Here is a 57,671-nt window from a genome sequence, read left to right on the forward strand (position 1 = left end):
GCATCGACTCCACGTCTGGTGCAAGCCTCACTACAGACAGTTTTTCAAGTGAGCGCCGACCAACTGTCTGGTGCGGCGTCCTTGCCGGTTGCGGGACCGTGTGGCGGCATGGATGCCGCCATCGAGCTCCCAGGGATGGGTTAACGGCGTGTCCCGCAAGCGGTGAGGGCGCCGCGCCCTCGACGCTGCGCGTTGGCTGCAGGGCCCTTGCCCGCCCACCATCGCAGGACACGCCGCAAGTACGTCCATGTAGGCTCCGGCGCGGCATCCATGCCGCTCAGGGTCCCGCGACGGTGAGCGGGCAAGGACCAGTTGAGATGGTCGGTGTGCACGGTAAGAGCGGTGCTGGATGCGTCGTTCGCTCATGACGTATCGGCTCCATGTCTGATGGGCGCCGCACGACAGACAGCTCCCACAAGAGCGCCGACCAACTGTTTGGTGCGGTGAGGGCGCCGCCCCCTCGACGCTGCGCGTTGGCTGCAGGGCCCTGGCCCGCCCACCATCGCGGGACACGCCGCAAGTACGTCCATGTAGGCTCCGGCGCGGCATCCATGCCGCTCAGGGTCCCGCGACGGTGAGCAGGCAAGGACCTATCGAGATGGTCGGTGTGCACGGTAAGAGCGGTGTTGGATGCGTCGTTCGCTCATGACGTATCGGCTCCATGTCTGATGGGCGCCGCACGATAGACAGCTCTCACAAGAGCGCCGACCAACTGTCTGGTGCGGTGTGCTTGCGGGTTGCCGGAACGTTGGCGGCATGGATGCCGCCAACGCGCCCCTGGGGATGGGGTCACGGCGTGTCCGGCGAGCGGCGAGGGCGCTGCGCCCTCGACCGATTTCTCCTCACGGCAACTGGCCGCGTCTCAACGTCCGGGCTCGCGTAATGGCCCCGGGCTTGGCCGCTTGGTCAACTTGCGCTGCAGCGAGCGGCGGTGCATGCCGAGCAGGCGTGCGGCAGCCGAGACATTGCCGCCGGTTTCGTGCAGCGCCTGCTGGATGTGCTCCCATTGCAGGCGGCTCAGCGGTGTCATCATTTCCCGCGCGGTTTCTTCTTCGTCCGGCTCGGGCAGCTCGTCGTCCTCTTCGCCCAGTGCCCGCATGATGGTGGGGATATTGGCCGGCTTGGGCAGATAGTCGTCGGCACCGAGCTTGATGGCCTCCACGGCGGTGGCGATGCTCGCGTAGCCGGTGACCAGCAGGATGCGCATGTCGGCGCGGATCTCGCGCAACGGCTGGATCAGGCTCAGGCCGGAATCGTGGCCGAGCTTGAGATCGATCAGGGCGAAATCCGGCAGGGCGCTGCGTGCGGTCGACAAGGCACTGGCCGCATCGGTGGCGGTCAGGGTGTCCACGCCGCGGCGGGCGAGGCTGCGTTGCAGCGTGCGCAGGTACAAGGTGTCGTCGTCGACCAGCAGGCCGGTGCGCAGGGGAGTGCTTGTCATGCGAGTGCCTCGTGTTCGGAGAGCGGCAGACGGAAACCGACGCGGGCGCCGCTGCCTTCGGCGGGCAGCATCCACAACTCGCCCTGCAGCCGTTCGACGGTGGCATGCGACAGCGCCAGCCCAACACCCATGCCGTCATGCTTGCCGCTGTTGAACAGGGTGCCGGGCAGCATGGCTTGCGAGGTATCGAAGCCCGGACCGTAGTCGCGTACTTCGCCGCTGAGATGATCCTGCTCCACGCGCAGCGTCAGGTCGATCTGCGGCCGGCCGGCCCGTTCGCCGGCATCGGCCGCATTGTTGAGCAACACCATCAGCAGATGGCTGACCCCGGGCTGCAGCAGCAGGCGCATCGGCGCATCGTCGTTGCGGCGCAGCTCGATGGTCGGGCGCACCAGCCGCCATTGTTCCAGCACGTCCTTGACCGCGACTTCGCGGCTGAGGTGGCCGTTGTCGGCCGGTGCGGCCAGCGCCAGCACGCGCTCGTGGCACTGCACCAGCAGCTCGCGCAAGGTGTCCAGATCCTCGCGCAATTCGCTCTGGTCGCACTGGTCGGCGATGTCGTCGACCAGCAGCGTCATCGTCGCCAGCGGCGTGTTCAACTCATGCGCGACCGAGGCCGCATGCGTGGCCAGCGCGACGATGCCCTCGTTGCGCGCGAAGCGCTCGCGCAGCGTGGAGATCTCGCGCTCGCGTTCGCGCATCGACAAGGCCAGCCGGGTGGCGAAGGCCAGCACCACCACCGTGGACAACAGGAAGTTGGCGGCCATGCCCCACATATGCAGGCTGAGCGGGTCGAAACTGCCGTAGGGCAGCGGCAGCCCGAACGCTGCACTGATCACATAACCGGCCACGCACGCCGCCGCCACCGCCATCGCCCAGCCCAGCGGCAGGGCCAGCGCGGCCAGGGCGATCAGCACCAGGAACAGGGAGCCGAAGGGGTTGGCGATGCCGCCGCTCCAGCCCACCATCCAGGTCAGCACCGTGACATCGACCAGGATGTGGCCGAATTCGGTGGCCGGGCTGACCGCGCCGCGATGGGCCACCCGCAGCTGCGCATACAGGTTGAACACCGCCAGCGCGGCCACGCCGGCCCACAAGGGTTGCTGCGGCAGATCCAGGCCCATCAGCCCGGTGGCGACCAGGATGGTGGCGGCCTGGCCGGCAGTGGCCAGCCAGCGCAGGCTGCACAGGGTCCGCAGGAAGGAGGCGTCTGAGGAATTCATCACGGCAATGCTATGCGCTCGGGGGCGTGGCGGCCTGCGACAAACCGTCGCATCGGCCTGGAAGACGGCGCGCGCAGCGCTTCAGCTGTGAGCGGACCGATGACAGGCTAAAATACCGCGATGTACGACGCCGTGACTCGCCCAACCCCTCCCGCCGACGCCACCGCCTGGCCGCGCCGCATCACCCAGGCCGTTAAGATCGGCAGCGTGACCGTGGGCGGCGGCCACCCGGTGGTCGTCCAGTCGATGACCAATACCGACACCGCCGACATCGCCGGCAGCGTCAAGCAGGTGGCCGACCTGTGGCGTGCCGGCTCGGAAATGGTGCGCCTGACCGTCAACAACGCCGAGTCGGCCGCGGCCATTCCGCGCATCGTCGACAAGCTGCGCATGATGGGGATCGAGGTGCCGTTGATCGGCGACTTCCACTACAACGGGCATCAGCTGCTCGCCGCCGAGCCGGCCTGCGCCGAAGCGCTGGCCAAGTACCGCATCAATCCGGGCAATGTCGGCTTCGGCAAGAAGAAGGATCTGCAGTTCGCGCAGCTGATCGAGTTTGCGATCAAGTACGACAAGCCGGTGCGCATCGGTGCCAACTGGGGCTCGCTGGACCAGTCGCTGGCCGCGCAGCTGATGGACGAGAACTCGCAGCGCGACACGCCCTGGGATGCCGGCCGCGTGCTGCGCGAGGCGCTGATCCGCTCGGCAGTGGATTCGGCCGAGCGCGCGGTGGAACTGGGCCTGGCGCGCGAGCGCATCATCCTGTCGGCCAAGGTGTCCGGCGTGCAGGAGCTGATCGCGGTGTATCGCGACATGGCGAGCCGCTGCGATTTTGCGCTGCATCTGGGCCTGACCGAAGCCGGTATCGGCAGCAAGGGCATCGTGGCTTCGGCCGCGGCGCTGAGCGTTTTGCTGCAGGAAGGCATCGGCGACACCATCCGCATCTCGCTGACGCCGGAGCCCGGCCAGTCGCGCACCCAGGAAGTGGTCGTCGCGCAGGAACTGCTGCAGACCACCGGCCAGCGCGCCTTCACGCCGATGGTCACCGCCTGCCCGGGTTGCGGCCGCACCACCTCCGAGTTCTTTCAGGAACTGGCCGGCGTGGTGCAGAACCATGTGCGCGCCAAGATGCCGGAGTGGAAGATCAGCAACCCCGGCGCGGAGAACATGACCCTGGCGGTGATGGGCTGCGTGGTCAACGGGCCGGGCGAATCGCGCCATGCCAACATCGGCATCTCGTTGCCGGGCACCGGCGAGGCGCCGTCGGCGCCGGTGTTCATCGATGGCGAGAAAAGCGTCACCCTGCGTGGCGAGAACATTGCCTACGAGTTCATCGATCTGATCGATCAGTACGTCGAACGCACCTATGTCCGCCGCGCCGACTGAATCGCCGGCCGGTTTCAGGGGATGGCTGCGCAGCAATGCGTGGCGCATGGCGTTGCTGTTTGCCGGCGTGCTGCTGCCGCTGGGCCTGTTCGTCGACCTGGCCGACGAAGTCCACGAACTGGAAAATTTTTACTTCGACGAGCCCTTGCTGTGGAGCATGCGCAGCATCGCCACGCCGGGGCTGGATGCGTTTTTCGGGGTGGTTTCCAAGCTTGGCTACCAGTACGGGGTGATCCCGGCCGATATCGCCATCGTGCTGGTATTGCTGATGCTGCGGCGCTGGCGCGAGGGAACCTTTGCCGCACTCGGCTTTGCTGGCTCGGCCTTGCTGAACATGGGCGCCAAGCAGGTCTTCCAGCGCGACCGCCCAAGCCTGTGGGAATCGATTGCCCCGGAAAGCACCTTCAGCTTTCCCAGCGGGCATGCGATGGGCTCGATGACGCTCGCCGCGGTGGTGGTCTCGCTGGCCTGGAACACCCGCTGGCGCTGGCCGGTGGCCATTGCCGCAAGTGGGTTCGCGGTGCTGGTGGGGGTGTCGCGGATCTACCTGGGGGTGCATTACCCCTCCGACATCCTGGGCGGCTGGTCGGCCGCGCTGGTGTGGGTGGTAGGGCTGTATCTGGTGATGTTTCGCGGCGCGCGGCGGCCGCATTGGCGTCGCCATCCCGCTTCGACCTGAGGTCACGACCGCTTTGTGGTCGAACGCGGTCGGCGCAGGCCGGGATGCCTAGCGTGGCGCCAATACGCCGCTGCCTTTGACTCAGCGAGGGCTTGCCAGCTCCCGGCGCCGCAACTGCAGCCCGATCACGCTGCCGATCACTGCCAGCAGAATCATGTAATACGCCGGTCCCATCGGGTGCTGCTTGAGCAGCATCACCACCACCAGCGGGGTCAGGCCACCAAACACCGCATAGCCCAGGTTGTAGGCGAATGACACGCCGGACAGGCGCACCACCGGCGGAAACGCCTCGACCATGACGCGCGGGATCGCGCCCAGGACGCCGAGCGCCGCGCCCATCAGGGCATATAGTGGAAACAGCAACTGCGGATCGCCGGCCAGCCGATAGAACAGCCAGGCGCTGGCGCCCAGGAATACGCTGCCGGCAAGCAGCACGCGTCCATTGCCGTAGCGATCGGACAAGGCGCCGGCCACGATCGAGCCGGCCGCCTGCAGCAGGACCGCAAGCAGGTTGGCCTGCAAGGCGACCGCTGCCGGATAGTGATACGCGCTCTGCAGCAGCGTCGGCGTCATCAACGACACCACCAGCACCCCGGCTGCCACCATCCAGGTCAGCCACAACGACAGCGCCACACTGCGTGGATGATCGCGCAGCACCACCTTGAGCGGCGTCTCGCGCGCCAGGGCACGCATCGCCATCAGCCCGGCGAACACCGGTGTTTCGTGCAGCCAGCGCCGCAGATACACCGAAAGCAGGCCGAAGATGCCACCGGCCAGGAACGGCAGGCGCCAGGCGCCTTCGGCGATTTCCTGCGGTGTGAAGGCGCGATTGATCGCCCCGGCACTGAGCGAGCCGAGCAACACGCCGGCCGCCAGGCCGGCCGTCAAGGTCCCGCACGCCAGTCCCCTGCGCTGTGCAGGCACGTGTTCTGCGACGAAGACCCATGCACTGGGGACTTCGCCGCCGATGGCCGCGCCCTGCAGCAACCGCATCGTCAGCAGCAGTAAGGGGGCGGCCAGGCCGATCTGCGCGTAAGTCGGCAGCACGCCGATGGCCAGCGTCGGCAACGCCATCAGCCCGATGCTCAGCGCGAACATGCGCTTGCGACCGAGCAGATCGCCGAAGTGCGCCATCACCATCCCGCCCAGCGGGCGGATCAGGTACCCGGCTGCAAAGATGCCGAAGGTCTGCAACTGCCGCATCCACTCCGGAATGCCCGGTGGGAAGAACAGCTCCCCCAGCACCGTGGCGAAGAAAATGAAGATGATGAAGTCGTAGAATTCCAGTGCGCCGCCCAGTGCGGACAACGCCAGCGTCTTGTAATCACCGCGTGTGAGCTGGCTTGCTGGTGCGGTGCCTGTTGCTGGACGGGTCTTCAAGGCATGACATCCTGTGGCAGGTGATCGCGCGCCTGCGCGTGCTGCAGCCGCGGGGTGTGAGTCACCCATGTTCTCGCTGCGGCAATGCGCAGCTTGCACGTTTGCACGCAACGGCGGGGCGGGGGCACTTCGGGAAAGGCGCGCTGGCTGCGCCTTTGGTGGCGGTCAGTCGCGCACACTTGCGTGCGCGGCCGCTTCGGCATGCAGGGCGGTGGTGTCGAACAACGGCAACTGTGCATCGCTGCTGTCCACCAGCAGCGAAATCTCGGTACAGCCCAGGATGATCGCTTGCGCGCCCTCCTGGCCGAGGTCGGCCATGACCTGACGAAAATAGCCGCGCGACGCCGGCCGGATGACGCCCTGGCAGAGTTCGTCGTAGATCACCCGATGCAGCTGCGCGCGTACGTCGGCCGGCGGTACCAGCACCTGCAGGCCACGCGCAGCCAGGCGCTCGCGATAGAACGGCTGTTCCATGGTGAAACGCGTGCCGAGCAGCCCGACCCGGGTGACGCCCGCCGCAATCAGCGCCTCGGCCGTGGCATCGGCGATATGCAGCAATGGCAGCGGCGTGGCGGAGGTGATCGCATCGGCAACGCAATGCATGGTGTTGGTGCACAGCACCAGGAAGTCGGCGCCACCGGCATGCAGCGCGCGCGCCGCTGCTGCCATCGCCCGGCCGGCGCCGTCCCAGTCGCCGGCGTGTTGCAGGCGCTCGATCTCATGGAAGTTGACGCTGTACAGCAAGACCTTGGCCGAGTGCAGGCCGCCGCAGGCATGGCGCACCCGCTGGTTGATGATGCGGTAGTAGGGCAGGGTGGATTCCCAGCTCATGCCGCCGATCAGGCCGATGGTTTTGCTTGGAACCGGCATACCGACCTCACTTTGGAACAGTCAACGAATGTGCGTACGCATCGCCCTTCGATGCCCGGGGAGCGCGTATCGGCGCAGTGTACGTCGGCAGCGTCGCCACGCCATCGCGCGCCGGTCAGGCCGCCTGCAGACGGTCGATCACTCGCCCGGTTTTGCGCCTTCCAGCGGCGCATGCGTGGCGGCGCGGCGTGCCAGCACGCTTTCACGATGCGCGATGTAGACGTTGGCACTGATGATGATGGCCGCACCGATAAGGGTATGGTGTTCGATCGCCTCGCCGAACAGCCACCAGCCCAGCAGCGCCACCAGCGGCAGCTGCATGAAGCTGATCGGCTGCAGTGCGGAGACTTCGCCCAGCTTGAGCGCGCGCGTCCAGAACAGCTGCCCGGCGGTGCCGAAGATGCCGGTCGCCGCCAGCCAGAGCCAGTCGATACCGTGCGGCCAGGTCCACTGGAACAGTGCCGGAATCAGCGACATCGGCACCCAGAACACATAGGTGTAGAACACCACGGTGTCCGAGTCGTCGCTGCGCGAGAGCTGCTTGATCTGGATCGCCACCACGGCGCTGATCACCGCTGCCAGCAGCGCAATCAGCAGCCCGGGCGTAAAGGTGGACGAGCCCGGCCGCAGGATCACCAGCACGCCGATGAATCCGGCCGCCACCGCCAGCCAGCGCCGCAGGCGCACCTGTTCGCGCAGCCACACCACGGCAAGGACGGTGACGAACAACGGGGTGGAATACGACAGCGAGATCGCCTGCGACAACGGCAGGTGGCCGATCGCCCAGAACCCGCACAGCATCGAGGCCAGGCCGATCAGGGTGCGTGCCAGATAGTGCGGCAACTGCCGCGTGCGCGGCAGCGCCTTGCCGGGGCGCAGGATCAGCGGCAACAGGGCCAGCAGCCCGAACGCATTGCGAAAGAACGCGATCTCGGTGGTGGCGATCGTGCTTGACGCCAGCCGGATGCAGATCGCCATCAGGCCAAAGGCGAAGGTACTGGTGAGCATCCACAGCGCGGCACGTCGCGACGCCTGCGCTGCGGTCACCAATGCGCTCCGATGATGCGTGGCTCCGGCTCCAGGATCACCGAATAACGCTCGCGCACCGACTCGGCGATGCGCCGCGCAACATCCAGCAGTTGCGCACCGCTGGCAGTGCCGTAGTTGACCAGCACCAGCGCGTGGTCCGGCGATACCCCGGCATCGCCCTCGCGCCGGCCTTTCCAGCCACACTGCTCGATCAACCAGGCCGCCGACAACTTGCCCTGGCCGGGCTGTTCGCCTGGATACACCGGCATGTCGGCGAATGTGGCCTGCAACGCGGCGATCTGCTCGCTGGGCAGCAACGGATTCTTGAAGAAGCTGCCGGCATTGCCGAGCACATCCGGGTCCGGCAGCTTGCGCCGACGGATATTGATCACCGCCTGCGCCACATCGGCGGCACCGGCCAGTTCGGCGCCCATGCTGGCCAGTTCCTCGCGGATGCCGGCATAGTCCAGCCGCAACTCATGCAGCAGCGGCAGATTGAATTCCACCGCGACGATCAGGTAACGCTCCGGCTGCTGCTTGAACACGCTGTCGCGATAGGCAAAGGCGCACTCGGCCGCAGTCAGTCGCACGAATTGCTGTGCCTGCAGGTCGAAGGCATCCACCACATGGATGAAGTCGCCCACCTGCGCGCCGTATGCGCCGATGTTCTGGATCGGGCAGGCGCCGACCGTGCCGGGAATCAAGGCCAGGTTCTCCAGCCCCGACAACCCCTGCTGCAGCGAATACAGCACCAGCGCATGCCAGTTGACGCCGGCACCGGCGCGCACGATGGCGTGGTCGGCGTGGTGCGCAATGATGGCGATGTCGCGGTTTTCGAAACACAGCACGCAGCCCGGCGGGTCGCCGGCCAGCAGCACGTTGCTGCCGCTGCCCAACACCAGCAGCGGCTGCCCGGCGATCTCCGGTGCCGCCAGCGCCTGCGGCAGTGCATCGGGTGCGTGGATGCCCAGCAACCAGCGTGCCGTGGCCTCCACATGGAAGGTGTTGAGCGCGCGCAGTGGCGCGTGCTCGCTCAAGCGCCAGCCGGCCTGCGCTGCAGTGCTCATAACGGCGACACCGCACCGCCGCTGGGCGCCTCGCGGCGGCGGCGGATTGCATTGACGCATTCGCCGATCAGCGGCGGCCCGCGATAGACCAGGCCGCTGTAGCACTGCACCAGGGTCGCGCCGGCCGCCATCTTGGCTACCGCGTCCGCACCGGAATTGATGCCGCCCACGCCGATCAACGGAATCGACTCGGGCAGGCGGGCGCGCAAGCGGCGCAGCACCAGCGTGGATTGCCCCAGCAGCGGTGCACCCGACAGGCCGCCAGCCTCGCCAGCCAGCGGATGATTGGCGATCAAGGTGCGCGTCACCGTGGTGTTGGTGGCGATCACGCCATCCACCGCCAGGTCGGCCAGCACGCGCGCGGCCGCATCGATGTCGCGGTCGTTGAGGTCCGGCGCCACCTTCACCAGCATCGGCACGCGCTTGCCGTGTTGCGCGGCCAGGGCTTCCTGGGTTTCGCGCAGGTCGGCGATCAGCCGACGCAGCGCCTGTTCTTCCTGCAGTTCGCGCAAGCCGGCGGTGTTGGGCGAGGAGATGTTGACGGTGATGTAGTCGGCCAGCGGGTAGATGCGCTCCATGCAATAGCGGTAATCGCTGGTCGCCTCTTCGTTGGGCGTGTCCTTGTTCTTGCCGATGTTGATGCCGAGCAGGCCGCCGCGACGACGCGCGCGTTGCACGTTGGCCACCAGCACATCCACGCCCAGGTTGTTGAAGCCCATGCGGTTGATCACCGCCTGGTACTCCGGCAAGCGGAACATGCGCGGCTTGGGATTGCCCTCCTGCGGCCGCGGGGTCACCGTGCCGATCTCGACAAACCCAAAGCCAAGCGCAAGCAGCGCATCGATGTGCTCGCCGTTCTTGTCCAGGCCGGCACCGAGACCGACCGGGTTGGGAAACATCAGCCCGAAGGCCGGTGTCGGCAGCGGCTCCGGGCGCCTGGCCAGCAGCGATGTGGTGCCGGTGCGGTAGGCAACATCGATGGAGCGCAATGCCAGCGCATGGGCGCGCTCGGCGTCGAGGGAAAACAGCAGGGGGCGGGCAAGCGAATACATGTGGGTCAGTTCAATCCCCCGGCGAACACCCGGGTCTGGTATTGGAAGTCGATCAGCCCGTCGCGCGCGTGCGCATCGAACAGCGTGCGCAGCGCGGCGAGCATCGGGACATGACGCGGGTCATGCGCCAGCGGCGCATATGACGAAGACAACAGCCGGCCACGCAAGGCATCGAAATCCAGCCGCTGCACGTTGGGAAAGCGCGCCATCGCGCGGAAGCCGTCGCCGAACCAGGCCTGCATGGTGGCATCGTCCTGATAGCGCTCGGCCACGGCCGAATAGTCGGTGCCGTAGTCCAGCAGCAATTGCTCGTAGCCGCGCAGGAAGTCGGTGGTGTCCAGCTCGCGGCTGTTCCAGTAGATCACCGCCAGCCCGCCGGGCTGCAGGATGCGCGCCCATTCGGCGCGCACCGCCCGAACGTCGAACCAGTGGAAGGCCTGTGCCGCGGACACCAATCCGACACTGGCAGCGGCCAGCCCGGTGGCCTCGGCGGTGCCGTCGACCGCGCGGAAGGTGGGGAACTCCGCCAGCCACTGTTGCGCGGCTTCGCGCATGGCCGGGTTGGGTTCCACCGCCGTGACCGGATAGCCGGCCTCCAGGAACAGCCGGCTGGAGATGCCGGTGCCGGCACCGATATCGGCCACCGTGGTGGCCGGCGTCACGCCCAGCTCTTCGTGCAGCCAGCGCAGCAGTTGTGGCGGATAGCTTGGCCGGTAGCGCACATAGGCCGCGACGCGGTCGTTGAAGCGTTGGGCGGAGGAGGGCGCGGCCATGCTCAACTGTTGGCGGCCGCAAGCCAGGCCAGGCCGCCGAAGAACAGGATGAAGATCGCCACCCCTGCCACCCAGAGCGCAACCGCCAACCAGCCGAGAATCAGCCCGCCGATGGCCAGCCCGTCGCCGTCCAGCCCCTGCGGATTGCGGCGGATTTCCGCGCGCGCCATGTGGCCGGTGATGATGGCGCAGAGGCTGCCGAGAAACGGGATCAGCGTCCAGCCGAGAATGCCCGAGACCAGGCTGACGATGGCCATGGCGCTGGTCTGTCGAACGACGACGTTCATCATGAACTCCTGAAGTGGCGGCAGCCGACGGCTGGCGTGGCCCGATTATCCCAGAGCTGCCGCCCGAATGGCGTGCCATCTGCGGCCAAACGCGATCGCGTGGTCGGGTTTGACGCGAACGGGCGGGGCTGGATGTCTGCTCGCCCCAACATCGGACTGAGCGGCGAGGGAAACCTTGGACGCCCAGATGATGCGCAGGTGCGACTCGCGGCTGTGACCACGGCATCGGGGCCACGCCGCCGGGAGCGTGGATGCCGGGCGCGGACGCACCGGAGCAGCCATGGTCCGGCACGCATGCGACAGCGCGCCGGCGCGATGCCCGGCGCGCCTGCACACGTCGATCAGAGATCGAACTTGATGCCCTGTGCCAGCGGCAGCGAGTCGGAGTAGTTGATCGTATTGGTCTGGCGACGCATATAGACCTTCCAGGCATCCGAGCCGGATTCGCGGCCACCGCCGGTCTCCTTCTCGCCACCGAACGCACCGCCGATCTCCGCACCGGAGGTGCCGATGTTGACGTTGGCGATGCCGCAGTCGCTGCCGGCCGCCGACAGGAACTTCTCGGCCGCCTTCAGGTTCTGGGTGAAGATCGACGACGACAGGCCCTGCGGCACGCCGTTCTGCAGCTCGATCGCCTCGTCCAGCGTGCTGTACTTCATCACGTACAGGATCGGCGCGAAGGTCTCGTGCTGCACCACCGCGTCGCTGTTCTGCAGCCCGGTGACGATCGCCGGCAGCACGAAGTTGCCAGGGCGATCGATCGCGGTGCCGCCCACTTCGACCGTGCCGCCGGCCGCCTTGGCCTTGGCGATCGAGGCCAGGAACTGCTCCACCGCGCCCTGGCTGTTGAGCGGGCCCATCAGGTTGGCCGGGTCGGTGGGGTCGCCGATCTTGCTGTCGAGCTGCTTGTACGCCTTGACCAGCGTGGCCAGCACGTTGTCGTAGATGGATTCATGCACGATCAGGCGGCGCGTGGTGGTGCAGCGCTGCCCGGCGGTGCCCACCGCGCCGAACACGATGCCGGGGATGGCCAGCTTCAGGTCGGCGGTTTCGTCCAGGATGATGGCGTTGTTGCCGCCCAGTTCGAGCAGGCAACGGCCCAGGCGGCGCGCGACCTTTTCCGCAACCACGCGGCCGATCTGGGTCGACCCGGTGAAGCTGATCAGCGGCACGCGGCTGTCCTCGACCAGCTTCTCGGACAGGGAGGTGCCGGCATCGTTGATCAGGAAGAAGATGTCCGGGAAGCCGGCGTCCTTGAGCGCGGCATTGCAGATCTTCATCGTCGCGATCGCGGTCAGCGGCGTCTTGTTGGACGGCTTCCAGATGCAGATATCGCCGCAGATCGCCGCCAGGAACGCATTCCACGCCCACACTGCCACCGGGAAGTTGAACGCGCTGATGATGCCGACCAGGCCCAGCGGCTGGTACTGCTCGTACATGCGGTGGCCGGGACGCTCCGAATGCATGGTGTAGCCATAGAGCATGCGGCTCTGGCCGACCGCGAAGTCGGCGATGTCGATCATCTCCTGCACCTCGCCATCGCCCTCGGGCTTGCTCTTGCCCATTTCCAGCGCCACCAGCGAGCCCAGCGCATCCTTGTGCGCGCGCAGCGCCTCGCCACACAGGCGAACAGCTTCGCCACGGCGCGGCGCAGGCGTGGTCCGCCAGACCTTGAAGGCGGCCTGCGCACGCTGGACGATCAGCTCGTAATCCTCCGGCGTGGTCGCCTGCACATCGGCGATCACCGCATTGGTGGTCGGATTGAGCGGCTGCAGCACCCCGGCGCCGGTCGCCTGCGACCAGGTGGCCTCGCCAAGATAAGTACCGGAATTGGACGCGGCGAGGTCGAGCGCCTTGAGCAGGTCAGCGGACATGGGATCTCCAAAGGTCGGGACGGTCGCGCGGCAGCCAGGGCCACCGCGACACGGGTAGCCGCCGATTTTAGCAGGCTCCGCCAACCACCCACCGGCTTGGCAATCGCAACGATCGTGCGACAATGCCCATCTTGGCCCCGTAGCTCAGCTGGATAGAGCGTCCCCCTCCTAAGGGGAAGGTCGCCCGTTCGAATCGGGCCGGGGTCACCAGGAATCAATCACTTAGCATCTCGAGCGGTTTGGTTTCGGCAGGCACATGTGTGCCGGCTCATCCTCTGAAGATGTTTCCACCTGATCGGAATGGTCTGGCAAATGGGCAGCCGCGGTCATGGGCTGGTCCAGCCGGCACGCATGAGCGGTCATGATGCGTAAGCCGATCTCAAAGACGTACCGCCACGGCTGCGACGCAGCGGGAGGAGTGAGATGACGGAGCTGCTGCCATGCGAACGAGGCCGCCGTTGATTGCGCCAGATATCTAAAAACCATCTGGACCATATGGATTGAATATAAAGCAGTGCATCATGGAGAAAACCATCAGACTCGCTGGCCCGGCCGATATCGATGCAATTTTTGATATTCGCACCAGGGTTCACGAAAATCATCTATCCCGTGATCAACTGGTGGAAATGGGCATTACCCCCGCAACCATAAAAAAGGCAATTCTAGAAGCCCCATGCGCTTGGGTCGCCGAGGTCAATGGTGCCCCCGTCGGTTTTTCTATGGTGGATGTCGAGGAAGGATGTGTGTTCGCCGCTTTCGTTCTACCCGACTTCGAGGGGAACGGATTGGGGCGCAGATTGATGGATAAAGCGGAGGCTTGCTTATTTCAGCGCCATCGGACGATTTGGCTGGAGACAGCTGAGGCTAGCCGTGCGAGTGGCTTTTATCGAAGCCTGGGCTGGCAGCCTGTGAAGAACTTGCCGGGAGGTGATGTCCGCTTTGAAAAGTGCCAGAAATAACAACCCGAAATATACTGGCGAGAGACTCGGGCTTAGGCGGGTGTCGCTTAATCACGCGAGGTGTATCGAGCATGTGCTTACCGTGGTATCGCCGTGGGAGCGCCTCAGCAGTACGCTAGGGACGTTGCTTGGATAAGGATCGCAATGCATGACGTTGGAACACCTGCGAGTGGACTGGAGCCAGATCGAACTGGTGTCGCCGCGCCTACGACTTCGGCCGTTTACGCCAGCTGATGCAGACGAGGTGTTTGCATGCATCACTCCTTCCTTGACGCGCTACATGTCGTTTGATCCTCCGCAATCACGGATGGATTTCAAGGGTGTCTGGCAAGGGTGGTTGAAGGAAAATGAAAAGGGGGAGGATTTCAACTTTGTGATACGGATCGGCGCTACGCGAGCATTTGCTGGACTGTGCGGTCTTCATCGCACACGTACGCCTGAGCCGGAAGTCGGCATCTGGATCCGGGAAAGCGAACATGGCCATGGGTACGGGCGTGAAGCGGTTAGAGCAATCGTCGGCTGGGGGGCGAAAGCGTTTGGCTCTGCCGGATTCATCTATCCCGTAGCGGATGTGAATAGGCCAAGCCGTCGCATCGCCGAGTCCCTTGGTGGCGTCGAGGTTGGGCGAAGTTCGGGAGTCAAATACGATTCCGTGGTGTACAGGATCCCGGCCCGAAGCTGATCTGCGCCCGCTGTTTTGATGGCGTGGATGTGGAGAGTTGCCATGGTTGTTCTCACCGTATAAATCGTCACGGTGCCCAGGCTCCTGTCCGCAATGTGCATCCGCCGGTGCGCACGTTGCACAGTTTCTTTGATACGGGCCGAGCTTTGAGCGAACATCATGGTTTTGCGCCAGGATGTTGCACGAACTGCAAGAACCACTCACCCGCGCCTAACCACCCGCACCCCCACCGGCCGCGCAAACTTGTCCATCGCCACCGATGAGATGCGGCTATGGCGCAGCAGGCTGCCGAGTTGCTCGGGAACGCCCAGGCGTTGATCGACTTCCGGTTCGAGCACGGTGGGGCGGCGCTTGCGCCGGTCGGCCTTGGCGAAGCGGATGCGGTTGTACTCGGCCCAGCCGACGGTGGTGATGGCGCTCATCAGCGCGATCACCGGCAGGGCGCCCAGCGCGAATGGATCCAGGGCGTTGTGCTTGAGATACAGCTCCGTGTAGGCGCTGCGCAGGCCGAAGAACCAGGCGATCAGCGTTGCCAGTGGTGCCCACAGATAGAAGTAGACCATCCAGGCGCCGGCGGTGGCGGCGCCGTAGGCGAGGCGGCGCGAGCGGCCGAGGCGTTGTGGCAGGTTGATGATGGGCGGTGTCATTGGATTCCTCGGTCGGGGCTTTTCCAGCGGGCACGTTTGCTGCGACGTGCGAGCAGGGCGCGGGGGAAGGCGATGACGGCAGTGAGCATGCCGATCATCCAGAAGGCGACCGGATACCAGATCACCCAGAAGAACTGGCGCGCCAGGCCTTTTTCGTAGCGGCGTTCGATCACCAGGCTGGTGGCGAACTGCATCAGGCACACCACCGCCAGCACCAGGCCGTGCCAGCGCGGCAGGATGGTGTCGACGTACAGCGCAGGCGGCAGCGGGATGACCTTGCCAAGCAGCCACAGCACGATGATGAAGAGCATGGTGTAGGCCCAGGCCAGGCTGAGCGCGTATTCCAGCAACACGCCCCACATGCGTCGGCTGCGCCAGGACAGCACGCGGCGGCCATGGCTCAGCAGCACTTCCACGCCGCCGCGTGCCCAGCGCAGGCGCTGCATCCACAGGCCACGGAAGGTCTCCGGCATCAGGATCCAGCACAGCGCGTTGGGCTCGTAGCGAATATCCCAGTCGTCCAGCTGCAGACGCCAGGAGATGTCGATGTCTTCGGTTACCATGTTGTCGGACCAGAAGCCGACGTGGTGCAGCGCCGAGCGGCGAAACGCGCAGATCACGCCCGACACGGTGAACAGGCGCCCGTAGACGCGCTGCGCACGTTTGATCAGGCCCACGATGGCGGAAAATTCGCCCACCTGCATGCGGCCCATCAGCGTGGTGCGGTTGCGCACGCGCGGATTGCCGGTGACACCGCCGACGCGCGGGCCGGAGATCAGGTGGCCCACCATCCAGCGCGTGGCATTCGGGTCCAGGATGGCGTCGGCATCCACGCACACCAGGTAGTCCGAGCGCGATGCCAGCGTGCCGACCCGCAGTGCGTTGGCCTTGCCGTGGTTCTGTTCCAGGTGCACCACGCGCAGGCGCGGATGCTGGTGGGTGAGATCGTCGAGTGCCTCGGCCGTGTTGTCGCTGCTGCCATCGTTGATGGCGATGATCTCGAAATCCGGATAGTTCTGCGCACTCATCGCGGCGATGGTCTCGCCGACATGCTTGGCCTCGTTGTAGCAGGGCACCAGCAGCGATACGAACGGCTCGCTGGCCAACGGTGGCGGCGACGAGGGGCCGGGCGTGCCGCGTTCGCGTCGCAGGTAGTAGTACGTGCCTCCGATCATCCAGAAGAACGCCATGATGATGGGATAGAAAAACGCGAAGTTGAACAGGGCGCCCAACAGGAGGCTGGTCGTCATCGGTTACCGCTCGATATATGGGAATTGCCGAGCCGACATGGCCTCGCGCGCTTCGGGAAGAGACGGGTGGCCGCCGATGAAGTCGTCGGGGTAGTACGCCAGGTGGCGCACGCCCGCAGCCAGGAGCAACTTGCTGTGTGCGAGCAGCACACCGTCAGGCAATGGCTTGCCGGTGCGCCAATCCACGGTCTGCAGTTCGAAAATGGTGTTCTCCAAACCATGCGGCTGCTGGCCAACACGCTGTGCCAGCTGCTGCAGCCACTGCTGCGGATCGTTGGCCTGCTCCATGTACGGCATCGCCATCAGCGCGGTGTAGTCGTAGGCCGAAGCAAAGGCGTCCAGGCGCTGCGCAAACCAGGCTTCGCTGTGCGGCTCCAGCACTGGCTGCGCGAACAGGTTGCGCACCGTCACCAGTTTGGGTCGCCAGCGTTCGGCGGCCGCCTTCAACTCCTGGGTGAAGCCGATCAGCTGCTGCGTGCGCCTGGTCGGGTCGCCATTGCCGTAGGCAGGCACTTCGTCGTCGCGCAGATAGGCATCGTCATGGAACAGCAGGCCTTCGAAGTAGGTGTTGGCGGCCAGGTCTTCGTAGATGTCGGCGACCAGCTGATGCGTGCGCGGATTGCCCGGATCCAGGCGCGGCACATCCTTCGGGTCGTTGCCGCGAATCTGCAGCGCGGCCTGCTGCTGTGCATCGGGCAGATGGAAGCCCAGCACCGGCAGCCAGGCGAACACGCGCACGCCGGCACGGGTACGCAGCTGCCAGGCCACACGCCCGAACAGGTCCGCACGCATCGGCAGATGACGGTTGGGGAAATACAACGCATCGGCGGCGCCATCGCCGTCCGGGTCGGCGAAGGCCTGCAGGAACACATGGCTGGGGCCGATGTCCTTGACCCGCTGGACCAGGATGTCCAGGTTGCGTGCCAGCTGCGCCGGGTCCGGGTCGTAGACGTAGTCCAGATCGATCTGGATCGCGCGCAGGCCATCGCGCGACAGATCGCGTCGCAGTTCGCCGGCCAGGTCGCGCACATCGGGATTGTTGAACAGCAACAGGCGGCCGAGGCTGGCCAGCGATTGCCCGTCCACGCGGTCGCGGCCCTGCTGGCCGATATCGGCTTCGTGCGAGCGGCCTTCCAGGTCGAAGCTCAGCGTCATGCCCAGTTGCGCGGCAATGGCGTTGCTGGCGCGGTTGTAGGCGGCATACGGCCACACCATGGCGCGCGGTGGTGTGCCCAGATGCGCCACGATGGCGTCGCGGCTATGGCGCAGATCGGTCTGGATGCGCTGGCGATACTCCGCTTCGCTTTCGTAGCCCTTGCCTGCATCCCAGCGCCGGGTGACCGCCGCCGGGGTCTGATTGCCGAACGGGTTGCCCGCGATGCCCTTGTGCAGATCGTCGCTGTGCGAGCCGATTTCGACCAGGCCGCTGTCCTGCATCTCGCGCAGCTGCGCCCAGGTGACGAAATCCTCGTGGGTGAAATCGCGATGGCCGTAGGGCACCACCTGGCCGGCGGGCAATTCGACCCAGCTGGTGACGGGTGCGACCAGCGCGGGATAGCCGTAGGCCTGCAATAACGGGAACACGCGCGTGTAGACGCTGCGCAAGCCGTCGTCGAAGGTCAGCAACACCGGCCTGGAGGGCAGGGCATGCTTGCCGGCACGTGCATCCAGCACCTGCTGCACGCTCACCGGGTGATAGGCGTGCGAGCGCAGCCAGTCCAGATGTGCGGCGAAGTTGCTGGTGGACACCGCATAACGATCGGGATCGCCCTTGGCGGCGACATCGTCGCGAACATCGTGGTAGCTGAGCACCAGCAGGCCCGCCTGCGCCGACGACGCGAACGTCATCAGCAGCAAGGCGACCAGCAGCAGCGGCAGGCGGATCAAGGCGTACCTCCCCATCGGAAATCCAGGTCGAATCCAAGTTGTTGTTCGCGCTGGCCGTCGTAGACCGGGCGCGACCAGCTCACGCCGTAGCTCAGCGCACTGCCGTCGCCCAGCGACCACAGGTGCCGGTAGGCCGCGCCGGGCACCCACTGACTGCCGAAGCCGGACTGATAGGTCGGCCCGACCGTGACCTCCAGCCGCTGCCGGAAGGCGTAGTCGTAGCGACGCCAGCCGATCTGATCGATGCGCACGCCGGCGGCCACCGCAGAGTTGCGGCGCGGATTGAAGTAATTGACGGCGCGCTCGTCTTCGGCGCGTCCGGCCGAAGCGGCGAACAGGCCATCCAGCAGCACATGCGGGCTGGCCCACAGGCGTTGGCTGCCCGAAAGATCGAGTTGATCGCGCCGATTGCCGTCGCTGTAACGCAATTGGCGTGCCTGCAGTTCCCAACGGCTTTCGTCGTTGGGTGTCCAGCGCAGGGCCGCGCCGATGCTGTCGCCGGTGATGCCGAAGCGGCGGGCCTGCAATGAGGCTTCCGGATCGCGCGTGCGCCAGGCGACGCTGCCGTACCAGGCATCGGAAAACCGCCAGCCGGCATCCAGTGCCCAGGCGGTGCCATCGCGATCGAAGTTGTCGAGCGCCCGTCCGCCGTAGGCACTGACATCCAGGCGGTCGTAGTGATAGTGCGTTCCCAGCCAGAAGCTGCGAAAGCGCACACGCGTGTCCTGGAAATCGGCCCAGTCATCGCGTGCACGCAAACCCACACGCCAGCCTTCGCCAAGAAATGGCGATTCGGCTTCCAGCAACGTACTACCGAAGTCGTTGCCCAGCGGCGAGGTGCTGTTGGTCAAGGTGTCGTTGTCGCTGCGCCCGCGCGCATGGCTCAGATGCACCTGCCAGCCGCGTTGACGTTCCAGCGAAGCGCCAAGCCGTTGCAGGCCGGCGTCATCCGGATATTCCTTGCGCAACGGGGCAAATGTCGCATCGGCCAGGTCCAGGCGATCCAGATCGCGCTGCGCCTCGACCACGCCACTGCGCGCCTGCTTTTGATGCGGATCCAGCGTCAATGCCATCGCGTGACGCTGCAGCGCTTTGCCGGGGTGCCCGCGACGGAATTCGATCGAGGCCAGTGCCGCCTGCAGTTCCGCGTTGTCGGGGCCGATGGCCACGCGCTCGCGCAGCAGGCGGTCCGCGCCGCGATTGTCATTGGCGGCAGAGCGCGCGGTGGCCAGGGCGATGTCTGCGCTGAAGCGATCCCAGTTTTCGTAGCCGCTGTTCGCACCGTTGCGGCGCGGCCAGGGCGCCTGCGTGGCCGCGAGCGTTTCGAACAGTGGCATCGCCAGATCGAAGCGTTCCTGCTCCAGCAGGGCGTAGCCCAGCAACAGTTGTGTATTGAAGTCGTCCGGGGTGTGCTGCAAGGCTTGCCGCAGCACGGCCTCGGCCTCGGCCGGGCGGCGCAGGCCCATCAGCGAATCGCCGACCGTCGGCAGCACATACGCGGGAACGTCGATGCCTTCTGCTTTCAAGGCCTGGTAGCTGGCCACCACGTCGCGATGGCGCTGACGCTGGTTGAGTGCGGCCAGGCTATCGACACGCAGCCGCGTGGCTTCCCACCTCGACTTCGGCGGTGATTCGCGTTCGATGCGGGCGATGTTGACCAGGGCCTGATCGGTCTCCGCGTAGCGGTGCACGGCATCGATGGGCTCGGCGCTGGCCCACCCGATCATGCGGGCGACGCGGTCGTTTTCGATGCGCTCGCGCTCCTGCTGCGAGAACCAGTCCGGATGCCGCCATACGGCCTCTGCCGCAAGCTGTGCACTGCCGAGGTCGCTGAGCGTGATCGCGCGCATGGTGTAGGCGCCACGATCCCGTGGGTTCGCACGCAGTACACGCTCGTAGATGGCCAAGGCATCCGCATGGCGTTGCTGGCCGCGCAATTGCTCAGCCTGCTGCATGGGAGTGAGGGCGGTGGAGGCGTCAGTCACCCCGTCCGGCCGCACTTCACCACCGTGCGCCTGGGGCACACCTGCGGCAATCAAAGCGAGGCTGAGCAGAGGAGTGAGTGCGCCCGTGCGGTCAGGACAACCGCGACGCACGTGGTTGCAAGAGCTGGGGGAGGAGGCAGTGCATTAGCGATCCGGGCGTATGACGACCGGCGATACTGCGTATGCCTATGTAAAGTCTACGTCGTCAAGAAATTGACGCGACCTTCATCGGATGAGCTCGTTTGAAATGAGAATTGCGTCTCAATTTAACCGAGTACGGGTTAGTCGACCGGACTTGTGAGACCTCCACTGGAACTGTCGAGCCTGTTTACTGAAATACGGCCCTGCCTAGAACCCATCGAATTTCGACGTTGGAAGGTAATTCGATATGGCAGTAAAAGTTATCGCCTCACTTCTACTTTAGCGCTGAGATGTCGGACGTATCCGGAACTAGGCTCGACGTAATTGGCTAGGCAAACGGAGAAGTAGGGCTTCTGGGCCCATTTTATGTGATTTTCATCACATAATCGGGCGAGTCGGGTTTTTCTTACAGGGTGATCCCTACACGGCGCGTTGACCGATTTTTAACGTTCCGTCACAGTTGCGCCGAATTCGTTGTGCTGAAGAACTACGGCGCCGTTTTGGTGGCCAGGCATGGCGGTGTAGGCGACGGCGTGCCAAGGCATGGCCCGCCGTATCAGGGGGCAGGACAGATGTGGATGCGTTCGGCGTCAACGGCGCTGGCGGCTTGCCTATGGGCTGTCGCCGGGCTGGCGGCTGCACAACAAACAGCACCGACAACGCTGGATCGCCAGGAGCAATTGCGCCAGGCCGAGGAGATTCAGCGGCGTCAGGAACAGGAGCGACAAGCACCTTTCGCCGGCCCGCGCGAGGATGCCGAGCGCCTGGATGCGCGCAGCACCGTGTTGCCCGAGGAGAAGCTGTGTTTTCCGATCGCCCGCGTGCGCCTGTCCGGTGCAGGGAACGACGGCGCGCGCTTTGCGTGGTTGTGGAAGGCGCTGCGTCGCTATGAAGGCCGCTGCATCGGTCGCGCCGGTATCGACATCATCCGCCGTCGCGCCCTGGATCAGCTGGTCGCGCGTGGCCTGGTCACCACGCGCATCGGCGTGCCCGAACAGGATCTTTCGCGCGGCGAACTGCGTTTCGAATTGATGCCCGGCCGCTTGCGTGCGGTGCGCCTGGTTTCCGACACCGGCGGCGAACATTGGAAGAGCGCGCTGCCGCTACGGCACGGCGATCTGCTGGACCTGCGTGCGATCGAGCAGGCGGTGGAGCAGTTCAAGCGACTGCCATCGCAGGACGCCAAGATCGACATCGCGCCGGGCGAGGCACCGGGCGAGTCGGATCTGGTCATCACCTTGCAGCACGGTCGGCGCTGGCGTGGCGTGGCCAATGCCGACGACTCGGGCGTGGACGCTACCGGCCGCGTGCAAGGCGGGCTGGATGTTTCGCTGGATAACCCGCTGGGCCTCAACGATCTGCTCAGCGTCGGCTACAGCCATGACCTGGCCACGCGCGACGAAGAGCGCGGCACGCGTGGCAACAGTCTCAGTTACAACCTGCCGTGGGGCTGGTGGACGTTTGCGTTGTCGGCCTCGTCATACCGCTATCACCAGCGCGTGGACGGATTTTTGCAGACCTTCCAGTCCAGCGGCGAATCCAGCAACGCGCAGCTGGATATCCAGCGCGTGTTGCACCGCAATGGCACCAGCAAGACCTCCGCCGGTGTCACGGTTGGCCGGCGGCGTGCGCGCAGCTATCTGGATGGCGTGGAGATCGGCATCCAGCGTCGCGATACCAGCAGCGCGGAGTTTTACTTCACTCACCGCCGCTATCTGGGCGCGATGCAGCTGGACGTGCGCATCGCGCATCGGCGCGGCACGCCGTGGTTCAACAGCCAGTGGACTGGTTACGACCCGCAGATCGGGTTCCCGACATTCCGTTATGGCGTGACCACGCTGGACGTGAGTACCGCCATGCCGTTCAAGCTGGGCCCGGTGCCGATGGCGTGGGAGAGCAGCCTGCGTGCGCAAACCGCAGGCGAGCTGTTGCTTGGCTCGGAGTTCGTCACCATCGGGGGCCGCTACAGCGTGCGCGGCTTCGATGGCGAAGCGACCCTGGGCGCGGAAAAAGGCGCGTACTGGCGCAACACCTTGAGTTTTCCGATCCAGCAGATCGGGCTGACACCGTACCTGGGCCTGGATGCCGGCCACATCGATGGCACCAGTGCCAGCGGCCTGCGCGGGCGCAGCCTGGTGGGCGGTGCGGTGGGTCTGCGCGGCGGTTGGTTCGGCGCCAGCATCGATGCATTTGCAGGCTGGGCAATCCATCGCCCGGATGGGTTTGGAAGCGCGCAGCCGGCATATGGCGCGCGTGTGATCTACCAGTTCTGACATGGATCGCGCCGCCAGCCGGCAGCGCGCTGTTGATTGATGACGCCGACCAGTGGCGAGAGAGAAACGATGGACACCGAAGCGATGAGCGTACGTGCTTACCTGGCCGAACAAAGCAAGCGCGCGCTTGCGTTGCTGCTGTGCTGCACGGTCACCTGGACATCGTTTCCGGCGTGGGCACAGGTGGCGCCAACGCCAAATCCCGGCGGGCAGACACCCGGTCAACAGGTCGCCGCCAATGGCGTGCCGGTGGTGGACATCGTCGCGCCCAATGCGCGCGGCATCTCGCATAACCGCTACAGCAATTTCAACGTCGGCCCGAACGGGTTGATCCTCAACAACAGCGCGCAGATCTCCAAGACCGAGCTGGGCGGCTATGTCGCCGGCAATGACAATCTGCAACGCAGCGGTGCCGCCTCGCTGATCCTCAACGAAGTCACCTCGGCCAGCAGCCGCCTGCAGGGCTATACCGAAATCGCCGGTGCCAAGGCGCAGTTGGTGATCGCCAACCCCAACGGCATTTCCTGCGACGGCTGTGGATTTCTCAACACCTCGCGCGTGACCTTGACCACCGGCACGCCCAACCTGGGCAGCGACGGTGCGTTGAATGGCTTCAGCATCACCGGCGGTGCGCTGAGCATTGGCAGTAACGGCCTGGATGCGTTCAATGTGGATCGCCTGGACCTGCTGTCGCGCCAGCTCAGCGTGGAGGGCTCGATCTGGACCAGGGAACTGGTCGCCGCCGCGGGTGCAGGGCGGGTCAACTATGACGGCATGCTGCTGGACGTGATGCCGGGCACCGATGGCGCGGCCCCGTCGATCGGTATCGACGTGGCGCAGCTGGGCGGCATGTATGCCGACCGTATCCGCCTGATTGCGACCGAAGCCGGTGTCGGCGTGGTGAGTCGCGGCACCCTGGCGGCGCAGAGTGGCGATCTGCAGATCGACAGCGCGGGCCAGGTGAGCCTGAGCGGGACCACGGTGGCGCGCGATGGAATGGATGTGCGTGCCGCCGGTGATCTCGACCAGCGCGGCGTGCTCGGCTCGCAGCAAGGCGATGTGCGTCTGCGCGGCGCGCGCATGACCCTGGCAGGCGATCTGGTCGCCGCCGGTACCCTGGATGCACAAGCCAGTGGCACCTTGAGCCACAGCGGCCGCAGCAGTGCCGGGGCCATCCGTCTGTTCGGTTCGGAATTGAATGCCGATGGCAGCCTGCATACAACTGGTACGCTGGATCTGGGCGCCGACGGTGTGTTGCGTAGCAACGGTGTGGCCTATGCGGCAACTGCTGCAACTCTGCGCGCGGGGCAGATCGGCCTGACCGGCACGCTGCAGAGCGGCGCGATCGGGCTGAATGCAGATGCGATCGATGCACTGGGCACCCTGGACGCGGCTACCGCCTTGCGCGTGAACAGCAGCGGCGACGTGCGCCTGGGTGGATTGGCGCAGGCCGGGCAGGGTGCCGATGTGCAAGCCGGCGGTCGGCTGGAACTGCAGGGTCAGCTGATTGCAGCGGATGCAGTTGTGCTCGATGCGGCGAGTATCGACATCGCACAGCGCGGCGCAGTGTCTGCGGGTGGCGATCTGGAGTTGCGCAGTGCAGGTGCGTTGAACAATGCCGGTAGCGGCTACGCCGGCCGCGATCTGCGTCTCCAGGCAGCGACTGCCACCACGACGGGCAGTCTGGCGGCCGCACGCGATGCGCAGGCGGCGGTTGCCGGTGGCCTGGTCAATAGCGGCACGTTCGTTGCTGGCAATGGGCTGACCATCGACGCGGCCCAGCTGGACAGTCGTGGCGATATCGGCAGCCAGCGTGGGGAGACGTTGCTGCGCAGCCGCGGCGGTTTGGCGCTGAGCGGCAACACCGTGGCAGGTACCACCCTGGGTCTGGACGCCGCAGCGGACGCGCAGGTCTCGGGCATCGTCAACGCCGGTAGCGTGAATCTTCGTAGCGGCGGCGATACCGCACTCTCCGGCACCCTGCAGACCACCGGCGGTGGGTTGGTGATCGCCGCAGGCGGTGAGCTCGTCAGCGATGCCATGGTGGGTTCGACAGGTACGATCGATTTGCAGGCGAACGGCGCGCTGCGTCAGCGTGGTCAGGTCCGCGGCGATGGCGCGGTGCAATTGCGCGGCGCCGCGGTCGAGCATACCGGGGTCATCGATGCAGGTGGCGATCTGCGTATCACCAGTGCTGCCGATCTCTCGTTGGGCGGCACCCTGCAGAGCGCCGGCTCAGCCACATTGCAGGCGGGCGCGGCACTGGAGAACCGCGCGAAGGTGATCGCCGCCGGTGCACTGGATGTAAGCGCAGCCTCATTGCGCAACGCGCAGGGCGCCGCATTTTCCTCAGATGCCGATGCGCGCGTGCGCACGGTTGGCACATTGGACAATGCCGGCAGCCTGTATGCAGCGAACGATCTGCAGCTGACCGCAGGCGCGTTCACGCAAAGCGGTAGCGCCAGCTCGGGCAACACGCTTTCGGCAATGGTGGGCGGGTCATTCGACAGCGCTGGCACTGTGGTTGCCAGGAACGCGCTACAGATCGATGCCGGCAGCGTGCGCAGCAGCGGTCAACTGGGCAGCGAAGCGGCAGGCGTTCGCTTGGTCAGCCAGGGCGATATCGCGCTGCAAGGCGTGGTTGCCGCTGCGGCCACGCTGCAGGCCAGCGCCGCTGGCGACCTGCAGCAGGCAGGGTCGTTGAAGGCTCAATCGCTGGCATTGAGCGCCGGGCGTGATCTCACCGCTGCTGGCAACCTGCAATCGGCGTCCACGCTGGATCTGCAGGCACAACGTGCCCTGACATTTGCTGCCCAGGGCCAGGCCGGCGGTGATGCTTCGATGCGCGCCGCCACACTGGCAACCAGCCAGGATGCGGTGTTGCAGAGCACGGGAGTGATCGCGCTGGACAGCGCGGCCGTCGACAGCAGCGGCAAGCTGGACGCGGGCAGCGATCTGCACATCCGCAGCCAAGGTGATCTGACGCTGGCGGGTGTGGCACAAGGCGGGCGCGACGTTGTTTTGAATGCCACCGGCGCGCTCAACAACGCAGCGCAGGTGTTTGCAGGCCGCGATCTGTCGTTGCAGGCAGGTAGCCTCGACAACACCACGAGCGGTGTGTTGGCGGGCGAGGGCAACATCGGCCTGACCACTACGGCACTGCTGAACAACGCTGGCCGCGTGCAGGCCGGTGGCGATCTGCAGGTCAGCGCAGCAAATATGGACCAGGGCGGAAGCGCGTCTGCAGGCAAGGCGTTGCGCGCCGCCATCGCAGGCACGCTGGCCAATCGTGGCAATTTGATCGCCAAGGATGCGTTGCAGGTCGATGCGGCCGCGCTGCGTAGCAGTGGGCAGTTGGGTAGCGAGCGGGCCGATGTCACGTTGAACAGCCGAGACGCGCTGCAACTCGAGGGTGTGGTTGCAGCGGCAACTGCTTTGCGTGCGGCTGCTGGCGGCGATTTGCAGCAGGCCGGTTCGCTCAAGGCACAGTCGATCGCATTGCAGGCGGGGCGCGACCTCACTGCAAATGGCACTCTGCAATCGGCATCCACGTTGGATCTGCAGGCGCAGCGCACGCTCGCCCTGAATGGACAAGCATCGAGTACGGGTGAGGCAACCGTCACCGGCGCAACGGTTCTGACAGGCGCTGCAGCAGTGCTGCAGAGTGGAGCCGCCATCACCCTGGATGGCGGCTCCATCGATAGTCGCGGTTCGCTCGATGCGGCGACCGATTTGAATGTGCGCAGTGCCGGTGATCTGGCGCTAGCTGGCATTGTGCAAGCGGGGCGCGATGTTGCGCTGACTGCTGCGGGTGCATTGAACAATGGCGCCCAAGTCGTCGCGGCGCGCGATCTGCGTGTGGAAGCGGCTACTGTCAGCAACGCCACGACTGCGACCTTGGGCGCGTTACGCGACCTGCGCATCGATGTCGCTGGGGTGTTGGAAAACAATGGCAGCCTGCATGGAGAACGTGGCCTTGCATTGAATACCGGAACACTGCTGCAGCGCGGCCGTGTTTATAGCGGCGACGCGGTGTCGATCGCGTCGACGGGGGTATTCGAGAACGCCGGCCAGTTGGTGTCCGGCAAGGACCTGAGCATCGCTGCCGACAACATCGTCAGCAGTGGGCAACTCGGTTCGGTCAACGGCGCACTGACCCTGACCAGCCAGAACAACATCGATCTGCAGGGTGTTGTGGCTGCGAAGACCACCGTGCAAGCAACGGCGGGTAGCGACCTGCTGCAGGCCGGCTCGCTCAACGCGCAGGCCGTGACGCTGCAGGCTGGCCGCGATCTCACTGCCGGCGGTACCCTGCAGTCCGCGGCTGCATTGGATCTGCAGGCGCAGCGCAGCTTGACGTTGAACGGTCAGGCGCAGGCGGGCAGTGATGCCAACCTGCGCGGCAATAGCATCGCCACCGGCCGCGACGCCGTGCTGAAAAGCGTCGGCGCGATCAGCCTGGACGGTGCGGCAATCGACAGCCGTGGCACGCTCGATGCCGGCACGGACCTGCGCCTGCGCAGCACGGGAGCACTTGCGCTCGCAGGCGTGGCGCAAGCCAATCGCGATGTTGTATTGAGCGCAACCGACACCTTCAGTAATGCGAGCCAGGTGATTGCCGGCCGTGATCTGTCGGTGCAGGCAGGCAACATCAACAACGTGGCGGCCGGCGTGTTGGCCGCCGATGGCAGCGTCACGCTGACCACTGGCGCGTTGCAGAACGCCGGCAGCCTGCAGAGCGGTGGCGATCTGCGCATCACCGCCGCCAGTATGGAGCAGGGCGGTACTGCGATTGCAGGCAAGGCACTGACCGCGAAGGTCACTGGCACGCTGGACAACCGCGGCAACCTCATTGCCAAAGAGACGCTGCAGGTGGAGGCAGGCAGCTTGCGCGGCAGCGGCCAGCTCGGTAGCGAAACTGCCAACGTCAGCTTGATCAGCCAAGGCGACATGACGCTGCAAGGCGTTGTCGCCGCAGCGACCACACTGCAGGCCACTGCAGTTGGCGATCTGCAGCAGGCCGGCTCGCTGAAGGCGCAATCGATCGCGCTACAGTCCGGTCACGATCTCACCGCCGCAGGCACGCTGCAGTCGGCAACGCAACTGGATCTGCAGGCACAACGCACACTTACCTTCAACGGACAGGCCGTGTCTGCAGGCAATGCCACGTTGCGTGGCGCGCGTATTGCAACCGGGCAGGCTGCAGTGCTGCAGAGCGGTGGCGCGATCAGCCTCGATGGTGCCGCGATCGACAGCCGTGGCGCACTCGATGCAGCCACTGATTTGAATCTACGCAGCACCGGCGACCTGGCGGTTGACGGTGTGGCGCAAGCCGATCGCAATGTGGTGCTGAGCGCAGGCGGCGCGTTGACCAATGCAGCGCAAGTCGTCGCTGGTCAGAGCCTGGACGTCACCGCAGCCGGCGCAAGCAATGCCGCCAGCGGCGTGCTGCTCGCGCAGGGCGACGCTACCTTCACCATCGGCGGCTTGCTGGACAATGCCGGTGCCGTGCGCGCCGGCAATCAACTCGCCTTGGGTGTCGGCGCGTTGCGTCAAACCGGCCAGGCCTATGGATTGCAGCGCCTGGGTGTCATCGCCACCGGAGCGGTGGACAATCGCGGTGACCTGATCGGCGGCAATGGCTTGCGCGTGGAAGCGGCGCAAGTCAGCAGCAGCGGCCAGCTGGGTAGCGAGCGCGGCGATGTCGCCTTGATCAGCCGTGGCAACCTGGAGCTCGGTGGCAGCCTCGCATCGGCTGGCGGCTTCTCGGCGCAGGCCGATGGCGCGCTGGCACAGAGCGGCACTTTGAGTGCGGGCAGCACGCTGGACTTGCGCTCGAAGAGTGATTTGAGCGTTGCCGGCCAAGTCGGCGCTCAGCAGGTCACCTTGACCAGCGATGCAGTGCTGCGTCAGCAGGGCACCGTGAGCGGTACAACGGTGGGTCTGCAGGGCGCACGCATCGAGAACGCCGGGCAGACCACCGCCTCGGGCGACTTGAGCCTGCGTGCGGGTGAGATCAGCATCGCCGGCACGGTGGGTGCCGGTATCAACGCAGACGGCAATCTCGGCAGCGGACGCACGCTGAGCCTGATCGCTGATCGCCAGCTCAGCGCCTCTGGCAAATTGCTGGCTGGCGGCAACCTCACCGCACAGGGTAGCCAGCTGCAGCTGGCGGGTGCCAGCACACGTGCCACCGGCAATGTTGCACTGACCACCGGCGGTAACCTCGATCATCGTGGCGGTGATTTGCTCGCTGGCGGCACGCTCACCGTGCAGGCCGGCGGCAGCATCGACAACGGGCGTCTCAACGCCGTCGCTGGCCAGATGCAGGCCAACCAGTTGAGCATCGACGGCGCCAGCCTGAGCAATGTCGGCGGGCGATTGGTGCAAAGCGGCAATGGTCTAACCCGCGTCAGCATTGGTGGTGCGATCGACAACACCGGTGGCTCGCTGGCCAGCAATGCGCAGGATCTGAGCATTACTGCGGCCAGCCTGGAGAATGCGCAGGGGCGGATCGAACACGCCGGCTCCGGCGTCCTGTCTGTCACCAGCCGCGGTGCGCTGGGCAACAGCAGCGGGCGCATCCTGACCCAGGGCCAGCTAAGCCTGGGCGCCAGCGGTACGTTGAACAACCAGGGCGGCGCCATTGCCGCGGCCGGCGATGCGGTGCTGACCGTTGCCAGCCTCAATAACGTGAGTGGCTCGGTCTCTGCACGTGGATTGAACGTGCAAAGCACCGGCGCGGCCGACAATCGCAATGGCCTGCTGCAGGCCAGCGGTGGCGCGCTGACCTTGCGCGCCGACAGCCTCAGCAATGCCGGCGGCATTGTGCAGGCAGTCGCCAACGCGGGTGCGGGCGGCAGCTTGCGCGTGGAACTCAATCGCGGCCTGGACAACGGCAACGGCACGATCGGTGCCGGCACCGACGCAGTGATCACCGCGGAAAACATCAGCAGCAGCGGCGGCAGTCTGCAAGCCGCACGCGACCTCAGCATCACCGCACGCGGCCAGCTGGACAATCACCAGGGCGGCAAGCTCAGCGCGGGCCGCGATCTCAACGTTGCCGTCGCCGGCGCGTTGCTCAACAGCGGCGGCCAGCTCGATGCCGGCAACACGCTGACCGCCTCCGGTGGGCTGATCGACAATACGCAGGGCAGCATTGTCAACAACGGTGGCGGACTGACGCGCATCACCACCGGCGGTGCGTTGACCAACAGCGGCGGCAATCTCGGTGGACGCGGCAGCGTGGTCATCGACGCTGCCAACATCGCCAACAACAGCGGCCAGCTGGTCGCCGGCGGCGACCTGATCGCCAACAGCAATGGCTTGAACAACCAGGGCGGCAATGTGTATGCCGGCGGCAGTTTCCTGCTGCAGCGCGCAGGCGCAACGCTCGACAATCAGAACGGCACCATCAAGGCCGAGCAATCGGTTCGCTTGGCCCTGCAGAACTTGAACAATGCGGGCGGCAAGATCGGCGCCGGCAGCATCACCGGTGGGTCCGGCGATGTGGTGATCGATACCGTCGGTTTCGACGGTGGCGGCAGCATCCTGGCGCAGAACCTGCTAGATCTGACCTTGCGCAGCGACTACACCCATCGCGCCGGCGCGGACCTGACCAGTAACGGCAATTTCAACCTGCGCGTTGGTGGGAGCCTGGTCAACGAGTCCACGCTTAAGGCTGCGCGCACCCTGGACATTACGGCCGGCAGCATCACCAACCGCGCTGGCGCCAGCATCCTGTCCAACGACACTCGCCTCAACGGCAGCAGCATCGACAATGCCGGCAGTATCTCCGGCAATGGCGCACTGTCGCTGGTGGCCAACAGCATCAACAACACCGGCAGCATCGTCGGCGGCAACGTCTCGGTGAACACCGGCACCCTGGTCAATGGCGCCGACTTCGGTGGTGCCATCGATAACGCTGCCTACGGCTCAGCCTTGCTCGGCTCCACCGGCAACATGAGCCTGATCGTGCGCGACCAGCTGCTCAATCGCGACGCGCGCATCTTCAGCCTGGGCAACATCGCCATCGGCGGCGCGCAGGATGGCGGCGGCACGCTGGTGTCGCGTACGGGTGTGGTGAATAACCTGTCGGGCAGCATCGAGGCGGATGGAAGCATCTTGATTGCGGCCACCCAGCTGAATAATCGGCGGCGCGTGATCAATACGACCAGTGTGTCGACCGATCCCGGTAGCGACGATGTTTACTCCGGCGGCGAGCTCATCGAAGGCAAGGCGATCCGGAATCTGCAGGGCGCGCGGGCGCCTTATCCCTACACAGGACTGGCACCTGGTATTTATCGCAACTATCAGGTGATCCAGCAGGAGCAGCTGTCATCCGCAAGCGCGGAGGGGAAAATTGCAGCGGGCGGAAACATCTTGCTGTCGGGCAGCGTTACAAATAATGCCTCGACCATTGCTGCAGCCGGCCTGTTCGCTGCCAATCAGCGGGGTCTTGGGGGGCTCTCGGATGCGATGATCAATGGTGGTGAGCAACTGTTCAACCAGGCGCTGGCCTTGAATCAGGTAGTCCGGCAAAGCGATGTAGAGCACATCGTCACCGCGATCACCAATGACTGCATGCAGCCGGTCGGACAGAAGGTCGTTTGCTACTACGAGGAAGAAGATCAACGATTGAGTTCTTCGACGACCAGTAGCAGCTACATTGCCCTAGGCGCAAGCATGACCGGCGGCCAAGGCGTCAGTATCAACGGTGCCAATATCAGCAACGGCGCCGTCGGCAGCGATGGTCGCAGCATCAGCGGCGCCTCACTCAATGGCGTTGGTGCACAAGGTGGCTTGACCGGTCGCGCCACGCAAAGCGCCGGTGGAGTAGGCGGCCAGGCAGTGGTTGGCCGTGCCAATGGCGGCGCGAACAGTATTCGTGTTGCCACAGGCACCGTCGGTAGCACCGGTGCGCAAGTGGGCGCCAACACGCAGGACGCAACGCTGGCCACATCGGGTGGCATCGTCAAGATGTCGGTCGCACCTGTCGCGTCCAACGACAGCGGGCTTGTACGCAGCAGCGTCGATCAGGCAGACGTGCAGACCACCGCTGCCGGTACCGGCGTCACGGCCGGCGCGATCGACAGCCGTACCCGAGTCGATCCGGCCACCATTCCGGTGACCAACATTGTGGGTAGCGGGCAAACCTCGCTGACGCAGATCGATCTGCCCATCGGCGGGCTGTATCGCCTATCCAGCGGCACCGGTACCGATCTCATCGCAATGGGCCGTGCCGCCAACGGGCTGGGCGGCATCAACGCCTGGCGCAGCAATGGCCCCGGCCGCCGTTACCTGATTGAGACCGACCCGCGCTTCGTCAACTACGACAACTTCATCAGCAGCGACTTGCTGCTGGACAAGCTGGGCGTTGACCCGGAGTGGACCCAGACCCGCCTGGGCGATGGCTTCTATGAGCAGCGCCTGGTGCTGGACCAGATCACCCAGCTCACCGGCCGCCGCTATCTGGGCAATTACGCCGATGGCGTGGCGCAGTACCGCGCCTTGCTCGAATCCGGCGTGGCCGCCGCAGGTCAGCTGCAGCTGAGCATGGGCGTGGGCTTGACCGCCGCGCAGGCGGCCGCGCTGACGCAGGACATCGTCTGGATGGTGGAGCAGGACTACCAAGGCCAGAAGGTGCTGGTACCGGTCGTGTATCTGGCCTCCAACTCGCTGCAGCTGCGTGGCAATGGCGCCTTGATCGCCGGCGGCAACGTCGAGCTCAACGCCACCAACGCCATGAGCAACCAGGGCGTCATCGCAGGCGCCGACGTCAGCATCACCGCAAGCAATCTGCTCAACCAGGGCCGCATCAGCGGCACCGGCAGCGTGGCCCTGGAAGCGCGCAACGACCTGCTCAACCAGGGCCAGATCCAGGGACGCGATGTGGCGCTGGTGGCAGGCAACAACCTGGTCAGCGAAGCATCCAAGGCCATCAACGGCGTTGGCATTCTGTCCGGCATCAGCGCCAGCAACACCCTGCAACTATTCGCCGGCAACGACATGACGCTGACCGGTACCCGCGTGCAGGCTGATGGCAGTGCGGCGTTGATCGCAGGCAACAACCTCAGCCTTACCCCAAGCGCGTTGCGCGACGACAACGGCCTGCTGCGCGGCGGCGATGCGGTGTCGGTGACCACCGGGAAGGATCTGGTGATGTCTGCAGGCAACGACCTGCAACTGCATGGCGTGACCATCAACGCTGGCGGTGGCGCCGCACTGCAGGCAGGCAATAACCTCTCGCTGACCCCGACCACCGGTCTGGACGGCAAGGTTGCCACCCGCACCAACATCAGCACCGGCGACAGCCTGCAACTGACCGCCGGCAACGACCTGACCATCCGCCAGGCCGACGTCAAGGCCGGCGGCGATCTCATCGCCGCAGCCGGCAACAACCTCAACGTCGAATCCGTCCTCAACGAGACCGAAACCAACAGCTACAAGAGCCGCAACGGCAAGACCCGCGTCACCACCACCACGACCACCCAGAGCATCGACCAGCAGGCGCTCACTGCCGGCGGCAACCTCATCCTCAGCGCCGGCAACGACGTCAATCTGGTCGCGGCCAAGCTGGACGCCGGCAAGGGTCTTGGCATCAGCGCCGGCAACGACATCAATGCCAGCACACTGACCACGGTGGCTACCAGCAACACGCTGGAAACGCGCAAGCGCTTCAAGCAGACCACCAGTACCAGCGACGAAACTGTCCACGGCACCGAGTTCAGTGCAGGTGGCAATCTGGCGATGCAGGCCGGCAACGACATCACCCTGACCGCCGCATCTGCCGCTACCAAGGAAGGAGGCATCACCCTGGCTGCCGGCAACGACGTCAACCTGCTCGCCGCCAGCGAGCAGCACGACGCCGTGCAGGACATGACCAAGAAGAAGAAGGGCACGTTCTCCAGCAAGACCACAACCACGCATGATGAGTGGCACGACAACGTGGCGGTCACCACCACGCTCAGTGGCGACACGGTGCAGATTGCGGCGGGTAACGATTTGCTGTCGAAGGGCACCCAAATCGTTGGCACTGGCGACGTCACGCTTGCAGCAGGCAACAACCTGACCTTGGAAACTGCTCAGAACACGCATAGCGAAGAGCATGACAAAGTCACCACCAAGTCCGGTCTGTTCGGAAGTGGCGGTATTGGGGTGACGCTCGGTAAGCAAAAGGTCACCACTGGCGCCGACATCGACCAGATCACGCATACCGGAACGACGGTCGGCAGCCTTGAGGGTGACGTCACCCTGGTGGCCGGCAACAAGTTGGCGATTACGGGCAGCGATGTCATGGCGTTGCAGGGCGACCTGACCGCGACCGGCAAGGACATCGCGATCACGGAGGTCTACAACGACAGTGATGCGGAACAGCGCAGCAAGTTTAGCCAAGGCGGTTTGTCGCTGACCCTGAGCTCGGCTGCGATCAGCCTGGCGCAGGCGGCAAATGACAGCTACAAGGCCAGCAAGGAGGTCAAGGGCGACAGTCGCATGGAAGCACTTGCGCTCGGATCGGCGGCCTATAGTGCATATGGGGCAGGACAGGCGCTGGGCCAAGCTGGCAGCGCGTTGAGCAGTGGCAGCGCCGCCGGCGCAGCTCAGGGGGCCAATCTGAGCATTGCCATCAGCATTGGCGGCAGCAAGAGCGAGAGCAAGAGCACGCAGACGGCCAGTCTCGCACAAGGCTCCAAGCTACAGGCAGGTGGTGACGTCAACCTGATTGCCACCGGCGGTGGCGACCAAAGTAATTTGTTGATTCGTGGGAGCGACATCAAGGCGGGAAATGATCTTCTGCTGGCAGCCGATCACGATGTGCTCATCGAAACAGCGAAGAACACCGCCGAGCAAAAAAGTACCAGTAAGAGCAGCAGCGCGTCGCTGGGTGTCGGTATCACTTACGGCCCGGATGGTGCCGCATTTGGCGTGATGATCAGTGCAGCTGGATCGCGCGGCAAAGCCAATGGCGAAGACGTGACCTACAGCAATAGTCATCTGGCTGCGGGCAACACGGCCACGGTCATTAGTGGCAATGACACCACGCTCAAGGGCGCGCAGCTGTCGGCGGACAAGGTGATCGCCGATGTCGGTGGCAATCTGAGCATCGAGAGCCTGCAGGACACCAGCACGTACGACAGCAAGGACAAGAGTGTTGGCGCGAGTGTGACCTTTGGCGCAGGGTTCAGTGCCAGCGCCAGCTATAGCAGTAACAAGGTCAGTGGCGACTTTGCCAGCGTGACCGAACAGAGCGGTATCCAGGCCGGCGATGGCGGCTTCAATATCCGTGTCGGTGGTAACACCGACCTCAAGGGCGGCGCGATCGCCAGCACCCAGGCGGCGGTGGATGCCGGCGTCAACCGCCTGCAGACCGGCACGCTGACCTATAGCGATATTGAAAACACTAGCAGTTACGACGCCAAAGGGTTCAGTCTGTCGGGCGGATATAGCAAGGGAACAGGCGACAAGAAGCAGCAAGGAGAAACCGACCAGGTCCAGCCGACAGTCAACAACGGCGCAAACTGGTCGTGGCAGAACTTCCAGACTGGAAGCACCGGTACAGCGGCTGGCATCGGGAGCAAGAGTGGCGATGCGACATCGACCACCACCAGCGGGATCAGTGGTGGCAGCTTGCTCATCACCGACGAGGCTTGGCAACTCGCCAAGTCTGGTAAGACCGCTGCAGATGCATTGGCGGGTCTTAAGCGCGGTGTGATCAGCGGCGATGACGCAGGTGGCTTGACCAAGCAATGGGATGGTCAGGCACTGCGTGACCAAGTTGCCGCGCAAGCGCAGATCACCGCCACCGCAGGGCAGCAGGCAACGAAGTTTGTTGGCGATTACGCACAGGGAAAAGTTGACAAGGCGGCCGAGCTCTATGCGGCAGCAGATGCAACCGGTGACGACAGCAAGCGGGCCGAAGCTGATCAGTTGATGAAGGATTGGGGCAATGGCGGCACGTTGCGTGTGCTGTCACATGCGGTTGTGGGTGGTCTGACAGGTGGCACACAAGGAGCGCTAGGCGCAGCGGCAGGCACCGTGGCGGCACCGTACCTGGCAGAAGCGTTGGAGAAAGCCGGAATCAATAAAGCGGTGGCTGCCACGTTGACAGGGTTGTCAGCGAGCGCGCTAGGCGCTGCGGCCGGTGGTGCTGCAGGCGGTGGCGCAGCCTTGAATGAGGTGTCCAACAACTACCTCGGCCATCAAGAGCGGATGGAATATGCCACGGCTCTGATCGCTTGTTCCAAGTCTGGCACCCAGTGTGAGCGCGCCGAGCAACTGAAGGCGCTGTCGGAAGAACGCAATCTCGCGTTGCGCGGTGCGTGTAGCGATCCAGCCAGCGGCGGATGCGCGGAGCAAAAACAGCTTGCCGCCGCAGCCATGCAAGATCAGCTCGATCACGCTGGGGAATACACCGCTTGGCTTGCGGGTCATGTGCCTGAGTTGGTTGGCCTGTTTAACTCCGGCAAGGACGGAACGCTGACCAAGGACTTCGTCACCCATGTGACGACTGCAGATCTTGGCCACAAGCTTGCGTGTGCGATGGCAGGTGATTGCAGCAACCAAGCGCTGGCTTCGGCAGCATGGAACGGTAGCATCCCGCTATCAGTTGCAACCGCCGATTCTGCGCTGCGCGCGGCGCTGGGCATGGGAGCAGGTACGGTCGGTGCTACCGGCCGGGTTTGGGAAATGGTTACCGGTGTGGCAGAGCTGGCAAAAGGTATGAGTCCTGCAGGCCAGGTCGGAAAATCGATTGATCAACTAGCCTACCTGTGGGGGAATGGTTACGCAGCTACTGCCGAGAAGAACTTTAACGACGCAAAGGGCGCGTTAAATGCAATACAAACTGGTATCAGCGGCTATGCAGAGGATCTTGCATTTGCGGCCTACACGAACACGCACGGCTCTTGGGATATCTATGACATAGCCAAGGCGGGTGCAATTGGTGGCAAGGTCAGCGTTGACGTTCTCTCGCTCGTTGTTCCAGAGCTCTATGCAGGGAAGGGTGGTGTCGCTGCAAAGGCTGCAACGGAAGTAGGTACGGCGTTTAAGGCTGATGATGTAATTGAATATATTAACCAATTAAAGCCTGCTGCTAGCGCGGAAATACCTAAGGGATATAGCCGGATCAATTCGGCTGGAGCAATGGCAAATGAAACAGGCGGCTTGCCGCAAGGCTATAGGCGGTTATTGAATTCTGATGGTGAAGTGGTTGTTCAGTCGCCAAATGGATCAATAATTTCGTCTGATCAGGTCATTGATGAAATTGGTGACGTTTTTTCAGACCTGGAAAAATTCAGGACTGAATTGGGTTTGCCCGAATCTGGTACGGCCGCGGATAGATCAACTATTGCAAAGATTAATGTGGATGGCAAGGAAATTTATGGTATAAATGCGCATGGCCAGCCTACTTTTGGAGTAAACAACATATCGAAAAGTCATGCGGAAATCGATGTTTTGAATCAACTAAAAAACAGTGGTGGAGATTTTAGTGGTAAGAGTTTGACTATGTATGTGGATAGGCAGCCATGTAAGGCTTGCGGACAAAACGGTGGGATACGTACTATGGTTCGTCAGTTGGGTTTAAAGGAATTGACAGTTATTGGCCCTGATGGTCCTTTATTGATTAGGCCTTAATATGAAATTTTATCTTGACAATCGAGTTGGAGTTCATAATGTGGACGATGAGTTTTATGGTCTGGATCAAAGTGGTGTGGTTAATTTGCTTGGGAAATTGAATGGTAAACGGCATACGTTGCTTTGTGTGAAGAGAGAGGATGGTTGGGTGCTCTTTATTGGTGGCGGAAGTGAGAAATTCTTGGTCAATAAAGTTTCTCCGGAAGATATTAGCTATGAAGTGAAGTCAGATATGCCAGGTAGCAATGTTGAACTTTGTGTTGGTGGGCAATATGGAGAGTACGAATCCTCTTCTTTAGCGAGTTATGATTTGGCAAGGATGGCTCTTTTGGATTTTTGTGAATTTTCTTCTCTAGAGAAATATACGTGGTCTGTTGTTGAGTAGTAAGGTGGAACCTCGAACCTGAAAAATCAGGGGCGGAGGCTGAGGTTTTCCCAGCTATAGCTCTTTCCAATCAATGATTTGTGCAACATCCGGGACGGAGGTAATTAAGGGGGCGGCCCTGACCGCCAGCATGACCAGCAGTCAAGGCGCAGCATTAGCGGCAGCGCGCTTAACAGCATCGGCGCATAGGGCGGCCTGCCCATTGGCGGGCTGTATCGCCTATCCAGCGGCACCGGTACCGATCTCACCGCAATGGGCCGTGCCGCCAACGCGCTGGGCGGCATCAACGCCTGGCGCAGCAATGGCCCCGGCCGTCGCTACCTGATCGAGACCGATCCGCGCTTCGTCAACTACGACAACTTCATCAGCAGCGACTTGCTGCTGGACAAGCTGGGCGTTGACCCGGAGTGGACCCAGACCCGCCTGGGCGATGGCTTCTATGAGCAGCGCCTGGTGCTGGACCAGATCACCCAGCTCACCGGCCGCCGCTATCTGGGCAATTACGCCGATGGCGTGGCGCAGTACCGCGCCTTGCTCGAATCCGGCGTGGCCGCCGCAGGTCAGCTGCAGCTGAGCATGGGCGTGGGCCTCACCGCCGCGCAGGCGGCCGCGCTGACGCAGGACATCGTCTGGATGGTGGAGCAGGACTACCAAGGGGCCAGAAGGTGCTGGTACCTGTCGTGTATTTGGCCTCCAACTCGCTGCAGCTGCGTGGCAGTGGCGCCTTGATCGCCGGCGGCAACGTCGAGCTCAACGCCACCAACGCCATAAGCAACCAGGGCGTCATCGCAGGCGCCGATGTCAGCATCACCGCAGGCAACCTGCTCAACCAGGGCCAGATCCAGGGTCGCGACGTTGCACTGGTGGCAGGCAACAACCTGGTCAGTGGCGACCAAGGCCATCAACGGCGTTGGCATCCTGTCCGGCATCAGCGCCAGTAACACCCTGCAACTATTCGCCGGTAATGACATGACGATGACCGGCACCCGCGTGCAGGCCGATGGCAGCGCGGCATTGATCGCCGGCAATAACCTCAGCCTGACTCCAAGCGCGTTGCGCGAATAGACCGAGCGCTGTTTGGCCCACTACAGGCAACAGGTGCCGCTCGACAGCTTGGTCGGGCTCAACCCCCACTGAGTTCCGCGGTCAGCATCAACCGCAGACCTCTAACTTGGGCTGGTATTAAATTGCGGAGAGCCTGCATACCCCGAGGAGATTAGACATGACGGCACAACGCCGTAGAGCATTAGCTGGGCGCGGACTCACTTGTTTGTGTAGTCACGGCTTGCACGGATGCTCTGGCAGGCTGACGAACGTTGATAACTCGCCACAACTCTCATGACGCAGCATCGTTCAAAAAAAAATCACAGTGGTTCGGCCTTCTGGGCTGGCTGGTGCTGTGCTACGCGGTCGCAGGGCTGGGCGCGATGGCATCGATTCAGGCGGCCAACTTTTATGCCGGGCTGCAGCGGCCGATTTGGGCTCCGCCGGCGTGGTTGTTCGGGCCGGTGTGGACGGTACTGTATGGAATGATGGCGGTATCGGTATGGTTGGTATGGCGCCTCGGGGGATGGGTTGGTGCGCGTGTGGCGTTGACGTTGTTCGTCGTGCAGCTGGCGCTCAATGGTCTGTGGAGCTGGCTGTTCTTCGCATGGCACATGGGAGCCTGGGCGTTCGCGGACATCGTGGCGCTTTGGCTGGTGCTGACGGCTACGATCACGGCGTTCGTGAAGAGGCAGGCGACGCCGGCGTGGTTGCTGGTGCCATATCTGGCATGGGTGAGCTTTGCGGCGGCGCTTAATTTCTCGATCTGGCAACTCAATCCTCAGGTACTCGGCTGATCTTGTGTTGTTACGCAAATGGTTGGGTGGATCTGCCTTATTTCCTGGTGTGCAACGCAGGACGACGAGCACCTGTACGGGGCGGCGACAATCCGTCGTGGGAAGCGGCATGTCGGCAGCGCCGAGGGGGGCAGGGTGTTCAGAGGGGATGACGGCCTCTAAGCCGCCTCGCGTGTCCGCGCTGCCTGACAGGTGCACAGGCGTGGATGGCACTAACGATGCCCGGGGGGGCGAGCCTTCCCCCCTGGGCGGCGCTGACAGGTGTTCAAAGCTGCGCACGGCGGTCCGCCGAGGCCGCCATAAAAGTTTCCATAGCAATCAATTACTTGCGAGCGTGGCACCTAAGCCCCTGAGCGGCAAGGTTTTCTGTTGCCGGTGTCGAGCGCGTGCGCATGCCCATTCACGCAACGCTTGACAGGCCTCGCCCCGCTGATGTCTTTTGCGGTCATGGGTAACGCCTTCGCCACCATTTCGTTTCTTTGCCAGCCGCTGTTGTGCGCGGTTGCGGGCGTGGCCGGCATTAGCACCACCATTACCACCGTCACCACTCGCCCGGTGCGGTCCGTCGTCTTCGCGTAACTTCCGAAAACCACGGCCCCGCACCCGGATCAGGATGCGGGGGCTTTCCTCCCTCATCTGATGCGGACGGGGCCTCCCCAACGAGGTCTGTCGATGTCATCGCTTGCTGTTTCACTCGAACCCGCTGCTGTTCTCGCGTCCTCTGCGCGCGCCGTCGTGCACAAATTCGGCGGCACCTCGGTGGCCGATGCCGAGCGCTACCGGCATGTGGCGCAGTTGTTGCTGGCACGCGACGAGTCGGTGCAGGTCACCGTGGTGTCGGCGATGAAAGGCGTGACCGATGCGTTGATCGAACTGGCCGAACTTGCGGCGCAAGATCGCCCCGAGTGGCGCGAGCGCTGGCATGAAACGCGGGCGCGCCATCGCGGTGCGGCGGTGGCCTTGCTGGGCGAGCATTCCGGGCCGACAGTGGAGTGGCTGGACGAGCGCTTCGAGCATCTGTCGCAAATCCTTGGCGCGCTGGCGGTGATTGGCGAGCTGCCGCGCGAAGTGCTCGATCGTGTGCAAGGCCTGGGCGAGGTGTATTCGGCGCAGTTGCTCGGCGATCATTTCCGCGCGCTTGGCGAGGATTGCGCGGTGCTGGATGCGCGCGATGTGCTGGTGGTCAACCGCGGCGAACTCGGCGTTGATGTGGATTGGGAGGTCAGCGCGCAGCGGCTTGCGACCTGGCGCCAGTCTCATCCGCAGACGCGCGTGGTGGTGACCGGGTTCGTGGCGCGCGACCGCGCCGACCGCATCACCACGTTGGGGCGCAACGGTAGCGATTATTCCGGCGCGATCTTCGCGGCCTTGTTCGATGCCGATGAGCTGCATATCTGGACCGATGTGGATGGCGTGCTGTCGGCGGACCCGCGCGTGGTGCCCGAAGCGGTACAGCTGGAAACGCTGAGCTACGACGAGGCCTGCGAGCTGGCGTACTTCGGTGCGAAGGTGGTGCATCCGCAGACCATGTCGCCGGCGATCGAGCGCGGCCTGCCGATCATCATCCGCAATACCTTCCAGCCCGAACATCCGGGTACACGCATCACCGCCAGCAGTGCGGTGAGCGGGCCGATCAAGGGGCTGACGCTGAGCCCGGATCTGGCCGTTCTCAACCTGGAAGGCACCGGCCTGATCGGCGTGCCGGGCACCGCCGAGCGCGTGTTTGCGGCGCTGCGCACGGCGCAGGTGTCGGTGGTGATGATCTCGCAGGGTTCTTCAGAGCATTCGATCTGCTGCGTGGTCAAGCAGCACGAGTCCGAGCGCGCGCGCAATGCCTTGCTGCAGGCCTTTGCGCATGAACTCACGGTCGGCCAGGTGCAGCGCGTGCAACTGACCACCGGCATCAGCGTGCTGGCGGCGGTGGGCGATGGCATGGCCGGGCAGCCGGGTGTGGCGGCGCGGCTGTTCGAGTCGCTGGGGCGTGCGCAGGTCAATATCCTGGCGATTGCGCAGGGCTCCTCGGAGCGCAACATCTCGGTGGCCATCGACGCGGCGCATGCGACCAAGGCCTTGCGCGCGGCGCATGCCGGCTTCTGGCTGTCGCCGCAGACGTTCTCGGTGGGCGTGATTGGCCCGGGTAACGTGGGCGCGGCGTTGCTGGACCAGTTGCGCATCGCGCAACCGCAGTTGCTGGGCAAGGCCAACCTGGATCTGCGCCTGCGCGCGGTGGTTTCGCGCGGCCGCATGTTGTTCGATGAGCGCGGCCTGGTCGGCAACTGGCGCGATGCCTTCGCCTCCGCAGCCACCGCGACCGATCTGGAGCGTTTCACCACGCATCTGTTGTCCGCGCACCTGCCGCATACGGTAATCATCGATTGCAGCGGTAGCGCGGACGTGGCCGATCGCTATGCGGACTGGCTGGCCGCCGGCATCCACGTGGTGACGCCGAACAAGCAGGCCGGCTCCGGTCCGTTGCAGCGGTATCAGGCGATCCGTGCGGCGGCCGATGCCAGCGGCGCGCGCTTTCGTTACGAAGCGACCGTGGGCGCCGGCCTGCCGGTGATCACCACGCTGCGCGACCTGGTCGATACCGGCGATACGGTGACCTCGATCGAAGGCATCTTCTCCGGCACGCTGGCCTGGTTGTTCAACAAATACGACGGCAGCGTGCCGTTCGCCGAACTGGTGACGCAGGCACGCGGCATGGGCTATACCGAACCGGATCCACGCGACGATCTGTCCGGTGTGGACGTGGCGCGCAAGCTGGTGATCCTGGCGCGCGAAGCCGGGCGCGAGATCAGCCTGGAGGACGTGCAGGTCGAGAGCCTGGTGCCCGAAGCACTGCGTCAGGCCAGCGTGGACGATTTCATGGCGCGCCTGCATGAGGTGGATGCGACCTTCGCACAGCGCCTGGCCGATGCACGTGCACGCGGCAATGTGCTGCGCTATGTCGCGCAGCTGCCGCCGGATCGCGCGCCCAGCGTGGGCCTGGTGGAGCTGCCGGCCGATCACGCGTTCGCCAATCTGCGCCTGACCGACAACGTGGTGCAGTTCACCACGCGTCGCTACTGCGAGAATCCGTTGGTGGTGCAGGGGCCCGGTGCGGGCCCGGAAGTCACCGCCGCCGGCGTGTTTGCCGATCTGCTGCGGGTGGCGGCGGGCGAGGGGGCACGCTTGTGAACCAGGCGGTTGCAGACCAGGCCACTCAGATGCAACAGGTGGCGATTGCTGCGCGCGAGCTGGGCCAGGCACGCGCCTTCGCACCGGCCTCGGTGGCGAATGTGGCGGTGGGATTCGATCTGCTCGGCTATCCCATCGATGGCGTCGGCGACACCGTCACCGTGCGGCGTATCGAGGCGCCGCTGGTGCGCATCGCCGCCATCCGCGGTACCACCGTGGCCCTGCCGCTGGATGCCGCGCGCAACACCGCGGGTGCGGCCTTGATGTCATTGCGCGCGGCGCTGGCGCTGCCGTTCGGCTTCGAGATCGAGATCGACAAAGGCATTGCGCTGAGTTCGGGCATGGGCGGTTCGGCAGCGTCCTGCGTGGCGGCGTTGGTTGCCGCCAACGCGCTGCTGGATGCGCCGCTGAGGAACGAGCAGCTGTATCAGCACGCCCTCGATGGCGAGGCGGTGGCCAGCGGCAGCCGCCATGGCGACAACCTGGGCCCGCTGTTTCTAGGCGGCCTGGTGTTGTGCACGCTGGAGCGTCTGGTGCCGATCAACGTGCCGGCGGCGTGGCACAGCCTGCTGGTGCATCCGGACGCGGTGCTGGAAACGCGGCGCGCGCGCGAAGCCCTGGCCGGCGACTATCAGCTGCGCGAGTTCGTCGCCCAAAGCACCAACCTGGCCCTGGTGCTGGCCGGTTGCCATGCCGGTGATGCCGATTTGGTGCGTGCGGGCCTGCGCGATGTGCTGATCGAACCACGCCGCGCGCCGTTGATCGCCGGCTTTGCCGCTGCCAAGCAGGCCGCGCTGGACCATGATGCCCTGGGTGCCAGCATTTCCGGCGCCGGCCCCAGCGTGTTTGCCTGGTTTGCATCGCGCGCGGCCGCCGACGCTGCCGCCGCAGCAGTGAAGGCCGCCTTCGCAGGGGTTGGCCTGGACAGCCAGCACTGGGTATCCCCGATCGCCAGTCCGGCCGCGCGGTTGCTCGCATGAGCCATCGCGCGCATGTCGTTGTCGATCGATTGCCCGCGCACGGCAGGCAGGCCGTGCAGCGCGCAAGGCACGCGTCAACCGACCACGACCTCGCTGATCTGCATCACCGGCGCCAGATCGGTGTAGTTGGCGATATCGGCGAGAATCTCCTCGGCGTGCGGCCCGAAGCCGGCGTTGAAGGCCTCCACCGAGTCGCAGAAAATGTGGCACATGCCGATGTAGGCCGGCGGGCTGCCCGGCTCGCCGCCGCTGATGCCCTTGTCCACGGTGTAGCGCAGGCAGGCTGCGCCCATCCGCGCGCTCACCAGCGGCATATGCGCGTCGCGGTAGTAGGCATGGTCGAAGCGGGCGCCTTCGCGGTACGGGTACATCACGCTGACCTTGATCATCTGCCGGCTCCACTGGAAGGTGCGCGCAGCATAGCGCCGCGCCGCTCCTGCCGGGCGCCCCTGCGGCGCAGCGCGGCCATGCCGCAGTGTCCGGTCTTTTCATTCACGGGCCACGCCCCGTCTTCGCCTTGTCTGGAGTCGTCATCATGAACTTCCTCTCCACCCGTGGCGGCGCACCCGCCGCAAGCCTGAGCCAGGCGATTGCCGCCGGCCTGGCGCCCGATGGCGGCCTGTACGTGCCGCAGGCCCTGCCACCGGTACGCACGCTGACGGCAGGCGCCACGCTGGCCGACACCGCCGCCACGTTGCTGCAGCCATTCTTCGACGGCGATGCATTGGCGCCAGAGCTGCCGGCCATCTGTGCCGAAGCGTTCGACTTCCCGGCGCCGTTGGTGGCCCTGGGCACGCCCGGCGATTACGCGCTTGAGCTGTTCCATGGCCCGACCGCCGCGTTCAAGGACTTCGGTGCGCGCTTTCTTGCGGCCTGCCTGACTCGCCTGCGGCGTGCCCAAGGCCGGCCGCTCACCATCCTGGTCGCCACTTCCGGCGACACCGGCGCTGCGGTGGCGGCGGCCTTCCATCGCCAGCCGGGCCTGCGCGTGGTGGTGCTGTATCCGGATGGCCGCGTGTCGCCGCGCCAAGCGCATCAGCTGGGCTGCTTCGGCGACAACATCCAGGCCTTGCGCGTGGCCGGCACGTTCGACGATTGCCAGGCGATGGTCAAGCAGGCCCTGAACGATGCAGATCTGCAGGCGCAGCTACCGCTGAGTTCGGCCAACAGCATCAGCCTGGGCCGTTTGCTGCCGCAGATGAGCTATTACGCGCATGCCGCCCTGCAGCACCATGCCGGCACAGGTGCCGCGCTGAACCTGGTGGTGCCCACCGGCAACCTGGGCAACGGGTTGGCGGCGATCCTGGCGCGTGCGCTCGGCGTGCCGCTGGGCCGTATCGCGCTGGCCTCCAATGCCAATCATGTAGTGCCGGATTATTTTGCCGGCGACGATTACGCGCCGCAGCCCAGCGTGGCGACGCTGGCCAATGCGATGGACGTGGGCGCGCCAAGCAACTTCGAACGGCTGCGCTGGCTCTACGACGGCGACGATGCCGCGTTGCGCGAGGCATTCCGTGCGCTTTCGGTGGACGATGCGGCAATCCGCCAGACCGTGCAGCAGCGCTTTGCCCGCTATGGCGAAGTGCATTGCCCGCATACCGCCACCGCCGTGCATGTGCTGGAGCAGCTGCGCGCGGAAGGGGCCGAAGGCGGCACCGGCGACTGGGCGGTGGCGGCCACAGCGCATCCGGCCAAGTTCGAAGGCGTGGTCGAGCCCCTGATCGGGCGCGAGGTGGCCGTGCCGCCGGCGCTGGCCGCGCTGCTGCAGCGTCCCGCGCATGCCGAAACGCTGGCGCCGGACTATGCCGCGTTCCGGCAGCGCCTGCTCGCGGATGCGGCCTGACCGAACGTGTTCAGGGTATTGGGGTTGGAAAGTGCCGCCCATGGGGCTATTTCTAGCGGGTGCGGCGCCAGCGTGGCGCCGCGTCCGATGTGGGTTGGTGCATGTCTTATCGAGTGATCGCCGTTGCCGCCGCGTTGTGCGGGTGGACAGCGGCTGGAGCGGCCAGCGCGGCCGATGCCATGTCTGCCTCGCCGTTGCCGGCGCTGGGCTCACCGCGTATCGGTCTGGTCGATGCATTGGCGCGGCAGGCGCCATCGCTGGATCGCCAGGTGCTGGCGCTGGCGACCGAAGCCTTGCAATGCGCGCGGCAGCGCCAGCAGGTGGGCACCGAGCGCGTGCTCAGCGTCATCGACTACAGCCGGCCGTCGACCGAGCGCCGGCTATGGGTGTTCGATCTGCAGCGGCAGCGGCTGCTGTTTCAGGAATGGGTGGCGCACGGGCGCAATACCGGCAACAACCTGGCGGCGAAGTTCTCCAATGACGACGGCAGTTTCCAGTCCAGCCTGGGCGCGTTCACCGCGCAGGAGTCGTATACCGGCCACAACGGCTATTCGTTACGGCTCAAGGGCCTGGAGCCCGGGTTCAACGACCATGCGCGCGACCGCGCGATCGTGATCCATGGTGCGCCCTATGTCAGCGAGGCGGTGATCCGCACGCAGGGCCGGCTCGGCCGCAGCCTGGGCTGCCCGGCGGTGCGTCCGGCGGTGGCCAGGCAATTGATCGATACCTTGCGTGAAGGCGCCTTCGTGTTCGCCTACTACCCGGACCGGGCCTGGCTGCGGCAATCGCGGCTGCTGGGCGGCGGATGTGGTGCGTCGGTGGCAAGTGCGAATGCGGGCGGGCGCTGAGGCGTTCCGGCTTGCCAGCTGTTAAGTCTCAGACGGTATCGCCGGCGAGGCTGCGCAGCGCCGCGTAATCCAGGATCTGCACCAGATGCAGCTGCGGCAGCGCGATCAACTGCTGTTGCCTGAGTTTGGTGAAGGTGCGGCTGACCGTTTCCACGGTCAGCCCGAGATGGTCGGCGATATCGCTACGGCTCATCGGCAGCGCGACGGTGTCGCCGCTGGCGCCGGGCTGGGTGGAGCGGGCCGCCAGGCGCAGCAGGAAGTGCGCCAGCCGTTCGCTGGGTTGCAGGCGCGCCAGCAGCAGGCCGGTGTCCTGTGCGGCGGCCAGTTCCATGCTGGCGCGCTGCAGCAGCTTGCGTTCCAGCTGCGGATAGCGCTCGCGCAACTGGCGCATCTGTGCCATCGGGGTGCGGCAGACCCGGCTGTCGATGATGGCTTCGATGTCGTGGCGGTGCTGCGGCGTTTCGGTCAGGCCGACATAGTCGCCCGGCAGCACGAAGCCGGTGACCTGGCGGCGGCCGTCGGCCAGCGTGCGCACCATGCGCAGCGCGCCGGAAGTCAGCGTATAGACGTGCTGGCGGATGTCGCCGGCGCGCACCAGGGTGCTGCCGGGCGCATAGGACTGGGCGCTGGTGGCCTGGTCGAGCGCGTCCATTTCCTGCGGCGACAGCGCCGCGCAGATGGCCCGGCCGCGGACCGCACACAGCGCGCAGTCGGAACCGCGCGCATCGCTGCGCCCGGCTGCGCTGGGCGCCGGGCAGGTCGTGCTGGGGTCTGAAAGCTGCCGGTACATGAGTCACGCACTGCTGGAACGCAGGTGAATGATACGCCATGCGGTCAGCGCGGCCGCCCAGCCGTTAGAATTGCGCGTTCGCCACATTGCCCTGCAGGAGTTTCGCTCGTGATCAAGCCCCGTACGCCGCCCGGCATCATGGAATTGCTGCCGCGCGAGCAGATCGCGTTCCAGCGCATGCTGGACGTCATCCGCCGCAACTACGAGCGGTTCGGGTTCCTGCCGGTCGAAACTCCGGTATTCGAGCTGTCCGATGTGTTGCTGACCAAGTCCGGTGGCGAGACCGAGCGCCAGGTGTATTTCGTGCAGTCCACCGGTGCGCTGGCCAATGCCGCCGCCGCGGCGGACGAAGGTGGCGAGGGTGGCTTGCCCGAGCTGGCGCTGCGCTTCGACCTCACTGTGCCGCTGGCGCGCTACGTGGCCGAGCACGAGCACGACCTGAGCTTCCCGTTCCGCCGCTACCAGATGCAGCGCGTGTATCGCGGCGAGCGTGCCCAGCGCGGGCGTTTCCGCGAGTTCTACCAGTGCGACATCGACGTGATCGGCAAGGATGCGTTGAGCATCCGCTACGACGCCGAGGTGCTGGCGGTGATCCACGCGGTGTTCGCCGAGCTGGGCATCGGCGCGTTCAAGGTGCAGCTGAACAACCGCAAGCTGTTGCGCGGCTTCTTCGAAAGCCTGGGCGTGGCCGAGGGCGAGCTGCAGCTGGCGGTGTTGCGCGAGGTCGACAAGATCGACAAGCGCGGCGCCGACTACGTGCGCGACACGCTGGTGGGCGAAGGCTTCGGCATCGCCGCCGAGCAGGTCGACAGGATCCTGGCCTTCGTGGCGGTGCGCTCGAACGGGCATGCCGATGCGCTGGCGCAGCTGCAGGCGCTGGAGGCCTCGGTCGCTGCCAGCGCGACCCTGGGCGAGGGCATCGCCGAGCTGCGCGAAGTGCTGGAGCTGGTCAAGGCACTGGGCGTGCCGGAGAGCGCGTACTGCCTGAACTTCTCGATCGCGCGCGGGCTGGACTACTACACCGGCACCGTCTACGAAACCACGCTGACCGACCACCCGCAGATCGGCTCGATCTGCTCGGGCGGCCGCTATGAAAGCCTGGCCAGCCACTACACCAAGTCCAGGTTGCCCGGCGTGGGCATCTCGATCGGCCTGACCCGCCTGTTCTGGCAGCTGCGCGAGGCCGGCCTGATCCAGGGCATCGCCGAGAGCAGCGTGCACGCGATGGTGGCGCTGATGGACGAGTCGCGGCTGGACGACGCGCTGGATATCGCGCGCCGGCTGCGCATCGGCGGCATCAATACCGAAGTGCAGATGGAGCCGAAGAAGATCGGCAAGCAGTTCCAGTACGCCGCGCGCGCAGGCATCCGCTTCGTGGTGCTGGCCGGCGACGACGAGCTGGCGCGCGGGGTGGTGGCGGTCAAGGACCTGGTGCGCGAGCAGCAGTTCGAGGTGGCCCGCGACGAGTTGGCCAGCACCTTGCTGGTGGAACTGGAGCAGGCCAGGGCGATGCTGGTGGCCGGGGGCGTCGACGGCGATTGACGTCGCCGGAAGCGGTGAGGGGGCGCCGCCTGGTCGGTCACGGCAGCAGCGGCGCCGGGTGCATCCCGATGCACGGACAGGCCCATCGACGCCTCGGTGTCGGTGGGTTTGTCGTTTCTGACTCGCCGCACCGACCGGAATGTCCCTGAACGCTTTGCCCGCGGCGCTTGTCCTATGGCCTGCGTTTGCGTTAATGTGCTAACACGCTATTACATTAACGCAATGAAACAACGACCCGCCCCCCGCGAAAGTGCCGATGCCGCCGCTTCCCTCAAGATGCTGGCCGATGCCCTGGCCTGCCTGAAGGAGCCTGGGGCGGTCGAGGCCTTCCTGCGCGATCTGTGCACGCCCGCCGAGCTGGAGGCCATGTCGGATCGCTGGCGGGTGGTGCCGTTGCTGATCAAGGGCGTGCCGTATCGCGAAATCCACGAACTGACCCAGGTCAGCGTGACCACCATCGGGCGCGTTGCGCGCACCCTGGAACATGGTGCCGGCGGCTATGCCGAGGCCCTGCGCGAGCAATCCTCGCGCCCTGTCGAATCCCACTGAGAGAACAAGATGAGTGCTTCCACGGCAGCACCGGCACGTGACCGGTTGCGTATCGCCATCCAGAAGAGCGGCCGCCTGGCCGAACCGGCGCGCAGCCTGCTGGCGGCCTGCGGGCTGAGCTGGCGGCAGAGCCGCGACAAGCTGTTCTGCTACGGCGAATCGCTGCCGGTGGACCTGCTGCTGGTGCGCGACGACGACATCCCCGGCCTGATCGCCGATGGCGTCTGCGACCTGGGCATCGTCGGCCAGAACGAACTCGAGGAGCAGGCATCCGAGCGCCGCCGCAATGGCCTGCCGGCCGCGTATCACGCGGTGCGCGGGGTCGGTTTCGGCCAGTGCCGGCTGATGCTGGCGGTGCCGGAAGAGTGGGACTGGCAGGGCGTGGCGCAACTGGCCGGCAAGCGGATCGCCACCAGCTACCCGTCAATCCTGGCCGACTGGCTGGAGCGCCAGGGCATCGACGCGGCGGTGGTGGAATTGTCCGGCTCGGTGGAGATCGCCCCGCGCCTGGGCACCGCCGATCTGATCTGCGACCTGGTTTCCAGCGGCGCCACCCTGGCCGCCAACCAGCTCAAGCCGGTGGAACTGGTGATGGAAAGCGAAGCGGTGCTGGCCGGTGCGGTGCGCGAGCCGGCCGACGCGCGCGCAGCATTGCTGGCGATGCTGCTGCGGCGCATGGACGGCGTGCTCAAGCTGCGCGACAGCAAGCTGCTGATGTTCCGCGCCGAGCAGGACGCCGTGGATGCGCTGCGCCGCCTGTTGCCCGATGCCGAGCCGCTGGTGCAGCTGCCCGACGACGGCAACGGCGCACTGCGGCTGCAGACCATGTGCCATGGCGCGGTGACCTGGCAGCGGCTGGAAGAACTCGAACGCGCAGGTGCGCAATGTCTGATGGTGTTGACGGTGGAGCGCTCGCTGGCATGAATATTCTCGATTGGTCGCAACTGGACACCGCTGCGCGGACCCAGGCATTGACCCGCCCGGTGCAGACCGTGGCCACGCAGACGCGCGAGGCGGTCGCCGCATTGATTGCCGATGTACGCACGCGTGGCGATGTCGCGCTGCGCGAGATCACCGCGCGTTTCGATGGCGTGGCACTGGACAGCTTCGCCGTGAGCGATGCCGAATTTGCCGCCGCCGAAGCGGCGGTGGCGCCGGAACTGCGCCAGGCCATGCAGGACGCGGTGGCGCGCATCGACACCTTCCACCGCGCGGGCATGAGCGAAGGCTATGCAGTGGAGACCGCGCCTGGCGTGGTCTGCGAAAAGATCGTGCGGCCGATCGGCCGGGTCGGCCTGTACGTGCCGGCCGGCAGTGCGCCGTTGCCGTCGACTGCGTTGATGCTCGGGGTTCCCGCGCGTCTGGCCGGCTGCCGCGAGGTGGTGCTGTGCACGCCGCCGCGCAAGGACGGCAGCGTGGATCCGGCGGTGCTGGCCGCCGCGCAACTGACCGGCGTGCGCCGTGTGTTCAAGCTCGGCGGTGCGCAGGCGATTGCGGCAATGGCGTACGGCACCGATTCGGTTCCGGGTTGCGACAAGTTGTTCGGCCCGGGCAACAGCTTCGTCACCGAGGCCAAGCAGCAGGTGGCGCAGTCCGGCGCGGCGGCGATCGACATGCCGGCCGGCCCGTCCGAAGTGCTGGTGATCGCCGATGCCGGCGCGCAGCCGGCCTTCGTTGCCGCCGATCTGCTCTCGCAGGCAGAACACGGCCCGGATTCGCAGGTGCTGCTGTTGTCCGACAGCGATGCGCTGATCGCGGCGGTGCAGGTGGAACTTGATGCCCAGCTGGCGCAACTCTCCCGCGCCGGGATCGCGCGCCAGGCGCTGGCGCAATCGCGCCTGATCAAGGTGCAGGCGCTGGAAGAAGCGTTTGCGATCAGCAATCGCTATGCACCGGAGCACCTGATCCTCGCGCTGCGCGAGCCGCGTGCGTGGCTGGGCCAGGTCGAAGCGGCCGGCTCGGTGTTTCTGGGCGATTACACGCCCGAAGCGCTGGGCGATTACTGCAGCGGCACCAACCACGTGCTGCCGACCAGCGGTGCGGCGCGCGCCTATAGCGGCGTAAGCGTGGCCAGCTTCCAGAACATGGTCAGCGTGCAGGCCGCCAGCAAGGCCGGCATCGACGGCATCGGCGCATGCGCGCTGATCCTGGCGCGCGCCGAGGGCCTGGATGCGCACGCCAATGCAGTGGCATTGCGCATGGGAGTGGCAGCATGAGTACGCTATCGATTCTGGAACTGGTGCGCGAAGACCTGCGTGCCTTCGCCGGCTACTCGTCGGCGCGCACCAGCGCGTTGCAGGGCGATGTGTGGCTCAACGCCAACGAGTCGGCCTGGGGCAATCCTGCCGATCCCGACGGCAGCACGCGGCGCTACCCGGACCCGCAGCCCAAGGGTCTGCGCGCTGCATTGGCGGGGCTGTACGGCTGTACGCCCGAGCAGCTGTTGATCGGCCGTGGCAGCGACGAGGCAATCGATCTGCTGGTGCGCGGTCTGTGCGTGCCCGGGCGCGATGCGGTGGTGGTGACCCCGCCGGTGTTCGGCATGTACGCGGTGTGCGCACGCCTGCAGAACGCACCCCTGGTCGAGGTGCCGCTGGTGGATGGACCGCAAGGTTTCCACGCGGATATTCCGGCGATCGTCGAAGCAGCGCTGAGCTCGCAGGCCAAGCTGGTGTTCCTGTGCTCGCCGTCCAACCCGGCCGGCTCGGCGATTGCCCTGGACGAGATCGAAACCGCCTTGCAGGCCCTGCGGGGCAGGGCGCTGGTGGTGGTTGACGAAGCCTATGGCGAGTTCTCCGACATAGCCTCGGCAGTGAGCCTGCTTGCGCGCTACGACAATCTGGCGGTGTTGCGCACGTTGTCCAAGGCACATGCGCTGGCAGCGGCACGCATCGGCAGCCTGATCGCCAACGCCGAGTTGATCGCCTTGTTGCGGCGCTGCCAGGCGCCATACCCGGTGCCGACGCCGTGCGCGGCAATGGCCGAACAGGCCTTGTCCGCGCCGGCGCTGGAGGTCACGCGCCGGCGCATCGCCGAGGTGCGCAGCGAGCGCACACGCGTGCATACCGCACTCGAGCAGCTGGCCGGCGTGCGTCAGGTGTATCCCTCGCAGGGCAACTTTCTGCTGGTGCGTTTCGACGATGCCGAAGCGGCATTCCAGGCGCTGCTGGAGGCCGGCGTGGTGGTGCGCGATCAACGCGCGGTACCGCAGCTGTCCGATGCCCTGCGCATCACCCTGGGCACGCCCGAACAGAACGCGCGCGTGCTGAGCGCGCTGCAACGCACGCAGGAGGCCGCCGCATGACCCCGATTCTCTTCGTCGACCGCGACGGCACGCTGATCACCGAGCCGGCTGATTACCAGATCGACGCCTACGAAAAACTGCGCCTGGTCGACAACGTGATTCCGGCAATGCTGAAGTTGCGCGACGCCGGCTACCAATTCGTCATCGTCAGCAACCAGGACGGGCTGGGCAGCGAGAGCTATCCGCGGGCGTCCTTCGATGGCCCGAACAACCTGATGCTGCAGATCTTCGCCAGCCAGGGCATCGTGTTCCGCGAGGTGTTGATCGACTGCAGCTGGCCGGCCGACAACGCGCCCACGCGCAAACCCGGTGTCGGCCTGATGGTGCCTTACCTGCAGGACCGCACGATCGATTGGGCACGCTCGGCGATGGTGGGCGACCGCATCACCGACATCCAGTTCGCGCAGAACCTCAATATCCGCGGTTTCCAGCTGCGCACTGACGCGTTCGGCGGTGAGTGGGACTGGCCTGGCATCGCACACGAGCTGGCCGATGCGCCACGGCGTGCGGTGGTCCAGCGCAACACCAAGGAAACCCGGATCCGCGTCGAACTGGATCTGGATCGCGTGGCCGAACCGAAGACCGCCACCGGCCTGCCGTTCTTCGACCATATGCTGGAACAGATCGGCAAGCACGGCGGCTTTGCGCTGGATATCCGCGCCGAGGGCGATCTGCATATCGACGAGCACCACACCATCGAAGACACCGGTCTGGCATTGGGCCAAGCCTTGCGCGAAGCGCTGGGCGACAAGCGCGGCATCGGCCGTTACGGCTTCGACCCCGACGACAGCCCGTGGCGTGTGGCCGGCGATACCACCCAGCATGGCTTCACGTTGCCGATGGACGAGACCATCGCCAGCGCCGCGCTGGACTTCAGCGGCCGGCCGTACTTCGTGTTCGAAGGCCAGTTCAAGCGTGAGCGCGTGGGCGACATGCCGACCGAACTGGTCCCGCATTTTTTCCGCTCGATCTGCGATGCCTCCGGCCTGAACCTGCACCTGAGCGTGCGCGGCGAGAACGATCACCACAAGGTCGAGGCCTGCTTCAAGGCCCTGGCGCGTGCCCTGCGTCAGGCGATCCGCCGCGAAGGCACCGCGCTGCCAACCACCAAGGGTGCGCTATGACCGATGTCGCGTTGATCGATGCCGGCGGGGCCAACCTGGGCTCGGTGCGCTACGCATTGGAACGGCTGGGCGTGGAAGCGCGCCTGGTACGCGATGCAGCAGGGTTGCAGGGCGCGCAGCGGGTGATCCTGCCTGGCGTCGGCGCCGCGCCCGAGGCGATGTCGCGCCTGCGCGCACAGGGCCTGGTCGAGCCGTTGCGGCAGTTGCAGGTGCCGTTGATCGGCATCTGCCTGGGGATGCAGTTGCTGTTCGAACATTCCGAAGAAGGCGATGTCGATTGCCTGGGCGTGCTGCCGGGCATCGTGCGGCACATGACGCCCGCACTCGGCATACGCGTGCCGCATATGGGTTGGAATCAGCTGGTGCCGATGCGCGACTCCGCGTTGCTGGCCGGTTTGCCGGAGCGCGCCAGTGCCTATTTCGTGCATGGGTATGCCGCGCCGGTGACGGCCGACACCGTGGCCGCCTGCGACCACGGCGGTCTGTTCACCGCAGTGGTGCAGCACGGCCTGCGCTGCGGCGCGCAGTTCCACCCCGAGCGTTCGGCCGAGACCGGTGCACGCATCCTGCGCAATTTTCTTGAGATGAGCTTCCCATGAGTTTCACCGTTTACCCGGCGCTGGATATCCGCAACGGCCGCGTGGTGCGCCTGCTGCAAGGCGACTACGCACGCGAGACGCAGTACGGCGACGATGTGCTGCCACGCGCGCAGGCGTTTGCCGATGCCGGCGCGCAGTGGATGCATCTGGTCGATCTGGATGCGGCAAAGGCCGGCGGTTATACGCTGGCCAGCACGCTCGGCGAGATCGCCCGTGCCACCGGCTTGCAGGTGCAGACCGGCGGTGGCGTGCGCTCACGCGAGGACGTGGCGCGCATCCTCGATGCCGGCGCCGCGCGCGTGGTGATCGGCTCGTTGGCGGTGCGCCAGGCCGATACCGTCATCGCCTGGCTGCAGGAATTCGGCGCCGATCGGCTGACCATCGCGCTGGACACGCGCCAGGACGCCGACGGTGTGTGGCAGTTGCCGGTGCATGGCTGGACCGAAGCGGCCGAGGCCACGCTGGATCAGCTGGCCGTGCGTTACGCGCAGGCCGGCCTGCAGCATCTGCTGTGCACCGACATCGCGCGCGACGGCATGTTGTCTGGCCCGAACATGCAGCTGTACGCGCACCTGCGCACGCTGGCGCCGCAGTTGCAGGTGCAGGTGTCCGGTGGCGCGCGCAACCTGGCCGATGTCGTTGCCGCCAAGGCTGCCGGCTGCGCCGGCATCGTGCTCGGCAAGGCCTTGCTGGAAGGGCATCTGGCGTTAAAGGAGGCACTGGCATGCTGAGCCGCCGCATCATTCCCTGCCTGGACGTGCGCGACGGACGCGTAGTCAAGGGCGTCAAGTTCCGCGACCACATCGACATGGGCGACATCGTCGAACTGGCGCTGCGCTACCGCGCGCAAGGTGCCGACGAGCTGGTGTTCTACGACATCGGTGCCAGCCCGGAAGGGCGATCGGTCGATTACACCTGGGTCGAGCGGGTGGCGCGGCTGATAGATATCCCGTTCTGCGTGGCCGGCGGCATCGGCAATGTGGACACCGCGCGCGCGGTGCTGCATGCCGGTGCCGACAAGATTTCGATCAACTCGCCGGCGCTCGGCAGGCCGCAGCTGATCTCCGAGCTCGCAGACGCCTTCGGCGTGCAATGCGTGGTGGTCGGCATTGACTCGATCCGCGAGGACGATGGGCAGTGGCGCGTGCGCCGCTACACCGGCGATCCGAGCAAGACCCAGGCCCTGCCGATGCGTACGCTGGACTGGGTGGCCGAAGCGCAGCGCCTGGGCGCCGGCGAGATCGTGCTCAACTGCATGGACAACGACGGCGTGCGGCGCGGCTACGACATCGCGCAGCTGCGCCAGGTGCGTGCGCTGTGCCACGTGCCGTTGATTGCCTCCGGCGGTGCCGGCGACATGCAGCATTTTGCCGACGTGTTCGACCAGGCTGATGTCGATGGCGCACTGGCGGCAAGCGTGTTCCACAGTGGCGCGATTCCGATCCCGGAACTCAAGCAATTCCTGCGCGCGCAACAGATCGAGGTACGTGATGGGCAGTAACGAGACGGCAGCGGGCGACGCGCTCGCCGCGCTGGACTGGAGCAAGGGCGATGGCTTGTTGCCGGTGGTCGTGCAGGACGCCGACAACCTGCGCGTGCTGATGCTGGGCTATATGAACGCCGAAGCGCTGGCGGTCACGCAGCAACGCGGCGAAGTCACCTTTTTCAGCCGCAGCAAGCAGCGCCTGTGGACCAAGGGCGAGAGCTCGGGCAACGTGTTGAAGGTGGTGTCGATCCAGACCGATTGCGATGCCGACACGCTGCTGGTGCAGGCGCGCCCGCATGGGCCGACCTGCCATCTTGGCCGCACCAGCTGTTTCCCCACCGCGCCCGGCCAGTTCCTCGGCAGCCTGGATGCCTTGATCGCCACGCGCGAGCAGGAGCGCCCGCACGGCAGCTACACCACCAGGCTGTTCGAGCAGGGCATCCGCCGCATCGCGCAGAAGGTGGGCGAGGAAGGCGTGGAAACCGCGCTGGCCGGCGTGGTGCAGGGCGATGCCGAGTTGCTCGGCGAGTCGGCCGACCTGCTTTATCACCTGATCGTGCTGTTGCGCGCGCGCGGCCTGGGCCTGGGCGATGCGGTGGCACTGCTGGAGTCGCGCCACCAATAGCATCACCCCGTAGGAGCGCACCCGGGCGCGACGGAGCGTTACCGATAACGCCCGTCGCGCCCGGGTGCGCTCCTACGATGAGGGGGGGGCGTGATGTGCGCTCGGCCATGGCAGGTACAATTTCCGCTGGTCTTTCCGCGGGAAAACGCATGCAGCTTCGCTTCGCTCTGTTGGCCCTGGGTTTGCTCGCGGGGAGCGCGTACGCACGCGATGCCGTGGTCGATGGCATCGTCTACGAAGAGCGCGACGGGCGTGCCGGACGCAGCGCCGACGAGCCGGGCATCAGCGACGTGACCGTCTCCAACGGCGAGCAGCTGGTGCGCACCGACGCGCAAGGCCGCTACCGCCTGCCGGTACGCGACGGGCAGACGGTGTTCGTGATCAAGCCAGGCGACCGCAGCTTTGTGCCAAGCGCGGACGGACTGCCGGGTTTCTGGCGGCACTACGCACCCACGGGATCGGCCAAGCGCAAGTACCCAGGCATCGCCGCCACCGGGCGCAACACCCGGCACTGGGATTTCGCGCTGACCCCGCGCGCCAGCGCCGGCAAGGATGGGTTCCAGATGCTGGTGTTCGCCGACAGCCAGACCGCCAGCCTGACCGACGTGGGGTATTACCAGCGCGATATCGTCGCGCCGATCGTCGGCAAGACCCCGGCCCGGCTGGGCACCACGCTGGGCGATATCGTCAGCGACGATCTGAGCCTGTACCCGGCCCTGAACAAGGCCACCACCCAGCTGGGCGTGCCGTGGTTCCATGTGCCGGGCAATCACGATCTCAACTTCGACGCGGGCGGCGATGCGCAGTCGCTGGACAGCTGGCGTGCCGTCTACGGCCCGGACACTTACGCGGTGGAAGAGGCCAACGCCAGCTTCGTGTTCCTGGACGATGTGATCTATACGCCAGGCGGCAAACCGGCCTATGTCGGCGGCCTGCGCGAGGACCAGTTCGCGTTCCTGCAGGCCTATCTGGCGCAGCTGCCGCGCGAGCGGCTGCTGGTGCTGGGCATGCATATTCCGTTGTTCGACGCAGCGCCGGGGCAGGAGACCTTCCGGC

At 65.4% G+C, this 57,671-nt stretch carries 40 protein-coding genes, 1 tRNA gene and 2 pseudogenes (1 of these 43 running past the window's edge); 27 read left to right on the forward strand and 16 right to left on the reverse strand.

Going from position 1 to position 57,671, the window contains the following annotated elements:
* Positions 1–862: 862 nt before the first annotated feature.
* Both EO141_RS20940 and EO141_RS20945 read right to left on the reverse strand, forming a co-directional pair.
* Positions 863–1,441 (reverse strand): response regulator transcription factor, encoded by a 579-nt coding sequence (locus EO141_RS20940; RefSeq protein WP_104585309.1) that lies wholly within the window; start codon positions 1,439–1,441, stop codon positions 863–865.
* The gene (locus EO141_RS20945) at positions 1,438–2,664 is read right to left on the reverse strand and encodes an ATP-binding protein (RefSeq protein ID WP_164739365.1); all 1,227 of its coding nucleotides are present in this window, start codon (positions 2,662–2,664) and stop codon (positions 1,438–1,440) included. Before EO141_RS20945 ends, EO141_RS20940 begins: the two co-directional genes overlap by 4 nt.
* 120 nt (positions 2,665–2,784) lie before the next feature.
* On the opposite strand from EO141_RS20945, the gene ispG reads away from it, so the two are divergent.
* On the forward strand, positions 2,785–4,050 hold the full coding sequence (ispG, locus tag EO141_RS20950; protein WP_127170200.1) for a flavodoxin-dependent (E)-4-hydroxy-3-methylbut-2-enyl-diphosphate synthase: 1,266 nt from the start codon (positions 2,785–2,787) through the stop codon (positions 4,048–4,050).
* Positions 4,031–4,729 carry a phosphatase PAP2 family protein gene (locus EO141_RS20955; RefSeq protein ID WP_127170201.1) on the forward strand — a complete coding sequence of 233 codons (699 nt, stop codon included), beginning with the start codon at positions 4,031–4,033 and terminating at the stop codon, positions 4,727–4,729. The genes ispG and EO141_RS20955 overlap by 20 nt, the downstream gene beginning before the upstream one ends.
* Positions 4,730–4,810: 81 nt before the next feature.
* Here EO141_RS20955 and EO141_RS20960 read toward each other — a convergent pair whose 3' ends face one another.
* The 8 genes from EO141_RS20960 to EO141_RS21000 form a co-directional block, all read right to left on the reverse strand.
* Positions 4,811–6,109 (reverse strand): MFS transporter, encoded by a 1,299-nt coding sequence (locus tag EO141_RS20960; RefSeq protein ID WP_127170202.1) that lies wholly within the window; start codon positions 6,107–6,109, stop codon positions 4,811–4,813.
* A gap of 165 nt (positions 6,110–6,274) precedes the next feature.
* The gene (locus tag EO141_RS20965) at positions 6,275–6,979 is read right to left on the reverse strand and encodes an aspartate/glutamate racemase family protein (protein ID WP_127170203.1); all 705 of its coding nucleotides are present in this window, start codon (positions 6,977–6,979) and stop codon (positions 6,275–6,277) included.
* A gap of 138 nt (positions 6,980–7,117) precedes the next feature.
* A complete protein-coding gene (locus tag EO141_RS20970) occupies positions 7,118–8,029 on the reverse strand; it encodes a DMT family transporter (protein ID WP_127170204.1) in 912 nt (303 codons plus the stop codon).
* Complete coding sequence (gene murB, locus EO141_RS20975) at positions 8,023–9,075, reverse strand: UDP-N-acetylmuramate dehydrogenase (RefSeq protein ID WP_119128425.1); 1,053 nt, start codon at positions 9,073–9,075, stop codon at positions 8,023–8,025. Before murB ends, EO141_RS20970 begins: the two co-directional genes overlap by 7 nt.
* On the reverse strand, positions 9,072–10,127 hold the full coding sequence (locus tag EO141_RS20980; RefSeq protein ID WP_127170205.1) for a quinone-dependent dihydroorotate dehydrogenase: 1,056 nt from the start codon (positions 10,125–10,127) through the stop codon (positions 9,072–9,074). Before EO141_RS20980 ends, murB begins: the two co-directional genes overlap by 4 nt.
* Before the next feature lie 5 nt (positions 10,128–10,132).
* Entirely contained in the window at positions 10,133–10,900 is a 768-nt protein-coding gene (locus EO141_RS20985) for a class I SAM-dependent methyltransferase (protein WP_164739366.1), read from the reverse strand.
* A 2-nt stretch (positions 10,901–10,902) separates the two neighbouring features.
* The gene (locus EO141_RS20990) at positions 10,903–11,187 is read right to left on the reverse strand and encodes a DUF4190 domain-containing protein (RefSeq protein WP_104648608.1); all 285 of its coding nucleotides are present in this window, start codon (positions 11,185–11,187) and stop codon (positions 10,903–10,905) included.
* A 341-nt stretch (positions 11,188–11,528) separates the two neighbouring features.
* Positions 11,529–13,061, reverse strand: a complete 1,533-nt coding sequence (locus EO141_RS21000; RefSeq protein ID WP_115676813.1) for an aldehyde dehydrogenase family protein — start codon at positions 13,059–13,061, stop codon at positions 11,529–11,531.
* A gap of 133 nt (positions 13,062–13,194) precedes the next feature.
* Between EO141_RS21000 and EO141_RS21005 the strand changes: the two genes are divergently transcribed.
* The 3 genes from EO141_RS21005 (at position 13,195) to EO141_RS21015 (ending at position 14,702) form a co-directional block, all read left to right on the forward strand.
* A tRNA-Arg gene (locus tag EO141_RS21005) sits at positions 13,195–13,271 on the forward strand.
* A 311-nt stretch (positions 13,272–13,582) separates the two neighbouring features.
* Positions 13,583–14,020 carry a GNAT family N-acetyltransferase gene (locus EO141_RS21010; RefSeq protein WP_127170206.1) on the forward strand — a complete coding sequence of 146 codons (438 nt, stop codon included), beginning with the start codon at positions 13,583–13,585 and terminating at the stop codon, positions 14,018–14,020.
* 148 nt (positions 14,021–14,168) lie between these two features.
* Entirely contained in the window at positions 14,169–14,702 is a 534-nt protein-coding gene (locus EO141_RS21015) for a GNAT family N-acetyltransferase (protein WP_206514845.1), read from the forward strand.
* 200 nt (positions 14,703–14,902) lie between these two features.
* Here the strand turns inward: EO141_RS21015 and pgaD are convergent, their stop codons facing one another.
* Genes pgaD through EO141_RS21035 form a run of 4 tightly spaced genes read right to left on the reverse strand, consistent with a single transcriptional unit; the run spans position 14,903 to position 20,441 of the window.
* Positions 14,903–15,349 (reverse strand): poly-beta-1,6-N-acetyl-D-glucosamine biosynthesis protein PgaD, encoded by a 447-nt coding sequence (gene pgaD, locus EO141_RS21020; RefSeq protein WP_104585335.1) that lies wholly within the window; start codon positions 15,347–15,349, stop codon positions 14,903–14,905.
* Entirely contained in the window at positions 15,346–16,599 is a 1,254-nt protein-coding gene (gene pgaC / locus EO141_RS21025; RefSeq protein ID WP_104585337.1) for a poly-beta-1,6-N-acetyl-D-glucosamine synthase, read from the reverse strand. Before pgaC ends, pgaD begins: the two co-directional genes overlap by 4 nt.
* Positions 16,600–16,602: 3 nt before the next feature.
* The gene (gene pgaB / locus EO141_RS21030; protein ID WP_127170207.1) at positions 16,603–18,501 is read right to left on the reverse strand and encodes a poly-beta-1,6-N-acetyl-D-glucosamine N-deacetylase PgaB; all 1,899 of its coding nucleotides are present in this window, start codon (positions 18,499–18,501) and stop codon (positions 16,603–16,605) included.
* Positions 18,483–20,441: a tetratricopeptide repeat protein gene (locus EO141_RS21035; RefSeq protein WP_127170229.1), complete on the reverse strand. Its 1,959-nt coding sequence runs from the start codon at positions 20,439–20,441 to the stop codon at positions 18,483–18,485. Before EO141_RS21035 ends, pgaB begins: the two co-directional genes overlap by 19 nt.
* 743 nt (positions 20,442–21,184) lie before the next feature.
* Here EO141_RS21035 and EO141_RS21040 point away from each other — a divergent pair.
* From EO141_RS21040 to EO141_RS21075, 9 genes and pseudogenes are all read left to right on the forward strand, one after another.
* Positions 21,185–22,885, forward strand: coding sequence for a ShlB/FhaC/HecB family hemolysin secretion/activation protein (locus EO141_RS21040; RefSeq protein ID WP_127170208.1), 1,701 nt, complete (start codon positions 21,185–21,187; stop codon positions 22,883–22,885).
* A gap of 69 nt (positions 22,886–22,954) precedes the next feature.
* Positions 22,955–37,519 (forward strand): hemagglutinin repeat-containing protein, encoded by a 14,565-nt coding sequence (locus EO141_RS21045; protein ID WP_127170209.1) that lies wholly within the window; start codon positions 22,955–22,957, stop codon positions 37,517–37,519.
* Between the two features lies 1 nt (position 37,520).
* Complete coding sequence (locus EO141_RS21050) at positions 37,521–37,904, forward strand: hypothetical protein (RefSeq protein WP_127170210.1); 384 nt, start codon at positions 37,521–37,523, stop codon at positions 37,902–37,904.
* 453 nt (positions 37,905–38,357) lie between these two features.
* A pseudogene (locus EO141_RS21910) lies at positions 38,358–38,945 on the forward strand (hemagglutinin); the annotation flags it as partial.
* A pseudogene (locus EO141_RS21810) lies at positions 38,934–39,090 on the forward strand (IS3 family transposase); the annotation flags it as partial. The pseudogenes EO141_RS21910 and EO141_RS21810, both read left to right, overlap by 12 nt.
* Before the next feature lie 133 nt (positions 39,091–39,223).
* Complete coding sequence (locus EO141_RS21060) at positions 39,224–39,745, forward strand: TspO/MBR family protein (protein WP_256359925.1); 522 nt, start codon at positions 39,224–39,226, stop codon at positions 39,743–39,745.
* Between the two features lie 432 nt (positions 39,746–40,177).
* Positions 40,178–40,324 carry a hypothetical protein gene (locus EO141_RS21480; RefSeq protein WP_164739367.1) on the forward strand — a complete coding sequence of 49 codons (147 nt, stop codon included), beginning with the start codon at positions 40,178–40,180 and terminating at the stop codon, positions 40,322–40,324.
* 93 nt (positions 40,325–40,417) lie between these two features.
* A complete protein-coding gene (thrA, locus tag EO141_RS21070; RefSeq protein ID WP_127170212.1) occupies positions 40,418–42,925 on the forward strand; it encodes a bifunctional aspartate kinase/homoserine dehydrogenase I in 2,508 nt (835 codons plus the stop codon).
* 29 nt (positions 42,926–42,954) lie between these two features.
* Positions 42,955–43,905 (forward strand): homoserine kinase, encoded by a 951-nt coding sequence (locus EO141_RS21075; protein WP_115677104.1) that lies wholly within the window; start codon positions 42,955–42,957, stop codon positions 43,903–43,905.
* A gap of 74 nt (positions 43,906–43,979) precedes the next feature.
* Here the strand turns inward: EO141_RS21075 and EO141_RS21080 are convergent, their stop codons facing one another.
* Positions 43,980–44,294 (reverse strand): EthD family reductase, encoded by a 315-nt coding sequence (locus tag EO141_RS21080; protein WP_127170213.1) that lies wholly within the window; start codon positions 44,292–44,294, stop codon positions 43,980–43,982.
* Between the two features lie 143 nt (positions 44,295–44,437).
* Between EO141_RS21080 and thrC the strand changes: the two genes are divergently transcribed.
* Together thrC and EO141_RS21090 are read left to right on the forward strand one after the other, a co-directional pair.
* Positions 44,438–45,748, forward strand: a complete 1,311-nt coding sequence (gene thrC, locus EO141_RS21085; protein ID WP_206514846.1) for a threonine synthase — start codon at positions 44,438–44,440, stop codon at positions 45,746–45,748.
* Between the two features lie 101 nt (positions 45,749–45,849).
* The gene (locus EO141_RS21090; RefSeq protein ID WP_127170215.1) at positions 45,850–46,596 is read left to right on the forward strand and encodes a murein L,D-transpeptidase catalytic domain family protein; all 747 of its coding nucleotides are present in this window, start codon (positions 45,850–45,852) and stop codon (positions 46,594–46,596) included.
* 28 nt (positions 46,597–46,624) lie between these two features.
* On the opposite strand, the gene EO141_RS21095 is transcribed toward EO141_RS21090, so the two are convergent.
* Positions 46,625–47,248: a helix-turn-helix domain-containing protein gene (locus EO141_RS21095; RefSeq protein WP_080591401.1), complete on the reverse strand. Its 624-nt coding sequence runs from the start codon at positions 47,246–47,248 to the stop codon at positions 46,625–46,627.
* Between the two features lie 246 nt (positions 47,249–47,494).
* On the opposite strand from EO141_RS21095, the gene hisS reads away from it, so the two are divergent.
* The 11 genes from hisS to EO141_RS21150 all read left to right on the forward strand — a co-directional run.
* Entirely contained in the window at positions 47,495–48,928 is a 1,434-nt protein-coding gene (hisS, locus tag EO141_RS21100; protein ID WP_127170216.1) for a histidine--tRNA ligase, read from the forward strand.
* 222 nt (positions 48,929–49,150) lie between these two features.
* Positions 49,151–49,477 (forward strand): YerC/YecD family TrpR-related protein, encoded by a 327-nt coding sequence (locus EO141_RS21105; protein ID WP_039521339.1) that lies wholly within the window; start codon positions 49,151–49,153, stop codon positions 49,475–49,477.
* A gap of 9 nt (positions 49,478–49,486) precedes the next feature.
* A complete protein-coding gene (hisG, locus tag EO141_RS21110; RefSeq protein WP_127170217.1) occupies positions 49,487–50,401 on the forward strand; it encodes an ATP phosphoribosyltransferase in 915 nt (304 codons plus the stop codon).
* Positions 50,398–51,693, forward strand: a complete 1,296-nt coding sequence (gene hisD, locus EO141_RS21115; protein WP_119132066.1) for a histidinol dehydrogenase — start codon at positions 50,398–50,400, stop codon at positions 51,691–51,693. Before hisG ends, hisD begins: the two co-directional genes overlap by 4 nt.
* A complete protein-coding gene (gene hisC / locus EO141_RS21120; protein WP_127170218.1) occupies positions 51,690–52,781 on the forward strand; it encodes a histidinol-phosphate transaminase in 1,092 nt (363 codons plus the stop codon). Before hisD ends, hisC begins: the two co-directional genes overlap by 4 nt.
* Positions 52,778–53,905 carry a bifunctional histidinol-phosphatase/imidazoleglycerol-phosphate dehydratase HisB gene (hisB, locus tag EO141_RS21125; RefSeq protein WP_127170219.1) on the forward strand — a complete coding sequence of 376 codons (1,128 nt, stop codon included), beginning with the start codon at positions 52,778–52,780 and terminating at the stop codon, positions 53,903–53,905. Before hisC ends, hisB begins: the two co-directional genes overlap by 4 nt.
* Positions 53,902–54,504, forward strand: a complete 603-nt coding sequence (gene hisH / locus EO141_RS21130; protein WP_104648626.1) for an imidazole glycerol phosphate synthase subunit HisH — start codon at positions 53,902–53,904, stop codon at positions 54,502–54,504. The genes hisB and hisH overlap by 4 nt, the downstream gene beginning before the upstream one ends.
* On the forward strand, positions 54,501–55,235 hold the full coding sequence (hisA, locus tag EO141_RS21135) for a 1-(5-phosphoribosyl)-5-[(5-phosphoribosylamino)methylideneamino]imidazole-4-carboxamide isomerase (protein ID WP_126971783.1): 735 nt from the start codon (positions 54,501–54,503) through the stop codon (positions 55,233–55,235). Before hisH ends, hisA begins: the two co-directional genes overlap by 4 nt.
* Positions 55,229–56,005 carry an imidazole glycerol phosphate synthase subunit HisF gene (hisF, locus tag EO141_RS21140; protein ID WP_127170220.1) on the forward strand — a complete coding sequence of 259 codons (777 nt, stop codon included), beginning with the start codon at positions 55,229–55,231 and terminating at the stop codon, positions 56,003–56,005. The genes hisA and hisF overlap by 7 nt, the downstream gene beginning before the upstream one ends.
* A complete protein-coding gene (gene hisIE, locus EO141_RS21145; RefSeq protein WP_127170221.1) occupies positions 55,995–56,615 on the forward strand; it encodes a bifunctional phosphoribosyl-AMP cyclohydrolase/phosphoribosyl-ATP diphosphatase HisIE in 621 nt (206 codons plus the stop codon). Before hisF ends, hisIE begins: the two co-directional genes overlap by 11 nt.
* 149 nt (positions 56,616–56,764) lie before the next feature.
* Positions 56,765–57,671, forward strand: the 5' portion of a protein-coding gene (locus tag EO141_RS21150; protein WP_127170222.1) for a calcineurin-like phosphoesterase C-terminal domain-containing protein. Its footprint extends 680 nt past the window's final position; only the first 907 of its 1,587 coding nucleotides appear in the window; its start codon is at positions 56,765–56,767; its stop codon lies beyond the right edge, outside the window.

Source organism: Xanthomonas sp. BRIP62415 (genome assembly GCF_003993515.1).
Lineage (GTDB): Bacteria > Pseudomonadota > Gammaproteobacteria > Xanthomonadales > Xanthomonadaceae > Xanthomonas > Xanthomonas euroxanthea.

What these genes read in the sequence shown, in the direction of transcription:
- EO141_RS20965 (WP_127170203.1), bottom strand. Translation starts at nt 6,979, where the DNA reads ATGCCGGTTCCAAGCAAAACCATCGGCCTGATCGGCGGCATGAGCTGG.
- hisD (WP_119132066.1), top strand. Translation starts at nt 50,398, where the DNA reads ATGAATATTCTCGATTGGTCGCAACTGGACACCGCTGCGCGGACCCAG.
- pgaC (WP_104585337.1), bottom strand. Translation starts at nt 16,599, where the DNA reads ATGACGACCAGCCTCCTGTTGGGCGCCCTGTTCAACTTCGCGTTTTTC.
- hisC (WP_127170218.1), top strand. Translation starts at nt 51,690, where the DNA reads ATGAGTACGCTATCGATTCTGGAACTGGTGCGCGAAGACCTGCGTGCC.
- EO141_RS21040 (WP_127170208.1), top strand. Translation starts at nt 21,185, where the DNA reads ATGTGGATGCGTTCGGCGTCAACGGCGCTGGCGGCTTGCCTATGGGCT.
- EO141_RS21105 (WP_039521339.1), top strand. Translation starts at nt 49,151, where the DNA reads ATGAAACAACGACCCGCCCCCCGCGAAAGTGCCGATGCCGCCGCTTCC.
- pgaD (WP_104585335.1), bottom strand. Translation starts at nt 15,349, where the DNA reads ATGACACCGCCCATCATCAACCTGCCACAACGCCTCGGCCGCTCGCGC.
- EO141_RS21035 (WP_127170229.1), bottom strand. Translation starts at nt 20,441, where the DNA reads ATGCAGCAGGCTGAGCAATTGCGCGGCCAGCAACGCCATGCGGATGCC.
- murB (WP_119128425.1), bottom strand. Translation starts at nt 9,075, where the DNA reads ATGAGCACTGCAGCGCAGGCCGGCTGGCGCTTGAGCGAGCACGCGCCA.
- EO141_RS21095 (WP_080591401.1), bottom strand. Translation starts at nt 47,248, where the DNA reads ATGGACGCGCTCGACCAGGCCACCAGCGCCCAGTCCTATGCGCCCGGC.
- hisH (WP_104648626.1), top strand. Translation starts at nt 53,902, where the DNA reads ATGACCGATGTCGCGTTGATCGATGCCGGCGGGGCCAACCTGGGCTCG.
- hisB (WP_127170219.1), top strand. Translation starts at nt 52,778, where the DNA reads ATGACCCCGATTCTCTTCGTCGACCGCGACGGCACGCTGATCACCGAG.
- EO141_RS21045 (WP_127170209.1), top strand. Translation starts at nt 22,955, where the DNA reads ATGGACACCGAAGCGATGAGCGTACGTGCTTACCTGGCCGAACAAAGC.
- EO141_RS21480 (WP_164739367.1), top strand. Translation starts at nt 40,178, where the DNA reads ATGTCTTTTGCGGTCATGGGTAACGCCTTCGCCACCATTTCGTTTCTT.
- thrA (WP_127170212.1), top strand. Translation starts at nt 40,418, where the DNA reads ATGTCATCGCTTGCTGTTTCACTCGAACCCGCTGCTGTTCTCGCGTCC.
- pgaB (WP_127170207.1), bottom strand. Translation starts at nt 18,501, where the DNA reads ATGGGGAGGTACGCCTTGATCCGCCTGCCGCTGCTGCTGGTCGCCTTG.
- EO141_RS20940 (WP_104585309.1), bottom strand. Translation starts at nt 1,441, where the DNA reads ATGACAAGCACTCCCCTGCGCACCGGCCTGCTGGTCGACGACGACACC.
- EO141_RS21090 (WP_127170215.1), top strand. Translation starts at nt 45,850, where the DNA reads ATGTCTTATCGAGTGATCGCCGTTGCCGCCGCGTTGTGCGGGTGGACA.
- EO141_RS21000 (WP_115676813.1), bottom strand. Translation starts at nt 13,061, where the DNA reads ATGTCCGCTGACCTGCTCAAGGCGCTCGACCTCGCCGCGTCCAATTCC.
- hisA (WP_126971783.1), top strand. Translation starts at nt 54,501, where the DNA reads ATGAGTTTCACCGTTTACCCGGCGCTGGATATCCGCAACGGCCGCGTG.
- hisF (WP_127170220.1), top strand. Translation starts at nt 55,229, where the DNA reads ATGCTGAGCCGCCGCATCATTCCCTGCCTGGACGTGCGCGACGGACGC.
- EO141_RS21080 (WP_127170213.1), bottom strand. Translation starts at nt 44,294, where the DNA reads ATGATCAAGGTCAGCGTGATGTACCCGTACCGCGAAGGCGCCCGCTTC.
- EO141_RS21050 (WP_127170210.1), top strand. Translation starts at nt 37,521, where the DNA reads ATGAAATTTTATCTTGACAATCGAGTTGGAGTTCATAATGTGGACGAT.
- EO141_RS20985 (WP_164739366.1), bottom strand. Translation starts at nt 10,900, where the DNA reads ATGGCCGCGCCCTCCTCCGCCCAACGCTTCAACGACCGCGTCGCGGCC.
- EO141_RS21010 (WP_127170206.1), top strand. Translation starts at nt 13,583, where the DNA reads ATGGAGAAAACCATCAGACTCGCTGGCCCGGCCGATATCGATGCAATT.
- EO141_RS21075 (WP_115677104.1), top strand. Translation starts at nt 42,955, where the DNA reads ATGCAACAGGTGGCGATTGCTGCGCGCGAGCTGGGCCAGGCACGCGCC.
- EO141_RS21015 (WP_206514845.1), top strand. Translation starts at nt 14,169, where the DNA reads ATGACGTTGGAACACCTGCGAGTGGACTGGAGCCAGATCGAACTGGTG.
- ispG (WP_127170200.1), top strand. Translation starts at nt 2,785, where the DNA reads ATGTACGACGCCGTGACTCGCCCAACCCCTCCCGCCGACGCCACCGCC.
- EO141_RS20945 (WP_164739365.1), bottom strand. Translation starts at nt 2,664, where the DNA reads ATGAATTCCTCAGACGCCTCCTTCCTGCGGACCCTGTGCAGCCTGCGC.
- hisIE (WP_127170221.1), top strand. Translation starts at nt 55,995, where the DNA reads ATGGGCAGTAACGAGACGGCAGCGGGCGACGCGCTCGCCGCGCTGGAC.
- EO141_RS20980 (WP_127170205.1), bottom strand. Translation starts at nt 10,127, where the DNA reads ATGTATTCGCTTGCCCGCCCCCTGCTGTTTTCCCTCGACGCCGAGCGC.
- EO141_RS20955 (WP_127170201.1), top strand. Translation starts at nt 4,031, where the DNA reads ATGTCCGCCGCGCCGACTGAATCGCCGGCCGGTTTCAGGGGATGGCTG.
- hisG (WP_127170217.1), top strand. Translation starts at nt 49,487, where the DNA reads ATGAGTGCTTCCACGGCAGCACCGGCACGTGACCGGTTGCGTATCGCC.
- EO141_RS20990 (WP_104648608.1), bottom strand. Translation starts at nt 11,187, where the DNA reads ATGAACGTCGTCGTTCGACAGACCAGCGCCATGGCCATCGTCAGCCTG.